This window comes from Corynebacterium sp. HMSC065D07 (genome assembly GCF_001810695.1).
Taxonomy (GTDB): Bacteria; Actinomycetota; Actinomycetes; order Mycobacteriales; family Mycobacteriaceae; genus Corynebacterium; species Corynebacterium hesseae.
In genome coordinates this window covers 81880-138165 of record NZ_KV802434.1, presented here as the reverse complement: position 1 = coordinate 138165, position 56286 = coordinate 81880, and the positions used below count along the sequence as shown (strand labels likewise).

Annotated in this window: 55 protein-coding genes (1 of these 55 only partly in view); 15 read left to right on the top strand and 40 right to left on the bottom strand. The window is 60.4% G+C overall.

From position 1 onward, the window contains the following. The 3 genes in view from HMPREF2760_RS04575 to HMPREF2760_RS04565 are tightly spaced (each overlapping or abutting the next) and all read left to right on the top strand, a layout consistent with a single transcriptional unit that may run on beyond the window. A protein-coding gene (locus tag HMPREF2760_RS04575) for an ABC transporter substrate-binding protein (protein WP_070596730.1) crosses the window boundary here: on the top strand, nucleotides 1-85 show its 3' end. The gene continues 797 nt to the left of window position 1, outside the view; 85 of the gene's 882 nt are visible here — the last part of the coding sequence; its start codon lies beyond the left edge, outside the window; the stop codon is at nucleotides 83-85. After that, nucleotides 78-1031 carry an amino acid ABC transporter permease gene (locus HMPREF2760_RS04570; protein WP_070522219.1) on the top strand — a complete coding sequence of 318 codons (954 nt, stop codon included), beginning with the start codon at nucleotides 78-80 and terminating at the stop codon, nucleotides 1029-1031. Before HMPREF2760_RS04575 ends, HMPREF2760_RS04570 begins: the two co-directional genes overlap by 8 nt. Next, nucleotides 1031-1795 carry an amino acid ABC transporter ATP-binding protein gene (locus HMPREF2760_RS04565; protein ID WP_070596729.1) on the top strand — a complete coding sequence of 255 codons (765 nt, stop codon included), beginning with the start codon at nucleotides 1031-1033 and terminating at the stop codon, nucleotides 1793-1795. The genes HMPREF2760_RS04570 and HMPREF2760_RS04565 overlap by 1 nt, the downstream gene beginning before the upstream one ends. A gap of 179 nt (nucleotides 1796-1974) precedes the next feature. Here HMPREF2760_RS04565 and nusB read toward each other — a convergent pair whose 3' ends face one another. The 15 genes from nusB to aspS form a co-directional block, all read right to left on the bottom strand. Then, nucleotides 1975-2505 (bottom strand): transcription antitermination factor NusB, encoded by a 531-nt coding sequence (gene nusB, locus HMPREF2760_RS04560; RefSeq protein WP_070529882.1) that lies wholly within the window; start codon nucleotides 2503-2505, stop codon nucleotides 1975-1977. Between the two features lies 1 nt (nucleotide 2506). Further along, on the bottom strand, nucleotides 2507-3070 hold the full coding sequence (gene efp / locus HMPREF2760_RS04555) for an elongation factor P (RefSeq protein ID WP_070522210.1): 564 nt from the start codon (nucleotides 3068-3070) through the stop codon (nucleotides 2507-2509). Nucleotides 3071-3164: 94 nt separating this feature from the next. Beyond that, nucleotides 3165-4256, bottom strand: a complete 1092-nt coding sequence (locus HMPREF2760_RS04550) for a M24 family metallopeptidase (protein WP_070563300.1) — start codon at nucleotides 4254-4256, stop codon at nucleotides 3165-3167. Nucleotides 4257-4298: 42 nt separating this feature from the next. After that, a complete protein-coding gene (gene aroQ / locus HMPREF2760_RS04545) occupies nucleotides 4299-4724 on the bottom strand; it encodes a type II 3-dehydroquinate dehydratase (RefSeq protein ID WP_070529866.1) in 426 nt (141 codons plus the stop codon). Nucleotides 4725-4742: 18 nt separating this feature from the next. After that, nucleotides 4743-5813 carry a 3-dehydroquinate synthase gene (gene aroB / locus HMPREF2760_RS04540; RefSeq protein ID WP_070563297.1) on the bottom strand — a complete coding sequence of 357 codons (1071 nt, stop codon included), beginning with the start codon at nucleotides 5811-5813 and terminating at the stop codon, nucleotides 4743-4745. 75 nt (nucleotides 5814-5888) lie between these two features. Further along, the gene (locus HMPREF2760_RS04535) at nucleotides 5889-6398 is read right to left on the bottom strand and encodes a shikimate kinase (protein ID WP_070563294.1); all 510 of its coding nucleotides are present in this window, start codon (nucleotides 6396-6398) and stop codon (nucleotides 5889-5891) included. Next, nucleotides 6395-7606, bottom strand: coding sequence for a chorismate synthase (aroC, locus tag HMPREF2760_RS04530; RefSeq protein WP_070563056.1), 1212 nt, complete (start codon nucleotides 7604-7606; stop codon nucleotides 6395-6397). Before aroC ends, HMPREF2760_RS04535 begins: the two co-directional genes overlap by 4 nt. A 51-nt stretch (nucleotides 7607-7657) precedes the next feature. Further along, a complete protein-coding gene (locus HMPREF2760_RS04525) occupies nucleotides 7658-8050 on the bottom strand; it encodes a prepilin peptidase (RefSeq protein ID WP_070563053.1) in 393 nt (130 codons plus the stop codon). Between the two features lie 56 nt (nucleotides 8051-8106). Continuing rightward, entirely contained in the window at nucleotides 8107-8913 is an 807-nt protein-coding gene (locus HMPREF2760_RS04520) for a shikimate dehydrogenase (RefSeq protein WP_070563050.1), read from the bottom strand. A 4-nt stretch (nucleotides 8914-8917) separates the two neighbouring features. Beyond that, a complete protein-coding gene (mltG, locus tag HMPREF2760_RS04515) occupies nucleotides 8918-10108 on the bottom strand; it encodes an endolytic transglycosylase MltG (RefSeq protein ID WP_070563047.1) in 1191 nt (396 codons plus the stop codon). 22 nt (nucleotides 10109-10130) lie between these two features. Then, nucleotides 10131-10679 (bottom strand): Holliday junction resolvase RuvX, encoded by a 549-nt coding sequence (gene ruvX / locus HMPREF2760_RS04510; protein ID WP_070563044.1) that lies wholly within the window; start codon nucleotides 10677-10679, stop codon nucleotides 10131-10133. A gap of 57 nt (nucleotides 10680-10736) precedes the next feature. Next, entirely contained in the window at nucleotides 10737-13424 is a 2688-nt protein-coding gene (gene alaS, locus HMPREF2760_RS04505; protein WP_070563289.1) for an alanine--tRNA ligase, read from the bottom strand. A gap of 67 nt (nucleotides 13425-13491) precedes the next feature. After that, nucleotides 13492-14847, bottom strand: a complete 1356-nt coding sequence (locus HMPREF2760_RS04500; protein WP_070563038.1) for a replication-associated recombination protein A — start codon at nucleotides 14845-14847, stop codon at nucleotides 13492-13494. Next, a complete protein-coding gene (locus HMPREF2760_RS04495; protein WP_070563177.1) occupies nucleotides 14847-16049 on the bottom strand; it encodes a phosphotransferase family protein in 1203 nt (400 codons plus the stop codon). The genes HMPREF2760_RS04500 and HMPREF2760_RS04495 overlap by 1 nt, the downstream gene beginning before the upstream one ends. Before the next feature lie 83 nt (nucleotides 16050-16132). Beyond that, nucleotides 16133-17953: an aspartate--tRNA ligase gene (gene aspS / locus HMPREF2760_RS04490; RefSeq protein WP_070563035.1), complete on the bottom strand. Its 1821-nt coding sequence runs from the start codon at nucleotides 17951-17953 to the stop codon at nucleotides 16133-16135. Nucleotides 17954-18157: 204 nt separating this feature from the next. On the opposite strand from aspS, the gene HMPREF2760_RS04485 reads away from it, so the two are divergent. The 6 genes from HMPREF2760_RS04485 (at nucleotide 18158) to HMPREF2760_RS04460 (ending at nucleotide 25134) form a co-directional block, all read left to right on the top strand. Further along, on the top strand, nucleotides 18158-19051 hold the full coding sequence (locus HMPREF2760_RS04485) for a KPN_02809 family neutral zinc metallopeptidase (RefSeq protein WP_070563032.1): 894 nt from the start codon (nucleotides 18158-18160) through the stop codon (nucleotides 19049-19051). Between the two features lie 327 nt (nucleotides 19052-19378). Next, on the top strand, nucleotides 19379-20968 hold the full coding sequence (locus HMPREF2760_RS04480) for an inorganic phosphate transporter (RefSeq protein WP_210384660.1): 1590 nt from the start codon (nucleotides 19379-19381) through the stop codon (nucleotides 20966-20968). A gap of 129 nt (nucleotides 20969-21097) precedes the next feature. Next, nucleotides 21098-21820 carry a CBS domain-containing protein gene (locus HMPREF2760_RS04475; protein WP_070596727.1) on the top strand — a complete coding sequence of 241 codons (723 nt, stop codon included), beginning with the start codon at nucleotides 21098-21100 and terminating at the stop codon, nucleotides 21818-21820. Nucleotides 21821-21865: 45 nt separating this feature from the next. Further along, nucleotides 21866-22972, top strand: coding sequence for an LLM class flavin-dependent oxidoreductase (locus HMPREF2760_RS04470; RefSeq protein WP_070596726.1), 1107 nt, complete (start codon nucleotides 21866-21868; stop codon nucleotides 22970-22972). Then, complete coding sequence (locus tag HMPREF2760_RS04465; RefSeq protein WP_070596724.1) at nucleotides 22973-23650, top strand: FMN reductase; 678 nt, start codon at nucleotides 22973-22975, stop codon at nucleotides 23648-23650. A 74-nt stretch (nucleotides 23651-23724) separates the two neighbouring features. Then, nucleotides 23725-25134, top strand: a complete 1410-nt coding sequence (locus HMPREF2760_RS04460) for an L-serine ammonia-lyase (protein WP_070596723.1) — start codon at nucleotides 23725-23727, stop codon at nucleotides 25132-25134. Here the strand turns inward: HMPREF2760_RS04460 and hisS are convergent. Genes hisS through tpx form a run of 3 tightly spaced genes read right to left on the bottom strand, consistent with a single transcriptional unit; the run spans nucleotide 25131 to nucleotide 27555 of the window. Next, a complete protein-coding gene (hisS, locus tag HMPREF2760_RS04455; protein ID WP_070596722.1) occupies nucleotides 25131-26408 on the bottom strand; it encodes a histidine--tRNA ligase in 1278 nt (425 codons plus the stop codon). The genes HMPREF2760_RS04460 and hisS overlap by 4 nt on opposite strands. A 5-nt stretch (nucleotides 26409-26413) precedes the next feature. Then, nucleotides 26414-27058, bottom strand: coding sequence for an MBL fold metallo-hydrolase (locus HMPREF2760_RS04450; RefSeq protein WP_070596721.1), 645 nt, complete (start codon nucleotides 27056-27058; stop codon nucleotides 26414-26416). Beyond that, nucleotides 27058-27555 carry a thiol peroxidase gene (gene tpx / locus HMPREF2760_RS04445; RefSeq protein WP_070563267.1) on the bottom strand — a complete coding sequence of 166 codons (498 nt, stop codon included), beginning with the start codon at nucleotides 27553-27555 and terminating at the stop codon, nucleotides 27058-27060. Before tpx ends, HMPREF2760_RS04450 begins: the two co-directional genes overlap by 1 nt. Before the next feature lie 106 nt (nucleotides 27556-27661). Here tpx and HMPREF2760_RS04440 point away from each other — a divergent pair, with 106 nt between their 5' ends. The 3 genes from HMPREF2760_RS04440 (at nucleotide 27662) to HMPREF2760_RS04430 (ending at nucleotide 29470) form a co-directional block, all read left to right on the top strand. Beyond that, the gene (locus HMPREF2760_RS04440; RefSeq protein ID WP_070563264.1) at nucleotides 27662-28522 is read left to right on the top strand and encodes a peptidylprolyl isomerase; all 861 of its coding nucleotides are present in this window, start codon (nucleotides 27662-27664) and stop codon (nucleotides 28520-28522) included. 288 nt (nucleotides 28523-28810) lie between these two features. Beyond that, the gene (locus HMPREF2760_RS04435; RefSeq protein ID WP_070529837.1) at nucleotides 28811-29158 is read left to right on the top strand and encodes a hypothetical protein; all 348 of its coding nucleotides are present in this window, start codon (nucleotides 28811-28813) and stop codon (nucleotides 29156-29158) included. 57 nt (nucleotides 29159-29215) lie between these two features. Continuing rightward, complete coding sequence (locus tag HMPREF2760_RS04430; protein ID WP_070522137.1) at nucleotides 29216-29470, top strand: hypothetical protein; 255 nt, start codon at nucleotides 29216-29218, stop codon at nucleotides 29468-29470. A 134-nt stretch (nucleotides 29471-29604) separates the two neighbouring features. Here the strand turns inward: HMPREF2760_RS04430 and HMPREF2760_RS04425 are convergent, their stop codons facing one another. The 11 genes from HMPREF2760_RS04425 to ruvC all read right to left on the bottom strand — a co-directional run bounded on the left by HMPREF2760_RS04425 (nucleotide 29605) and on the right by ruvC (nucleotide 42948). Next, a complete protein-coding gene (locus HMPREF2760_RS04425; protein WP_180952042.1) occupies nucleotides 29605-30147 on the bottom strand; it encodes a DUF421 domain-containing protein in 543 nt (180 codons plus the stop codon). Between the two features lie 101 nt (nucleotides 30148-30248). Further along, entirely contained in the window at nucleotides 30249-32357 is a 2109-nt protein-coding gene (locus HMPREF2760_RS04420; RefSeq protein ID WP_070563261.1) for a bifunctional metallophosphatase/5'-nucleotidase, read from the bottom strand. A gap of 171 nt (nucleotides 32358-32528) precedes the next feature. After that, complete coding sequence (locus tag HMPREF2760_RS04415) at nucleotides 32529-34826, bottom strand: RelA/SpoT family protein (protein WP_070596720.1); 2298 nt, start codon at nucleotides 34824-34826, stop codon at nucleotides 32529-32531. A gap of 34 nt (nucleotides 34827-34860) precedes the next feature. Further along, entirely contained in the window at nucleotides 34861-35415 is a 555-nt protein-coding gene (locus HMPREF2760_RS04410; protein ID WP_070522126.1) for an adenine phosphoribosyltransferase, read from the bottom strand. Then, nucleotides 35412-37022 carry an ABC transporter substrate-binding protein gene (locus HMPREF2760_RS04405; protein WP_083304487.1) on the bottom strand — a complete coding sequence of 537 codons (1611 nt, stop codon included), beginning with the start codon at nucleotides 37020-37022 and terminating at the stop codon, nucleotides 35412-35414. The genes HMPREF2760_RS04410 and HMPREF2760_RS04405 overlap by 4 nt, the downstream gene beginning before the upstream one ends. A gap of 3 nt (nucleotides 37023-37025) precedes the next feature. Further along, nucleotides 37026-38177 carry a protein translocase subunit SecF gene (gene secF, locus HMPREF2760_RS04400; protein WP_070563000.1) on the bottom strand — a complete coding sequence of 384 codons (1152 nt, stop codon included), beginning with the start codon at nucleotides 38175-38177 and terminating at the stop codon, nucleotides 37026-37028. A gap of 2 nt (nucleotides 38178-38179) precedes the next feature. Further along, nucleotides 38180-40027 (bottom strand): protein translocase subunit SecD, encoded by a 1848-nt coding sequence (secD, locus tag HMPREF2760_RS04395; protein WP_070596718.1) that lies wholly within the window; start codon nucleotides 40025-40027, stop codon nucleotides 38180-38182. Between the two features lie 186 nt (nucleotides 40028-40213). Beyond that, the gene (gene yajC / locus HMPREF2760_RS04390; protein ID WP_070596716.1) at nucleotides 40214-40546 is read right to left on the bottom strand and encodes a preprotein translocase subunit YajC; all 333 of its coding nucleotides are present in this window, start codon (nucleotides 40544-40546) and stop codon (nucleotides 40214-40216) included. 39 nt (nucleotides 40547-40585) lie between these two features. Then, nucleotides 40586-41671: a Holliday junction branch migration DNA helicase RuvB gene (gene ruvB, locus HMPREF2760_RS04385; RefSeq protein WP_070522109.1), complete on the bottom strand. Its 1086-nt coding sequence runs from the start codon at nucleotides 41669-41671 to the stop codon at nucleotides 40586-40588. A 15-nt stretch (nucleotides 41672-41686) separates the two neighbouring features. Next, complete coding sequence (ruvA, locus tag HMPREF2760_RS04380) at nucleotides 41687-42295, bottom strand: Holliday junction branch migration protein RuvA (protein ID WP_070596715.1); 609 nt, start codon at nucleotides 42293-42295, stop codon at nucleotides 41687-41689. 41 nt (nucleotides 42296-42336) lie between these two features. Next, nucleotides 42337-42948: a crossover junction endodeoxyribonuclease RuvC gene (ruvC, locus tag HMPREF2760_RS04375; RefSeq protein ID WP_070562988.1), complete on the bottom strand. Its 612-nt coding sequence runs from the start codon at nucleotides 42946-42948 to the stop codon at nucleotides 42337-42339. Between the two features lie 156 nt (nucleotides 42949-43104). On the opposite strand from ruvC, the gene HMPREF2760_RS04370 reads away from it, so the two are divergent. Next, nucleotides 43105-43800 carry a nitroreductase gene (locus HMPREF2760_RS04370; RefSeq protein ID WP_083304486.1) on the top strand — a complete coding sequence of 232 codons (696 nt, stop codon included), beginning with the start codon at nucleotides 43105-43107 and terminating at the stop codon, nucleotides 43798-43800. A gap of 6 nt (nucleotides 43801-43806) precedes the next feature. On the opposite strand, the gene HMPREF2760_RS04365 is transcribed toward HMPREF2760_RS04370, so the two are convergent. Both HMPREF2760_RS04365 and HMPREF2760_RS04360 read right to left on the bottom strand, forming a co-directional pair. After that, nucleotides 43807-44562 (bottom strand): YebC/PmpR family DNA-binding transcriptional regulator, encoded by a 756-nt coding sequence (locus HMPREF2760_RS04365; protein ID WP_070596714.1) that lies wholly within the window; start codon nucleotides 44560-44562, stop codon nucleotides 43807-43809. Nucleotides 44563-44692: 130 nt separating this feature from the next. Beyond that, the gene (locus tag HMPREF2760_RS04360) at nucleotides 44693-45559 is read right to left on the bottom strand and encodes an acyl-CoA thioesterase (RefSeq protein ID WP_070596712.1); all 867 of its coding nucleotides are present in this window, start codon (nucleotides 45557-45559) and stop codon (nucleotides 44693-44695) included. A 101-nt stretch (nucleotides 45560-45660) separates the two neighbouring features. Here HMPREF2760_RS04360 and HMPREF2760_RS04355 point away from each other — a divergent pair, with 101 nt between their 5' ends. Continuing rightward, nucleotides 45661-46143: a DUF3817 domain-containing protein gene (locus HMPREF2760_RS04355; protein WP_070596738.1), complete on the top strand. Its 483-nt coding sequence runs from the start codon at nucleotides 45661-45663 to the stop codon at nucleotides 46141-46143. A 52-nt stretch (nucleotides 46144-46195) separates the two neighbouring features. Next, a complete protein-coding gene (locus HMPREF2760_RS04350; protein WP_083304485.1) occupies nucleotides 46196-47398 on the top strand; it encodes a diguanylate cyclase family protein in 1203 nt (400 codons plus the stop codon). Here the strand turns inward: HMPREF2760_RS04350 and HMPREF2760_RS04345 are convergent. From HMPREF2760_RS04345 to HMPREF2760_RS04305, 9 genes are all read right to left on the bottom strand, one after another. Further along, entirely contained in the window at nucleotides 47383-47841 is a 459-nt protein-coding gene (locus tag HMPREF2760_RS04345; protein WP_070563239.1) for a LemA family protein, read from the bottom strand. The genes HMPREF2760_RS04350 and HMPREF2760_RS04345 overlap by 16 nt on opposite strands. Beyond that, nucleotides 47842-48942 carry a glycosyltransferase family 4 protein gene (locus tag HMPREF2760_RS04340; RefSeq protein WP_070596710.1) on the bottom strand — a complete coding sequence of 367 codons (1101 nt, stop codon included), beginning with the start codon at nucleotides 48940-48942 and terminating at the stop codon, nucleotides 47842-47844. Between the two features lie 18 nt (nucleotides 48943-48960). Continuing rightward, nucleotides 48961-49863: a phosphatidylinositol mannoside acyltransferase gene (locus HMPREF2760_RS04335; protein ID WP_070596709.1), complete on the bottom strand. Its 903-nt coding sequence runs from the start codon at nucleotides 49861-49863 to the stop codon at nucleotides 48961-48963. A gap of 63 nt (nucleotides 49864-49926) precedes the next feature. Next, a complete protein-coding gene (pgsA, locus tag HMPREF2760_RS04330; protein WP_070522083.1) occupies nucleotides 49927-50562 on the bottom strand; it encodes a phosphatidylinositol phosphate synthase in 636 nt (211 codons plus the stop codon). Then, complete coding sequence (locus HMPREF2760_RS04325; RefSeq protein WP_070522237.1) at nucleotides 50555-51172, bottom strand: ATP adenylyltransferase; 618 nt, start codon at nucleotides 51170-51172, stop codon at nucleotides 50555-50557. The genes pgsA and HMPREF2760_RS04325 overlap by 8 nt, the downstream gene beginning before the upstream one ends. 6 nt (nucleotides 51173-51178) lie before the next feature. Continuing rightward, complete coding sequence (gene thrS, locus HMPREF2760_RS04320; RefSeq protein WP_070596708.1) at nucleotides 51179-53242, bottom strand: threonine--tRNA ligase; 2064 nt, start codon at nucleotides 53240-53242, stop codon at nucleotides 51179-51181. A 93-nt stretch (nucleotides 53243-53335) separates the two neighbouring features. Next, complete coding sequence (locus HMPREF2760_RS04315; protein ID WP_070596706.1) at nucleotides 53336-54616, bottom strand: Dyp-type peroxidase; 1281 nt, start codon at nucleotides 54614-54616, stop codon at nucleotides 53336-53338. Nucleotides 54617-54680: 64 nt separating this feature from the next. After that, the gene (locus tag HMPREF2760_RS04310) at nucleotides 54681-55364 is read right to left on the bottom strand and encodes a copper chaperone PCu(A)C (RefSeq protein ID WP_070596705.1); all 684 of its coding nucleotides are present in this window, start codon (nucleotides 55362-55364) and stop codon (nucleotides 54681-54683) included. Nucleotides 55365-55440: 76 nt separating this feature from the next. Beyond that, nucleotides 55441-56028, bottom strand: a complete 588-nt coding sequence (locus tag HMPREF2760_RS04305; RefSeq protein ID WP_070562965.1) for a copper resistance CopC family protein — start codon at nucleotides 56026-56028, stop codon at nucleotides 55441-55443. Nucleotides 56029-56286 lie beyond the last annotated feature (258 nt).

The window sequence follows — 56286 nt, the reverse complement described above, 5'->3', positions numbered from 1 at the left end:
CTACGCAGAAATCCTCAAAAAATGGGGCGTTACCGAGGGACTCGTCGAACACGCAATGATTAATGAAAGGCCGATCAATGACTAATTCCTCTCTCCCAGCAGCATCGGATTCTGCGGCTTCGGCTACCCCACCAAAGATCGAAGCCCGGCCACTTCGCCACCCGTGGCGATGGGTCTTCGCCGCCCTCCTCGTGCTCCTTGCTGTGTGGTTCGTCATCTCTTCGGCGCGCAACGAGGCCTTCGGATGGGGCACTTACTTCCAGTACCTCTTCGACACTCGCATCGCCACCGCCGCGCTGCATACCATCGCGATTACGATACTGGCGATGATCATCGGCGTCGTGGGCGGCGCCGCTCTCGCCGTGATGCGTATGTCCCCCAACCCCGTGCTCGGCGGTGTGTCCTGGCTCTTCCTGTGGCTGTTCCGAGGAACCCCAATCTACGTGCAGCTCGTCTTCTGGGGCCTGCTCTCCGCGCTCTACCAATCCATCAACCTCGGGTTTACGGAGATTTCTCTCACGGAGGTACTCACCAATGCATTCCTGCTCTCCGTGCTCGGTTTGGGCCTGAACGAAGCCGCCTACATGGCGGAAATCGTCCGCTCCGGCATCTCCTCAGTTCCCGAGGGCCAGAAGGAAGCCAGCAAGGCCCTGGGTATGGGTTGGTGGATGACCATGCGCCGCACGGTTCTCCCGCAGGCCATGCGCATCATCATCCCGCCGACCGGTAATGAGTTCATTTCCTTGCTGAAGACGTCTTCCCTTGTGGTGGCAATTCCCTACACCGCAGAGATTTTCGGCCGCGCCACGGATATTTCCGCTGCGCTTTTCGAGCCCATCCCGCTACTCATGGTGGCAGCGACGTGGTACCTGGCCATCACCTCGCTTCTTATGGTGGGCCAGTACTTCTTGGAGCGCCGCTTCGAACGTGGCGCCACCCGCGAGCTCACCGGCCGCCAGCTGGCTGCGCTGGCGGATGCTGAAGGAACCATTCCCCGCAACGTGTCTGTCATCCCGGAGGTAAAGAACTAATGACCACCCCAATGATCTCTGCACAGAATGTGTATAAATCCTTCGGTCAGCTCGAGGTTCTCAAGGGCATCGATCTCACCGTCATGCCCGGCAAGGTCACTTGCCTACTGGGCCCCTCCGGTTCCGGAAAATCAACCTTCCTTCGCTGCTGCAATCACCTAGAGAAGGTCACGGCCGGCCGCCTCTACGTCGACGGCGAGCTCATTGGATTTCGTGAACGCAACGGCGTGCTCTATGAAATCTCCGAAAAGGAAGCCGCCGCTCAGCGCCAAGACATCGGCATGGTGTTCCAACAGTTCAATCTGTTCAGCCACCGCACAGTCCTGGAGAACATCATCGAGGCCCCCGTCCAAGTGAAGAAGCAGAATCCAGAGCAAGCAAAGAAGAAAGCGATGGAACTGCTGGAAAAGGTGGGCCTCGCGCACAAGGCAGATGCGTACCCGGTGCAGCTTTCCGGTGGTCAGCAGCAGCGCGTCGCCATTGCCCGCTCTGTGGCCATGGATCCAAAGCTGATGCTTTTCGACGAACCCACCTCCGCCCTCGACCCCGAGCTGGTCGGCGAAGTCCTCCGCGTTATGAAGGAGCTTGCCGCCGATGGCATGACCATGCTCGTGGTTACTCACGAGATGGGCTTTGCACGTGAAGTCGCCGACAACATCGTCTTCATGGACGGCGGCAGCGTCATTGAAACCGGCACCCCCGAGCAAGTCTTGGACAATCCGCAGCACCAGCGCACTAAGGATTTCCTCTCTTCGCTGCTCTAGCACGCAGCATCACTAACGCAACTGCCCTAGTTGCCAACACCTTTGCTCCTGCCGCAGGCAGGTTCAGGATCATTGGCAGCTAGGGCAGTTTCCTATTTGACCTCGGCCAAGACAAAACTCCGGCCAGTTCACAAAGGATAGCTGGCCGGAGTTTCGGGATTCAGGGAAAGACGTGGGCTCTACTCGGAGTCGCCTTCATCTTCCGCAGTCTCAGCGGGTTCTTCAGATTCCTCGGCAGATGCCGAGTCCATTGGGCTATCCGCAGACTGGGCCTGGATGACGTCATCCAACACAGCGTGGATATAAGGTGCTGCCTTGTCATTGGAGTATTCCGAGGCAAGCTCCACGCCTTCAACGAGCGCGGTAGCGTTAGGCACATCCGCGTTGAAGAGGATTTCCCATACCGCTACGCGCATGATCGCACGATCGACGGCCGGGATGCGCTCGAGCGACCACTCGCTGGAGAGGTAGCGGGCGATCGCATCATCGATGTCATCCAGTTCTTCGGCAGCTCCGCTGACGATTTCGCGGGTGTAGTCCGCGACCGGCGCCACGCCGTTTTCAGGGTCGCGGGCCAGCTCTACGCGGTCCTCAACGATGGCTACCGGATCGACGTCGCGCGATTCAGCTTCGAAAAGAATGTCCGCGGCGCGGCGACGTGCTCGGTAGCGCGCCGTGTGGCGCTTATAGTTTGGCTCTGGTTGGGTCATCTTAGTTGTTGACGCGAGAGAGGTACTCGCCGGTACGGGTATCAATCTTGAGAACGTTTCCGATCTCAATGAACAGCGGAACCTGAATCTCGGCACCGGTCTCGAGCGTTGCCGGCTTGGTGCCACCATTGGAGCGGTCACCCTGCAGGCCCGGTTCGGTGTGCTCCACCTTCAGGTCAACGGAGATCGGCAGCTCGCCGAACAAAGCCTCACCGTCATGGAAGGACACCTGAACGCGCATGTTCTCCAGCAGGAACTTGCCAGCGTCGCCGAACTTATCAAACGGAAGCTCGAACTGCTCAAAAGTCTTATCATCCATGACCACGTAGTTCTGGCCATCGTTGTACAGGTAGGTCATGTCGCGGCGGTCGACGTTGGCGGTCTCCACCTTCACACCAGCGTTAAAGGTCTTGTCGGTCACCTTGCCAGAGACCACGTCCTTGAGCTTGGTGCGCACGAATGCCGGGCCCTTGCCGGGCTTGACGTGCTGGAACTCAACAATCTGCTGCAGCTTGTTGTCGATCTTCAGAACGAGGCCGTTCTTGAAATCAGTGGTATCTGCCATGAAATGACTCTCCCAAATAACTTGTAGTCGAAACTATGAAAACAGTGTCTAAGCATACCGTACGCGCATCAAGTACGGCGCCAAGGGGTGCTAGCTACAGCACCTGAAGGTCCTTCGGGTAAGCCGTGATGATCTTCGGGGCCCCTGAAGTGATAATGAGGCTGTCCTCGATGCGCACTCCTCCCTTGCCTGGGACGTAGATGCCGGGCTCAATGGTCAGGGTCATGCCCTCAGCCAACGTACCCTTTCCGGTTGTGGCCGCATAAGGCCCTTCATGCACGTCGAGACCAATGCCGTGGCCGGTGGAGTGAACGAAGTAGTCACCATAGCCAGCATCGGCAATAATGTCGCGGCAGGCCGCGTCGACGTCGAGAAGCTTGGCACCTGGCACCGCTGCCTTGACACCCGCTTCCTGGGCGCGCAGGACAATGTCATAGATTTCGCGGGCGAAATCAGAAACCTCACCGATGACGAAGGTACGGGTGCAGTCTGAGTTAAAGCCGCGGAGGTGAGCGCCGAAGTCAATCGTTACCAAATCGCCCTTGCGCAGTTCGCGGTCATCCGCACCATGGTGGGGCTTTGCAGAGTTCTCGCCGGAGGCCACGATGGTGTCGAAGCTCACGCGTTCCGAGCCAAGCATGCGCATCCGGTATTCAAGGTCGGCGGCCACCTGGCGCTCCGTGCGTCCAGCGGCTACTTCCCCGGCCTCGACGAGTTCGGTCAGCGCCTGGTTTGCCAAAGCTGCGATTTCTTCGAGTTTTTGAAGCTCGACATTGTCCTTGACGAGGCGAATCTTCTCTACTACGCCGGTGACAGGCACCAGAGTAACGCCCTCCGGTTTTGCTTTCTCCAGCCGCTCAAGTTGTGAAACGGTGACATAGTCGGCTTCATAGCCAACGCGAAGGTCCTCAGAAACCTGCCCCAGCAGGTGCGGGCCCACATCGCGACCGAGGCTGGCTTCGATATCCGGGACCTCTTCAGCAATTTGTGTGGTGTAGCGGCCGTCCGTAGCCATGAGCGCGGAGAGGTCCTTGCGCAACAATAGACCACCATTCGAACCGGAGAAGCCGGTAAGGTAGCGCACGTGCGTCAAATGGGTGACGATGATCGCGTCGACGCGCTGACCAGAGAGCTCGGTCATGAGCTTGCGGCGGCGGTTGCTATAACGAGTATCGGCTAATGCCATATGAGAACCACTCCATTCATTTCAAGCGATACTCCATGATAGCTAATTTGCGAGGAAGTACCCCAGTGCCGCGACATATCCATAAGAGCCAAGCCCAGCGATGACACCGCGTGCTATCGGGCTCAGGTAGGAGTGCTGACGGAATGCTTCCCGCGCGTGCACATTAGATAGGTGTACCTCAACGAAACCTGCACCATCGGCTACTTCCGCTAGGGCATCGCGCAGTGCCACCGACGTATGCGTAAACCCACCCGGATTGATGATGACGGGCCAGCCTTCGTCGGCGGCACGATGCACCTGCTCGATGAGCTCGCCCTCGTGGTTGGACTGGAAGAAGACGATCTCTTCCTCCCCCGCCGCTGCGCGGACGCGACGCTCGATGTCCTCTAGGGTTTCGCTGCCATAGATTTCTGGTTGACGCTTGCCCAGACGGTTGAGGTTCGGGCCGTTGAGAACGAGAATGGTCATGGCAAACTCCTTAAGCTTTTATGAGGCGAGCTGCGCATAGGCTGCTCGTAGCTCGTCGACGGTAGCATCTTCCAAGCGCGTGGTTTCCCCGATTCCCGTGAGGGCCACAAAACGGATGTGGCCACCGCGGTTCTTCTTGTCATGGCGCATGCCATCCAGCAGCTGTTCGAAATGGCCCTGCTCATAGGTTGTGGGCAACCCAATTCGGGTGAGAATGTCGCGGTGGGTGGCTACAAGGTTGGCGTCGATAAGCCCGCGTGCGTGGGACAAGTAGGCGATGAACATCATGCCCACTGCTACCGCGCGGCCGTGGCGCCAGGTGTAGTTTTCGCGGCGCTCTACGGCGTGGCCGAAGGTGTGGCCGTAATTGAGGGTTTCGCGCAGCCCCGATTCCTTTAAGTCCTGGCCCACCACGTGCGCCTTGACCGCGATGGAACGCTGGATGAGCTCGGGCAGCAGGCCGTCGGGCTCCAGGCAAGCGGCAGGATCCGCAAGGTAATGCTCGATGATGCGCGGATCATGGATGAAGCCAGTTTTGATGATCTCCGCAGAACCGGCGACGATTTCGTCGGCAGGTAGGGTGCGCAGGTGGTCCAGATCGACAAAGACTGAGTCCGGCTCGTGGAAAGCCCCAACAAGGTTCTTGCCTGCGGCAGTGTTAATACCTGTCTTTCCGCCGACGGCCGCGTCCACCATCGCGAGCAGTGTGGTCGGTGCCTGGATTACTGGGATGCCGCGCATCCACGTCGCTGCGGCAAAGCCTGCCAAGTCGGTCACGGCACCGCCGCCGAGACCAATAACGGCGTCCCGGCGGCTGAAACCAGCCTCCCCGAAGGTATCCCAAAGCCGGGCAAGTACATCGAGCTGCTTAGCTGCCTCTGCATCGGGCACTTCGACCAGAGTTGCCTCTATTCCCTGTGCACGGGCTTGCTCGGCGAGGTCACCGGCAGCCTGCGCGAGCGGCGGCTGGTGAATGACCGCCACCTTAGCCGCTCCAATGTCCGCCACGCGCCCAATGACTTCTGTGCTCAGACCAGTGCCAATTGTGACTTCATAAGGTGAAGGTCCTTTAACCGGAATAGTGTGCATGAGTAGTGCTCCTTTGGCTGGGCTAGCGGTGATTGTGCGGCTTCATCATGAGGTTAAAGCAAATCAGCCGGCGATTTAGAGGGTTTCAAGGAAACTCAGAATATCGCCCACTACCTGTTGCGGGGAGCGCACACCAGTGCGCACCTTCAAATCAGCTACCTCCGAGTAAAGGGGGCGGCGCGCCTCCAAAAGCTGGGTATAGTGCGCCAATGGATCTGCAGATTCCAACACGGGGCGGTTCGCATCACCCAACGTGCGGCTTACGCCTTCTTCCGGCGTGACATCGAGGAATACGACGGTCAGGTTATCAAGCAAGGCACGTGTGGATTCGGTCAGCACTGCTCCGCCGCCGAGGCTCACGACCCCAGTGGTGGACAGTGCCTCGCGCACAGCTTCTGCTTCTACCTCACGGAATGCCGGCTCACCCAGTTCAGAAAACACCTCACCGCAGGCCTTGCCGTAGCGGGCCTCGATCAGATCATCAGAATCAACAACGTCACAGTTCAGCGCCCGTGACAAGCGGCGACCAATCGTGGTCTTTCCAGAGCCGGGAGGCCCAACTAAGACGACGTGTGGGGAGCTCATGCTTCACCCCAATCCAGGCGGCTTGCCACATAGTCCTGGTAGGAGGCGATATTCCGCTTAGTCTCAGCGAGGCTATCTCCACCAAACTTTTCCAACACGGCGCGCGCAAGGACCAACGCCACCATTGCTTCTGCGACAACACCAGCAGCCGGAACCGCACACACATCGGAGCGCTGATGGATGGCGGTCGCCGCTCCACCTGTGGCCATATCCACCGTCTTCAAGGCGCGCGGAACGGTGGAAATCGGCTTCATCGCCGCGCGCAAGCGCAGCGTCTGGCCGTTAGTCATTCCACCTTCTAGACCGCCCGCCCGGTTAGTTTCTCGATCCACGCCGCGATCGGTTCGGACCATCTCATCATGAGCCTCGCTTCCACGACGGCGGGCCTCAGCAAAACCATCACCGACTTCAACGCCCTTGATGGCCTGAATGCCCATCAAGGCAGCGGCGAGCTGTGCGTCGAGACGGTCCTCCCCTGACGTGTGCGAGCCCAAGCCAATTGGCAAGCCCTCCACGATGACCTCAACGATGCCGCCAAGGGTATCGCCTTGCTTCTTAGCGGTTTCAATTTCTGAGATCATAGATTCCTCTGCGGCCTTATCGCAGGCCCGAACTGGAGAAGCATCGATAGCTTCGATTTCTGCAAAGCTGGGCGACGGGCCTTCGTAGGGATCGGAGGCGCCAATCGAGATCACGTGGGAGAGCACTTCGACGCCCAATGTTTCACGGAGGAAATTGCGTGCGACGGTGGCTGCGGCCACGCGGGCGGCGGTCTCACGCGCGGAAGAGCGCTCCAAGATGGGGCGCGCCTCCGAGTGATCAAACTTCACCATGCCAGCAAAATCAGCGTGGCCGGGGCGCGGGCGGGTCAGCGGGGCGCCGCGACCGGAAGCCATAGCTTTAGCGGACTCCGGATCCTCCGGATCCAAGGCATCGGGCGACATGATGGTGGTCCACTTTGGCCACTCAGTGTTGCCGATCATGATGGCGATAGGACTGCCCAGGGTCAAGCCGTGGCGGATGCCGCTGAGCAGGGTGAGGTCATCAGCCTCAAACTTCATGCGCGCGCCACGTCCATAGCCAAGGCGGCGGCGAGAGAGCTGGAGAGCGATGTCGTCTTGGGAAACGGGAACCCCGGCGGGCATGTGCTCAATGAGTGCAATGAGCGCTTGACCGTGAGATTCACCTGCGGTAGTCCAACGAAGCATGCGGACTATTATCGCATGCCAGGGCTTCTTTCGTGGTCACTAGGCCAACTATCACACCGTGTTGGGGCTAAAGAACACGACGAGAGCCGCAGCAAACAGCATCCCGGGACCATGCGCAGGCGCCCTATCCCGCGTGATGATTCCCCACAACACGGTGCTGAGCGCCGCCCCCATCATCGCCAACGCAACCCCTGGTAGGCCCGCTGCGTGGGCGGTCACCATTCCCAGAGGCAGAGCTAGCTTGAGGTCGCCCCCGCCCACGCTTCCGGCACGGCTAAACCAGGCCACGAGCACGTAGAGCCCTATCCAGAGCAGGCCCGCCAAACTGAACCAGCACAACGATAAAGCCGCGGCTGGCAGCGTCAGATAATTAGGCAAGCGCTTAAAACGCAGGTCATAAACAATTAAGGCGCACCCCCACGCCAAGAAAAGCACGTCCCCCATAGCCCGCAGCCTACCGCGCGGAAAGACAAGGCGCACGCGGTGGTTTGGGGAACCGATCAGGATAGCTTGAGCGCCTTGTTTAATGCAGCCAGCATCTCTGCCCGTGGAGCGGTGTGCCCTGTAAACTGCTCGAATTGCGAATAGGCCTGGTTGGCCAACATGACGTGCCCGCCGACTGTCGGGTAGCCGTCGGCAGCGGCATAAACGGTCAACGGAGTTGGCCACGGATCATAGATAACGTCAAATACCGGAGCTTTGGCCAGCTGCGTTAGGTGCTCTTCCACGGCGGCGGAGGGAACGGTGGAGACCACGAGATCTACCGAACGCGCAAGCCCCGCGAGATCATCGCTGAACGTTGCCGCGTGGAGGGTGAGGCCAAGGTCATCAGCCAGCGGGCGCAGCTCGGCGAGGCGGTCGGAGCGATTGAGCACCGTAACGTCCTGCACACCGCGCTGGGCTAGGCCCCACAGGACAGGCCGTGCGGTTCCACCTGCTCCGATGAGCAGTGCCGTCGACGGTTGGGACGTTCCAAGCAGCTCGTCGAGCGCGCCCAGAACTCCCTCAGTATCCGTGTTATCCGCACGCCACCCGTCTTCGGTGCGCACCAGGGTATTCGCGGAGCCGATGAGCTCGGCGCGTTCGCTGACGATGTTCGCGCAGGCGAGTGCGTCGAACTTGAGCGGCATGGTGACCGAAAAGCCGCGGTACTCCTCCCCCGCATCGGCGAGGAAGGCAGCTAGGTCCGTCACCTCAATCTTGGTGTAGTCCCAATCCTCCAAATTCACAGCTTCATAGCCTGCGTTATGGAGGACCGGGGACAAGGAATGAGCGACAGGGCTGCCCAGAACTGCGGCGCGGGGCATCAGGTTACTGCTCCTCAGCCGGTGGCTCGCCGGCCGGCGGCTCGCCAGCGCCTTCGCGCTGGCTGTCAAGGATGCCGGAGCGAACAGCGTCATCGACGTTGGCGAGGTGCTCGTCGTAATTATCGGTAAACACCGTGGTGCCCTTGTCGTCGACGGTGACGAAGAAGAGCCAGTTGCCCTCCGCGGGGTTCTCCATGGCCCCGATAGCTTCCTCCGAAGGAGAGGCAATCGGTGAGTCAGGGAGACCGTCCTTCGCGTAGGTATTCCAAGGAGTCTCGCGGTGGCGATCCTCATCGGTGGTGGCCAGCTCAACATCCTCGAGGCCATAGTTGACCGTGGAGTCCAGCTCGAGGCGCATCGGCTCATCAAGGCGGTTGAGGATTACACGGGCGACCTTGTCGAACTCACCGGCCGGGGACTCGCGCTCCACCAGCGAAGCCGCAGTAAGAAGCTCGTAGGGCTTGAGGCCAATTGCCTGGGCGCGGTCAACGATATTGGTGTCGTTGTACTTCTTCGTCGAACGTGTGATGAGATCCGTCAGAATCTCCTTAGCGTCCATGTTCGGATCGAGGACGTACTGGCCCGGAGCGATAAGGCCCTCAATACGCTTGGGGTCCTCACCGCGGGCACGAATTTCCTCCAATGCCCACTCCGGCGCACCCAGCTCAGCAGGATCCACCGTGGCCGCGATCTTCTCCAGCTCCTCGGCGGATACGCATTCGCCCTCCTTGCAGGAGACCTGAGAAATCAGCGAGTAAATACCGTAGCGGACATCACCGCCGACCACGTTGACGTCGAGAAGCGTAGCTCCGCCCTGCACGTCGAGGAGGTCAACCATGTTGCCTTCATCAAGCAGCGCTTCGACGGCAGACTTCGCGCTCATCTCCTCCTGAAGGCGGTAGAATCCAGGCTTGATTTGGCTCGCGCGCGGATTCGAGTTGGCCGCAGAAGAGAAAGCTTCGGGCGTCTTCACCACGTTCTTCTCCGCCAATTCAGGTGCCAGCTCGCTCATCGACGAGCCCTCCGGAACCTGAACAAGCTGGGTTACTCCATTGCCCTGCCCCTCATAGTCCAAGGTGCTGCCCCCTCCCAACAGGCGGAAACCAATGTAGCCAAGTCCACCGATGATCAGGACCAAGCTCGCAATGAGCACGGCCATGCCGCGCTGACGGCGCTTGACATATTGGGGTTCCATCGAGCGTCCGATGCGTGAAGGTTTACGGCTCACGTACTTCGTCTCCTACGTTTGAAGGGCTGTGGCCGTTCAACGCGAAATGGCGCGCATCCAGCCAGGATTGCAAAATTTCCACCGCGGCTGCTTGGTCAATCACCGAGCGACCTCGCTTCTCTGATACGCCAGAGGCCCGCAATGCGGAGGAGGCGACCACGGTAGTAAGGCGTTCATCCACCATACGCACGGGCGGAGGTTCTTTCATCCTGTCATCTTTTGCCAAGCGGCGGCGGATACGAAACGCGATTTCCTTGGCATGTTTAACACTTGATGAACCATTGCCCTTGAGATCGCGCGGCAAACCAACGGCTACCTCAACCACGTCATACTCGTAAATCAGCTCAAGCAGGCGGTCGATATCACCCTGATCGCGGTCTTTAAACCCGGTCTCACGCCGGACGGTTTCGACCGGCATGGCCAAGCGCGCGTCCCGGTCAGAGACGGCCACGCCGATGCGGACAGTACCGACGTCGAGGCCCAAACGGCGCCCCGGGCCGGGATCGTCCGCGACTGGTTTGTCGGGTTCTACGGCCATCGTGCTCCTCCTGATTCTGCGAGTCAGCTACAACTGCAGCCAACTAGGGCGCGTTCGTTAGTGGGCTTCGAGCTCATCACGGACGGCGTCGAAGGCCTGCTGGAGACCTTCAGCGTTGGCGCCGGAACCTTGAGCCATATCGGGCTTTCCGCCGCCCTTGCCGTCAACATAGCCAGAAATAACCTTGACCAAGTCACCAGCCTTGACGCCGCGCTCGACGGCAGGCTTAGTGGCGCCAACGATGAACGGGAGCTTGCCGCCCTCGTTCTCCGATGCCAGGACAACCACACCGGCGACATCACCGAGACGGTTCTTGATATCCGAGGCCAACGTGCGCAGATCACCGCCGTTTACTCCGTTAGGAAGTTTGACCGATACGAGGGTGAAGCCATTAACGGTGGTCGCACCAGAAATCATCTCCGCGGTCTGCGACATGAGCTGGGCCTTGTGCAGCTCCGCAATCTGCTTCTCAGCGGCCTTGAGCTTCTCCGTCAGCTGCGCGATGCGCTCCGGAAGATCCTCAGTCTGCACCTTGAGCTCGCGGGACACGCCTTCCACGAGTGCGGTCTCCTTGGAGTAGAAGCGGAATGCATCCAGACCCGAATAAGCCTCGATACGGCGCGCGCCCGAACCCACGGAGGATTCGCCAAGGACAGACACCGGGCCAATCTCAGCGGTGTTCTTCACGTGCGTACCACCGCAGAGCTCGATGGAGAACGGGCCACCCATCTCCACGACGCGGACCTCGGAACCGTAGTTCTCACCAAAGAGGGCCATCGCGCCCATCTCCTTGGCCTTCTCCAAAGACGTCTCGATGGTATTGACCGGGAAGTGCTGGTCCACCGCCTGGTTCGTCACCAAAGCGATCTCATCGAGCTGCTCCTGGGTGAGCTGGTCGGTGTAGTTGAAGTCAAAGCGCAGGTAGCCGGGTCGGTTCAAGGAACCAGCCTGGACTGCAGTCGGGCCTAGCACCTGGCGCAGCGCTGCGTGGATAAGGTGCGTCGCCGAGTGCGCCTGCACGGCGCCGTGGCGCCATTGTTCATCAACGGCAGCCGTCACGCCGTTGCCCAACTCAAGCCCACCGGCGGTCACCGTAGCCTTGTGCACCCACAGCTTCTTGCCAATCTTCTGCACATCGTTGACCTCAAGGAGGGTCTCGCCCGCGAAGATTCGACCATGGTCGGCGGTCTGGCCACCGGCTTCAGCATAAAGCGGCGACTGGTCCAGGATTACCTCGACGGTATCTCCTGCCTCGACCTCGGTTACCTTCTGACCATCGCGCACAAGGCCGATGACCTTGGCCTCGGACTCCAGGGTTTCATAGCCCGTGAACAACGTCGGGTGGTTATCCACCCACTCGCGGTAGAGCGACAGGTCAGCATGACCATGCTTCTTAGCCTGATTATCGGCCTTGGCGCGGCGGCGCTGCTCGCCCATGGCGGCGTCGAAGCCTTCCATGTCTACGGTCAAACCGGCTTCCTGAGCCATCTCCAAGGTCAGGTCGATGGGGAAACCATAGGTATCGTGCAGCTCAAAAGCCTTCTCGCCGGAGAGGACCTTCGGGGTGGCCGCACGAGAGGTGCTCTTCAGTTCCTCCACGGCTTCGTCGAAAAGCTTGGTGCCTGACTCCAGCGTCTTCAGGAAGGCCTTCTCCTCCGCCACGGCAACGCGCAGGATACGCTCGCGGTTGTCGGCGATCTCCGGGTAGGACGGGGTCATGGTGTCCATGATGGTGTTCATGAAACGCTCCATGGTCTCACCCTTCGCGCCAAGCAGCTTGGCGGAGCGGATGATGCGGCGCAGCAAGCGACGCAGAATGTAGCCACGACCCTCGTTACCGGGGGTAACGCCGTCCAAAATGAGCATCATGCCGGTACGCGAGTGGTCCGCCACCACGCGGAAGCGAATGAGGTCTTCCTTCGGAGCATCCGGAACGTACGTCGCACCGGTAAGTTCCTCGGCTACGTCGATGACCGGGCGCAGCAGGTCCGTCTCGTAGACGTTGTCCACACCCTGCAGGATGCAGGCCACGCGCTCGATGCCCATGCCGGTATCAATGTTCTTCTTGGGCAGCTCGCCCACGATCTCGAAGTTGCCCTTGCCGATGCCTTCGCCACGCTCGTTCTGCATGAAGACCAAGTTCCAGATCTCCATGTAGCGGTTATCATCCGCAATCGGGCCGCCATCCTGGCCATATTCCGGCCCGCGGTCATAGTAGATCTCAGAGCACGGACCGCACGGCCCGGGAATACCCATGGACCAGTAGTTGTCTTCCATGCCTAGGCGCTGAATACGCTCGGTGGGCACGCCGATCTTGTTGTGCCAAATATCGGCCGCCTCATCATCGTCGAGGTAGACCGTGACCCACAAACGCTCCGGGTCGAGGCCCAAACCGCCTTCATCGACGGAGGTGGTCAGCAGGTTCCAGGCGTGGGTAATTGCGCCTTCCTTAAAGTACTGGCCAAAGGAAAAATTACCCGCCATCTGGAAGAAGGTATTGTGACGGGTGGTAATGCCCACTTCCTCGATGTCCAAGGTGCGCACGCACTTCTGGATAGAGGTCGCCGTGCCGTTAGCAAAAGGCGGGTTCTGCTGGCCCAGGAAGTAGGGCTTGAAGGGAACCATGCCGGCGTTAACGAAGAGCAGGTTCGGGTCATCCAGGATCAGCGACGCGCTGGGGACGGCCTCGTGGCCGGCCTTGACGAAGTGCTGGGTAAAGCGTTCCCGGATCTCATGAGTCTTCACGAGCAAAATTCCTTCACTGTTGAATGGTTTCTAGTCAGCGCTCAACTTTACCCGTCCGGTGCTGTGCTTAGCGACGCCGCCCCCGGATGATGTCCCGCAGCCTTCCCAGGTACTCGCGCACACGCTTCTCCGCGCCATGGTCGGTGGGGTGATAGTACTCGGCATCCGCCAGCGTCTCCGGCAAATACTGCTGGGACAGTACACCGCGCGGATCATCATGCGGGTACTGATAGCCCACTGCATTGCCCAAGCGTTTCGCTCCCTCATAATGGCCGTCGCGCAGGTGCGCGGGCACATGCCCGCTCTTGCCGGCGCGAACGTCGGCCTGGGCCGCGTTGATGGCGTTGATAACGGAATTGGATTTCGGTGCCGTAGCGAGATGGATTGTCGCCTGAGCCAGCGGAATACGCGCCTCGGGTAATCCGATAAGGGCCGCGGCCTCCGCTGCGGCCACGGCAGTGGGCAGCGCGGTGGGATCAGCCATTCCGATGTCTTCGGAGGCATGCACGATAAGCCGGCGGGCGATGAAACGCGGGTCTTCGCCTGCCTCAATCATGCGGGCCAGGTAATGCAGCGCGGCATCCACGTCGGAACCGCGGATGGACTTAATAAACGCGGAGACCACGTCATAATGCTGGTCGCCGTCGCGGTCATAGCGCACCACCGCGCGATTGACGTTTTCTTTGAGAACCTCAACGGTGAGTTCACCGCCATCGGGCACTGCCTCGGCCGCCGCCTCAAGATAGGTCAGTGTGCGCCGAGCATCGCCCCCGGCGAGCAGCACCAGCTGGTCTAGAGCATCGTCCGTTGCGGTGATCCTTCCCGCCAATCCCCGCTCGCTGGTCAATGCGCGCTCGGCGAGGGTGCGCAGGGAGGCGTCGTCCAGCGGCTCCAAGTGCAGCAACAAGGAACGCGAAAGCAGCGGGGCCACGACGGAAAAGGAAGGATTTTCGGTGGTGGCGGCCACGAGCAGCACGGTGCGGTTTTCGACGGCCGCGAGCAGCGCGTCCTGCTGAGTCTTGGAGAAGCGGTGCACCTCATCGATGAACAGCACGGTGCGGCGCCCTTGAATCAGCTCACGGCGGGCGTGGGAGATCACCTCTCGAACCTGCTTCACACCGGAGTCCAAGGCGGAAAGCCCAATGAAGTTATCTCCCAAGGAAGATGCGATGAGTGAGGCCAGCGTCGTCTTTCCGGTTCCCGGCGGCCCGTACAGGATGACGGAGGCCTCGCCTGAGCCTTCCACCAGCCTACGCAGCGGGGTTCCCGGCTCCAGGAGGTGCTTCTGCCCCACTACTTCATCGAGGTTTTGCGGCCGCATGCGCGCGGCCAGCGGCGAACCGGGGTGGGTTGCAAACATATCGGGGCCACCCGGCAGGCTTGGCGCTGACTGGTCATCGCCGAAGAGTGACTCCTGCCCCATCAGGGCTCCCGGAGTCGAGAGGCCACGGCTCGCCCAAACTCGGCGACCGCAGAGCACCCGTCATTGCTACATTGCGCGGCAAACCGCGACAGCGCTTCGAAGGTCTCATAAAGATCGCGCCGAATCAGTATTTCATCCTCGCTGAACGGACCATGGTCGGATCGACGAAGCAGAGAACGGTGCGGGTCACGGTAGATCTCAGCGTTGCCTTCCGCCAACGCGACGACCCCTTCGATCCCGCCGGCATACATCGTGGTCACGCTCGACAGAGCCCAACCGATGAGGCAGGAGACGAGCAACTCGTGCAGCGTCTTCTCATCGGCGAGCTGCGGCCAGACATCGACAATGCGGCGCTGCCAGGCATGGATGAAAAGCCCCGCCTCGGCATCAGTGATCGGCCGAGAAAAAAGAAACTGCGGGAAGCCGGCCACCACGCAGGCCACGTCAAAGCCGACGTTGCGGAAACCGGCCCACTCATAGTCCAAGAAGGTCAGCGTTGAGCCGACGATGATGTTGTCTGGGGACAGGTCGAAGGGAGTAAAAGCGCGGTTGCGGCCAGAACTCAGACTCTGCATGGCGGCACGGGCCAATGTGCGGACGTGTTCCGGCGGTTCCAGTCCTGCCTCGCTGAGGATATCCGCACCAATCAGAATGGAGCTCTGCAAGGAATCATCGCGCAATGCCTGGTGCTCAGCGTATTCGGGATGCCGACGTAACTGGCGCTTGAGCAGGGCGTCATAGTCTTCTTCGCGCCCGGCGGTCCCAGCATGCATTTTGCCCAACGCGCTGCCCAGAGCCCTGAGCAGCTCGCCGCGGTCTTCATCACCGCTGCGCGCAAGGGTGTCCGCCAGGGTGTCGCCTTCGCCGGCGTCGGACAGCACAAGAATGCGCTTGTCCACGTCGTGCGCGAGCAACACAGGTCCTGGGCGGACCTCCTCAGACAGCGCCGTGGTGAACTGATAGGCCACCACTTCACGGAGAAGTGCGGCGTCATCAATAGTGTGCCCGGTGACCGGGTTGTACTTGATGACGACCGAACGATGCGGGAAGAAGGCGCTGGGAGTCGTCCGAGCACGAAGTACCACGGCATTGCCCGAGCCGGTGAGTTGCTCAACGTCACTCAGCTCAGGCTCCCCGCCATAGCGGCGCGAAATCATCTGTGAGGCTTCTGCTACCACGACATCAGCCACAGAATTATTCATGGACTCGTGTCCCGTCGGATTCACTTGCTTGCCTGCTTCCACTTGTTGTCGGCCCAATGAGGTACACCCATGGTGTGGGGCCTTTAGGACTCCTTCCCAGCCTTTTCACCCTGGGCAGCCTTCGCAGCCTTCTCCGGCTTGAAGTCCACACCGGTCTCCTTGCGCTGCGCGGCGGGGATGGTGCCGGGGGCGTCGGTCAGCGGGTCGACGCCGCCACCGGACTTCGGGAAGGCGATGACATCGCGGATGGACTCGAATCCACCCAGCAGGGAGACGATGCGATCCCAGCCGAAAGCGATGCCGCCGTGTGGCGGAGCACCGAACTGGAAGGCGTCGAGCAGGAAGCCGAACTTCTCCTGGGCTTCTTCTTCGCCGATGCCCATGACGTCGAAGACGCGCTTCTGCACATCCTGGTCGTGGATACGGATGGAACCGCCGCCAATCTCATTGCCATTGCAGACAATGTCGTAGGCATAAGCCAAGGCCTCTCCCGGGTTCTGGTCAAAGTTATCCAGGTACTCCGGCTTCGGCGAAGTGAAGGCGTGGTGGACTGCAGTCCACTTGGAGTGGCCCAAAGCCACGTCACCCGAGGCGGTGGCATCGGCGGAGGGCTCGAAGAGCGGTGCGTCGACGACCCAGGTGAAGGCCCAGTCGCCGTCCTTGATGAGATCGAGCTTCTTCGCAATCTCACCGCGAGCTGCGCCCAGCAGCGCACGGGAAGCCTTGGTCTCGCCGGCAGCGAAGAAGATGGCATCGCCCGGCTTGGCGCCGACGTGGGCGGCAATACCCTCGCGCTCGGCATCCGTGATGTTCTTGGCTACCGGGCCACCCAATGTGCCATCCTCAGCAACGGTGATGTAGGCCAAGCCCTTCGCACCGCGCTGCTTTGCCCACTCCTGCCATGCATCGAACTGGCGGCGCGGCTGGGAGGCTCCGCCTTCCATGACGACGGCACCGACGTATTCGTTCTGGAAGACGCGGAAGGTGGTGTCCTTGAAGAAGTCCGTGCACTCCACGATCTTGATGTCGAAGCGCAGGTCCGGCTTGTCGGAACCGTAGTACTTCATGGCATCGGCATAGGTCATGCGCGGGATGGGGGTCTTGATTTCGTAGCCGATGAGCTTCCACAGCGCGGAGACGATCTCTTCTGCCAGAGCAATGACATCATCCTGGTCCACGAAGGACATTTCGACGTCGAGCTGCGTAAACTCCGGCTGGCGGTCAGCACGGAAGTCCTCATCGCGGTAGCAGCGAGCGATCTGGTAGTAGCGCTCCATTCCGGCGACCATGAGCAGCTGCTTGAACAGCTGCGGGGACTGCGGGAGTGCGTACCAGCTGCCCGGCTTCAGGCGCGCCGGCACGAGGAAGTCACGGGCGCCCTCCGGGGTGGAGCGAGTCAGGGTCGGGGTTTCGATCTCAGTGAAATCGTGGCTGTCCAGGACCTGGCGGGCAGCGCGGTTCGCGGCCGAGCGCAGGCGCAGCGCCTCGTGCTGGCGCTCGCGGCGCAGATCCAGGTAGCGGTACTTCAGGCGGGTCTCCTCACCGACCTCACCGGAGGAGGATGGATCATCAATCTGGAACGGCAGCGCTGCGGACTTGTTGAGTACCTCCAGGTCCGTGACGTTGACCTCGATCTCGCCGGAGGCCAGGTTCGGGTTGGCCGAGCCCTCCGGGCGGGGCTCCACGACGCCAGTGACCTTGACGCAGTACTCGGAACGCAGATCGTGGGCGCGCTCAGCTACCTCGGTCTCGCGGAAAACAACCTGGGCAACGCCGGAGCGGTCACGCAGGTCAATGAAGATAACACCACCGTGGTCGCGACGGCGTGCGACCCACCCCGTCAGGGTGACGGTCTCCCCCGCCAACTCCTTGCGCAGTTCGCCTGCCAAATGTGTACGCAGCACTCTCGTTCAATCCCTTCTCATCGTTGACGCTCACACCCACTCACGCCACGCGTAGACAGCACGCGCCGAGGGATGCAAGTACTTGAACGGCCCAAGTCTACCGCCCGCACCGGACTTGCTCAGCGCTAGGGTGAGCACCGCGCGCATGGCGGTGCACCCACTATCGAGCAGACACCACCACCAGCATGTGGCAAAATCTGGAGCATGACTTTTAAATCTGGCGCCAATTTTGATGGTAAGCGAGCAAGCTCCGGCGGTGGAGGCCGCGGCGGCATGATCGCTACCGGCGGCGGCATTGGTTCGCTCCTCCTCATCGGCCTCTATCTCCTTCTCGGCGGCGATCCCGGCGCCATCACCGGAAGCGATCCCCAGGCCGACCAGACCCAGGTCGGCCCCGAAGAAAGCGGGGAGGACGCGTTTGCGCACTGCCAAACCGCTGAAGACGGCAACAAGTATGACGATTGCCGCGTCATGTTTGCGGCCCAGTCCGTGGACAAGGTGTGGGCGCAGCAGCTACCAGACCAGGCTGGCATCGACTACGTCGAACCTGGCCGCGTCATTTTTAACAACACCACTATGTCGGGCTGTGGCCAGGCCTCCGGCGCCACGGGCCCGTTCTACTGCCCGGCGGATGAGTCGGCCTACTTCGACACCGCCTTCTTTGATCAGCTCCGCAACTTTGGCGGCGATAACGCCCCATTGGCACAAATGTATATCGTGGCCCACGAATTCGGCCACCACATCCAAAAGCTGGAAGGAACACTCAGCCTCTCGAACTACAACGAGCCCGGCGAGGATTCCAACGCGGTGAAGATTGAGCTGCAAGCCGATTGCTATGCCGGCCTGTGGGCGCACTACGCCGACAAGGGTGACGATGCCCTGCTCGAAACCATTACCGAGCAGCAGGTGACTGATGCCGTCAACACTGCACGCGCCGTGGGCGATGACAACATCCAGCGCCGCTCAGGGGGCGAAGTACGCCCCGATACGTGGACGCACGGCTCTTCCGAAGACCGTGCGCAGTCGTTCCTCGCCGGTTATAATTCCGGCAAAATGGAGCAGTGTGACACCTTAGGCCGTGGGGTTTACAAGTCTTAGGGTCTTAAAAAGCGCCCACCCCAAGGTCGCACCACCCCCAAATGTGCCCCATTAGCCCAGATTAGATTCACATACACCAAGTGTTTACCTGTCGTACACCTTAATGCTTTAAGGTAGTCAAGTTCCCGCCGGTTCGTGGTGGGTTCCGCTCTGTCTTTAAAAGCATAAAAGAACTGCGCGTGATGTCATTATCACCTGCACCGCGGTAGGTATGGCGCTGCCCGCGCCAACGCCGAATGCACCCCGCCCGCGGCCTGCTCACGCTGTCTCATCACGCAGCGTTCTCTTCATGAAAGGAACGACGTTTTGAGCACCGCCACGCCGACGATGCCTGATCTTGAGTCGATGAATGGTAAGAACAAGGACTGGATTTGGCACCTGTTCTTCGGCGCCATCACGGCTGTCACCCTGATCTTTTTCATCATTTGGGGCAACGGAGAAGTTGCTGAGGGAACCAACAAGGTAGTCCTTGTTACAGCAATTATCTTCGCTGTCTTTATGGCCTTCAACATTGGCGGCAATGACGTCGCCAACTCCTTCGGTACCTCCGTGGGCGCGGGAACCCTCTCCATGAAGCAGGCCCTCGCTGTCGCGGCGGTCTTTGAGGTATCCGGAGCCATCCTCGCCGGCGGCGAGGTGACTGATACGGTCCGCTCCGGAATCGTTGACCTCGATGCCATCGATGGCCTCGACCCGATGGAATTTGTCTACATCATGATGGCGTCACTCCTCGGCGCTGCCATCTGGCTTTTGGTAGCCACCCGCATGGGTTGGCCGGTTTCTACCACCCACTCCATCGTCGGCGGCATCGTCGGCGCCGCTCTAACCGTCGGCTTCATCACCGGCAAGGGCGGCATGGACATGGTGCAATGGGGCGGAATCGGCACCATCGCTTTCTCCTGGGTGCTTTCTCCGGTTCTCGGCGGTATTGCCGCATACCTCCTTTTCAAGTGGATCAAGTCTTCCATCTTGGTGTATAACGACGCCGCAGACGAACGCCTGCGTGACATCAAACTTCGCCGCGCCGAGCTGCGCAAGGAGCACAAGACCCGCTTTGAGCGCATGAACGAGCTGCAGCAGATCTCCTATACAAATGCGATGGCTCGCGACGCCGCCCTTACCGCCGAAGAGGACTACGACCCAGAGGCTCTCGAGTCCGACTACTACCGCGATCTGCACAACCTCAACAAGGATCTCGAGGATGTCAATGCACACCGCGCGCTCGAGAACTGGGTTCCGCTGCTCGCGGCTCTGGGTGCCGTGATTATCTCCGCGATGTTGCTCTTCAAGGGTCTGAAGCACACCGGCATCGATGTCACTGCCCTAGAAACTTTCCTGGTCATGGGCATGGTTGGCGCCATCGTCTGGATGGCCGTCTTCATCTTTGCCCGCTCCCTGAAGAAGAAGTCCCTGAAGCGCTCTACCTTCCTCCTCTTCTCCTGGATGCAGGTCTTCACCGCCTCCGCCTTCGCGTTCTCGCACGGTTCCAATGACATCGCCAACGCCATCGGCCCCTTCGCCGCAGTCTTCGATGTCTTGCAGACCAACCAGATCTCCGATGAAGTTTCCGTGCCGCTGCCGGTCATGGTAGCCATGGGTATCGCCTTGGTTGCCGGCCTCTGGTTCATCGGCCGCTTCGTCATCCAGACCGTTGGTTCTGGCCTCACCCAGATGCACCCCTCCTCCGGTTTCGCTGCCGAGCTGGCCGCTGCTGCCGTCGTCATGGCCGCTTCCCTCTTGGGCCTGCCGGTCTCCTCGACCCACATCCTCATCGGTGCCGTCCTTGGTGTCGGCATTGTGAACCACGCCGCCAACTGGAAGTTGATGAAGCCCATCGCTTTGGCATGGGTCATCACCCTTCCGGCGGCCGCCGCCATCGCTGCGGCGACGGTGTCCATCCTGCGCGTCACCTTCTAAAGGTCAGCGCATCGCGCATGCCGCATTCTCGCCGTGAGTTTTCCCCGACAACCGGGGTTGCTCACGGCGAGATTTTTCTTATCGCTTGAGCCTTAAGCACATATCCAAGAACCCGTACACTTAGGCGGCATGAGCGACAACTCCCTAGCCAGATTCTTTTCCGCCTTTAATGACATTGAGCAGTTCCTCCGCCAAGCTATCGGGGCTAAGAACTCTGATTCTTTCTGGTGGATTGTTGATCGCGCCCACGACAAGCACCTTTTGAGCAAGCGCCAAGCAGAACAGCTGAAGGACTTTAGCAACCTCCGCAACGCCATCGCCCATGGCCGCTACTTCAGCGGTGAGCCCATCGCTACCCCACACCCTCACGTCATCACGCAGCTCGAAAACCTCCAACGCCTGCTCACGGATCCGCCCACGGCGCAGGCTCTGCTCGCTAGCCGTGATGTGACCACCCTTGCCCCTGACACCCCGATCATGGAGGCTTTGAAGCTTATTAACACGACCGGCTATTCCCAGATCCCAATCTATGAATCCGGGACTTACCAGGCGCTTCTCACCACCAACGTCATTGCACGATGGGTTGCGGCAGATCTCGGTGATGACGGTGTGATTAACGCGGCGTCGATTAGCACTGTGCTGGAATTCGCAGAGCGCAAGGACCGCGCAGAGTTCCTGCCCCGCACCGCCAGCGCGCAAGAGGTCATCGATGCCCTCACCGACCCTGCGGCAGACGGCACCCACCCCGGCGCGGTCCTCCTCACCGAGCACGGCAAACCTTCCCAACTTCCTGTATCCATTGCTACGCCTGCCGACCTCGCGACATTGGTTGCTGCAGTCGAATGGGAATAACTCCCCTCCCTAACCTTGTTGACATGACATAGAAAGGAGGATGTCATGCAATTTGGAGTCTTTAGCATCGGCGATGTCACCCAGGACCCGACCACCGGCCACACCCCCACTGAGGCCGAGCGCATCCGCGCTATCACGGAGATTGCCCTCAAAGCAGAAGAGGTGGGCCTCGACGTCTTCGCCACCGGCGAGCACCACAACCCGCCCTTTGTGCCTTCGGCTCCCACCACCCACCTGGCATACATTGCGGCACAGACGAAGAACCTTCAGCTCTCCACTGCCACCACGCTGATCACTACCAACGACCCTGTTCGCCTCGCGGAGGACTACGCATTCCTCCAGCACCTGGCAGATGGGCGCGTCGACCTCATGCTAGGCCGCGGCAACACCGGCCCGGTTTACCCGTGGTTTGGCAAGGACATCCGTGAGGGCATTCCGCTCGCAGTGGAGAACTACCACTTGCTGCGCCGCCTCTGGCGCGAACCCGTCGTGTCCTGGCAAGGAAAGTTCCGCACCCCGCTGCAGGGTTTTACTTCCACGCCCGCGCCTCTCGATGGCATCCCACCCTTTGTCTGGCACGGCTCCATTCGCTCCCCACAGATTGCGGAACAGGCGGCTTTTTACGGCGATGGCTTCTTCCACAACAACATCTTCTGGAACAAGGAGCACACCGCGAAGATGGTGAACCTCTACCGCAATCGCTACGAGTCCTATGGCCACGGCCGCGCCGACCAGGCCATCGTGGGCCTCGGCGGGCATGTCTTCATCGCGCCCACGGAGCAGCAGGCAAAGGACTTCTTCCGCCCCTACTTCGACAATGCCCCGGTGTACGGTCATGGCCCCTCCTTGGAGGAGTTCACGGCACAGACCCCGCTCACCGTAGGCACCGTAGAGCAGGTGGTGGAGCGCACACTACAGTTCGCAGATTGGGTGGGTGATTACCAGCGCCAGCTCTTCCTCATCGACCACGCCGGACTGCCTCAAGAGGTGGTGCTCGAGCAGATCGAAATCCTTGGTACACAGGTGGTGCCCGAGCTGCGCCGCCGCTTTGAGGAACGCCGCGCAGATCATGTACCTTCTGACCCGCCCACCCATGCCACGCTCGGCGCTTATGCCCCGCACGCGCTGGTCAACCCTGGAGAGGAGAAGTAGTTGCGCTCTCTCGTACTCGTTACGGCTGGACTCTCATCACCCTCCTCGACGCGTGCACTTGGCGACGCCCTCTCCGCCGCCACCACCGCCCGCGTTAGTGCCCGAGGTGAAGGCGTCGACGTGACCGTCGTTGAGCTGCGCGAGCTTGCCGGCGAATTGGCAGAAGCCATGACCAACTGGGTTTCACCCACACCCCGCCTCCATGCCGCGCAGACTGCCGTGACCAAGGCGGACGGTCTCATCGCCGTCAGCCCGGTGTTCCAGGGCAGTTATTCGGGTTTGTTCAAGATGTTCTTCGACACTTTGGAGCCGCATTCACTGGAAGGACTGCCCACGCTCATCGCTGCCACTGGCGGCTCAAGCCGGCACGCGCTTGTGCTCGACTATGCTCTGCGCCCGCTGCTTAACTACCTGCATGCCACAGTGGTCCCCACCGGGATCTTCCAGGCCACGGAAGACTTTGGCACTGCAGAAGGCGCGCGCAATGACAAACGCATAGAACGCGCCGCCGAGGAGCTAGCGGACCTCATGGTGCGCCCGCTCGACCGGGTCTCTGGACTTGCCGGGAGGCTCGGCGAGGCGGAGGAAGCGCCCCAGGGGGAGCTATCACAGGACGTCGATCCAGACCCTTCAGGATTCCGCGCGCTGCTTTCCCGCCACGACGGGCAGCCGAGCTAAGCGGTTGCGGAGGGCTCTCGGTACTATCGTAAGGCGACACTTATCTAACGCTCCCAAGGAGGTTTCACCCCCACATGACAATTAGCGTGACCGATATCTTCTCCATCGGAATCGGCCCCTCCTCCTCCCATACAGTCGGCCCCATGCGCGCGGCTAAGGCCTTCCTCGAGGCGCTTGATCAACACCCGGCCAAGGTCCACACCGTACTGCGCGGTTCCCTGTCCGCTACCGGCCGCGGCCACGCCACGGATCGCGCCGTGATTCTGGGCCTCGCCGGATGGGATCCGCTGTCCGTACCGCTCGACGCAGAGCCACGCGCCGATGCCTTTATCCCCACCGAGGGCACCATTTCTGGCCCCGCAGGCGAAGTGCAGTACAGCATCGAATTCAACAACGAACCGGTGCCGGAACACCCGAACTGCCTCATCTTTACGGCCTGGGACGAGAACGGCACGGTACTCGCCGAGAATGCAGAGTACTTCTCCGTCGGCGGCGGTTTTATCCTGTCCCGCGAGGAATACGATGCCCAGCTCCAAACAGACACCGGTGTGCCAGCCGGTGTCGCCGCGGCCACCGCTGAGGACACCGTTCCTTATGAGTTCCAGTCCGGCGAACACCTGCTTCACCTGTGTGCGGCCAATGACAAAGCTATCTGGGAAATCGTCGCCGCCAACGAGGCCGTGTTGCACCGCGAAGAAGGCGGTCTCGACTACGTCTACCAGCACCTCGACTTGGTCTGGGATATCATGCGCGAGTGCGTGACCGAGGGCATTTCCTCCAAGGGAATCCTTCCCGGTGGCCTACGCGTGAACCGCCGCGCGCCACGCATGTACCACCAACTTCTGGCCAAGCAAAACGATGAGTCCTGTGGCTTGTCTGCGATGGAATGGGTCAACCTCTACGCGCTTGCCGTCAACGAACAGAACGCCGCCGGCGGCCGCGTCATCACCGCCCCCACTAACGGCGCGTGTGGCATCATCCCCGCGGTGCTGCACTACGCGCGTGACTTCCAGGCTGATTTCACCCGCTCCGATGCCCGCCGCTACCTGCTGACCGCAGGTGCCATTGGCATCATCATCAAGTCCAATGCCTCGATTTCCGGCGCCGAGGTGGGCTGCCAGGGCGAGGTTGGCTCAGCGTCCTCCATGGCAGCTGCTGGCATGGCAGAACTACTCGGAGCAACACCGGAACAGGTTGAAAATGCCGCCGAGATTGCCCTTGAGCACAACCTCGGCCTGACCTGTGACCCCGTCGGCGGCCTCGTGCAGATTCCCTGTATCGAGCGCAACGCCATCGGTGCCGTCAAGTCCATCAACGCCGCGCGCCTTGCGCTCATGGGTGAGGGAACGCACCACGTTACCCTCGATAACGCGGTGCGCACCATGGCCGAAACCGGACGCGACATGCTCTCCAAGTACAAGGAGACCTCGCTCGGCGGCCTGGCGAAGACGATGGGCTTCACCGTCTCGCAGGTGGAGTGCTAAACCACTGCTCTGAGCTGCTTGACGACGTCCCCCACCGGGACGTCGTGCTGCTCGTGCGCGCGCAGATCCTTCAGCGCCACGGTGTCAGACTCTAGTTCTTGGTCACCGAGGACGAGTGCGAAGCGGGCGTTGGCGCGATCAGCACCCTTCATCGCTCCCTTGAGGCCGCGGTCACCGAAGGACATATCCGCGGAAATACCGGCTTTGCGGAGATCATTAATGATGCTGACCATCTTCTTCTTTGCCGCCGCGCCCAAAGCAACGCCATAAACGGCCACGCGTTCTTCGACGCCCTCGAGCTCCACGCCCTCGGCCTCCAGGGCCAAAACCGTGCGGTCCACGCCGAGGCCGTAGCCGATACCGGACAATTCCTGTCCGCCGAGCTGAGCCATGAGGCCGTCGTAGCGGCCGCCGCCGCCAATGCCGGACTGCGCGCCGAGTCCATCGTGGACGAATTCGAAACAGGTCTTCGTGTAGTAATCAAGACCGCGGACCATGCGCGGATTGATGGTGTAGGGCACGCCCATGTCATCGAGCAAGCCAGTGACCGTCTCAAAGTGCTCGCGGCACTCGGCATTGAGGTGATCGAGCATGAGGGGGGCGTCGACAAGCTGCTCCTGAACCTCCGGGCGCTTGTCATCGAGCACGCGCAGCGGGTTCAGCTCCGCGCGGGCCCTGGTTTCCTCGTCGAGGTCCAGCTTGAACAGGAATTCCTGCAGCTTCTCACGGTAGGCCGGGCGGCAGTCGTGGTCACCCAAGCTGGTCAGCTCCAGACGGAACTGGCTAAGCCCCAGGCTGCGGTAGGAGCGGTCCGCTAGCGCGATGATTTCCGCGTCCAGCGCCGGATCATCGACACCAATGGCCTCGACGCCGACCTGCTGCAGCTGGCGGTAGCGGCCAGCCTGCGGGCGTTCGTAGCGGAAGAAGGGGCCAAAGTAATTGAGCTTGACCGGCAACTGACCGCGGTCGAGGTTGTGCTCAATAACTGCGCGCATAACACCCGCGGTACCTTCGGGGCGCAGAGTCACGGAGCGGTCGCCGCGATCGGCGAAGGTGTACATCTCCTTCGACACGACGTCCGTGGACTCCCCCACGCCGCGGGCGAACAGCGACGTGTCCTCAAAGACGGGGAGTTCGATGTGTTGGAAGCCGGACAGATGTGCCTGATGCACGAAGGTCTCACGAACCTTGGCAAAGATGGCCGATTGCGGCGGAACGTAGTCCGGCACACCCTTGGGCGCGGACAGGGCTTTGAACTGCTTCTTATCACTCACGCCCTTTAGAGTACATCCCCCGCCGCACGGAGAAACGGATTAGTCGCGCGTTCGCGGCGCATCGTCGATGTTGGGCCGTGGCCCGGCAAGATGGCAAGGGAATCATCAAGGCCCCACACCGGACCGCGCAATGAGCGCTGCATCGCCGCGGGATCGGAATGCGGAAGGTCTGTACGGCCGATCGAGCCCTTGAATAACACGTCACCGGTCAGCGCAAAATCCTCGGCCACGAGCATGACGCAACCCGGTGAATGCCCCGGCGCATGGAGTAATTCAAACTCCAGGCCGACGAGGCTCAGCATCTCACCACCCAGCAGATCACGCCGGTCCGCCACCTGCTTCATGGAAGCGGCGGCGAAAAGCATCTGCGATTCGGGAGATACTCCGGAGCCATCCACCAACATGAACGCGTCATCCGGGTGGATGTAGACCGGCAGGTTAAACTCAGCGGCATCACGCGTGTGGTCAATGTGACCGTGGGTCAGCACGACGGCCTCAAATTCCAGGGACTTCTCACGCGCGAGCTGCTCAAGGCGCTCGCGTGTGTGCATCCCTGGGTCCACGATGAACGCCCGCGAGCCGTTAGCCACAACATAGGTGTTGGTTTTATAAGGCCCTGCGGCGAAACCGTAGATATCGGGTGTGTTCATTACTTGAGGGCGGCCAAAGCTGCGTCGTAGTCCGGTTCAGTCGTAACCTCTGGAACCAGCTCGGTGTAGGTCACCTTGTGGTTCTCGTCGGTGACGATGACCGCGCGGGCACACAGGCCCTTGAGCGGGGAGCCTTCCAGGACGAGGCCCAGCTTGTCGGCGAAATCGGAGCGGAAATCAGAAGCGCTGACGACGTTCTCAATACCTTCAGCAGCGCAGAAACGCTCCTGTGCGAAAGGCAGGTCACGGGAGACGGACAAGACAACGGTGTTCTCCAGACCAGCCGCCTCTTGATTGAACTTGCGCAGCTGCGCTGCACACACGCCGGTATCCACGGACGGGAAGCAGGACACCACCAGGCGCTTGCCAGCGAAGTCCGCATTGGTTAGCTCAGACAAGTCGGTGCCGACGAGGGTGAAGTCCGGCAGGGCGTCACCAACCTTCGGCAGCTCAGCATTGGTTTCGACGGGTTCATTCTGAAAATTCGTAGTAGCCATGGCACCCAAGCGTACTGACGTGCGGGGCGGCGCGCCACGGTGAACTAGCGTGCGGTTAGGATAGGTGGGTCAAAGTTTTTAAACCACCACTGTGGAGGAAACATAGGTGTCTACTAACAGCCAGCGCTTGGATGATGCGCTCAACCAGCTCGATCGCGAGCTGAAATCCCGCGACCGTAAACAGAAGAGCCGCCCGCTCAGCGTCGTTTTGATGGCCGCCGTCGTTATTGTTGCCCTCGTCGGCGGTATCTGGTTCTTGGCCACGCGCTCGCCGGAGGAAGAAGAGATTCAGGCCTCGGAAACCTCCGCCGCCGATACGCCCACTGAAGCCCCTACCGCCGAAGCATTGAGCGGCAAGCGTGCTAAGCCGCTCGGTGAGACCGTCACCTGCGAGTACAACGAGACTGGCGACGCTTCCCGCGATGTCCCTACTCCGCAAGGAAAGAACATTCCTGCCAAGGGTGAAGTGACCGTCAATTTCGCCACCAAGCAAGGCGATATTGAGATGACTCTCGATCGCTCGCTTGCTCCGTGTACCGTCAACGCAATCACGGACATGATTTCCGCGAAGTACTACGACGACACCGTGTGCCACCGCATGACGGAGGGCACCCTCTCCGTCCTGCAGTGCGGTGATCCGACCGGCAAGGGTTCTGGTGGACCGGGCTTCCAGTTTGCCAATGAGTACCCCACCGATGAGGCTGACGACGCCGCTAGGGCACAGCCTGCTCTGTACCCGAAGGGTTCCATCGCCATGGCTAATGCCGGCGAAGACACCAATGGTTCCCAGTTCTTCATTAACTATAAGGACTCGCAGCTTCCGCCCTCCTACACCTATTTTGGCGCCCTGACGGAGAAGGGACAGAAGACCATCGACGCCATCGCTGCCAAGGGTGTCAAGGATGGACAGTCCGACGGCGCTCCCGCTGAGGAAGTTCGCATCACCAAGGCAACCGTCGAGAGCTAAGTTTTACCCCCTTTACGGTGGCCGGCCCCGCTCGCATTCAGCGAGCGGGGCCTTTCCCATTCCAACCGCCCCTCCCCACCTGGACTAAGAATTTCTTAGCCTTGAGCTGTTCATTTGGCAAACTATTACCCACGTCCACAACCTGCACCGGACCAAACCCCAGCTCACATGCCGCGGACAGCCGCCACACAGATTCATCAATTGATTGTCAGATCCCTTGCAAAACCCGCAATGCCTCAGTAGCATCTGTGAGGTCTTTGAAATTCCCGAGATGTATAAGGAACGAGAATGAAGCTCTTCTCCCGTAAGGCCCTTGTCGCTGCCGCTACCACCGCTGCCGTTTCCCTGTCCGGCGTGACCGTTGCTAACGCTGAGACCACCACCCCGGAGGCCACCGCCACCGCTACGGCTACCACCACCCCGGCAGCTCCGTCCACCACCAAGCCGGCCGCCGAGACCACCACGACCCCGAGCAAGACCGACGAGGAGTCTTCTTCCTCCTCCGACGACTCCGAGGGTTCCTCCATCTCCGACATGAAGCCGTCCGAGATCCGCGACTGGATCGCTGTCTTCACCGCCATCATCGGCGCTCTGGGCACCGTCTTCGCTTTCTACAACAAGAACTTCGCTAAGTAAGTCAGACCCACTTAAGTCAGACTTTCCGTTCACATTCGAATCAGATTAGGAAATCCTATGAAATTCTTCTCCCGTAAGTCCATCGTTGCCGCTGCTACCGCTGCAACCATCGCTTTCTCCGGTACCGCAGTTGCTTCCGCAGCTCCGGTTGAGGATGACAGCTCCTCCAAGGCTTTCTTCGCTCTCTCCTCCGACGATGAGGGTAACGTCAGCCCGAAGGAAATCCGCGAGTGGATTAAGGTCTTCACCTCCATCATCGGCGCCATGGATGACGCAATGCGTCTCGGCGATAAGCTCGCTGGTATCAAGTAAGCCACAAGCGCCGCTCTCTCCCCTTGCGCAATCCGCGCAGGGGGAGATTTTTCGTTTTCCTGGACAGCCGATTCAACGCCCAAACACGACGCGGCTTCTAAGCCCGGCTACTCTTGCAACCTAGAAGACTGTTCCTAGTCCTGTGCATCTACTTCCTCGATGCGCTCGGCGCCGAGAACGTCCTTGAATACGGAGGCATCAACAAGCTGGCCACGGCGAATGACAGAAATCTGACCAGTTGGTTCCAAGATCATTAGCTGCACGTCGGTGCGCCGACCAAGGCCCGCCTTGCGCACAGCGGAATTGATATCCCTTTCGGTGATGTGCGCAAAGCTCATATTGTCTTCCTGCAGCTGCCCCTTATAAACCAAGAGCACCGGTTTGCGGTCGATGAAACGTGACCATGTCACGAGCTGCCGGAAGGTACCGAAGGCTGCCTCCAGGAGCATAAGTGTGAAGAGACCAATGACTCCGGCGGCGAGGGTCGGCGGGTTGCCTACAATCACGCGGCCTGAAACCGCGCCGAACATAATGATGATGACGGCATCGGAAGCGGTGATGGACGTCAAAACGCGGCTGCCAAAGAGCTTGACCAAGACCATAAAGGCCAAATAAATACCCAGCGTCGCGAGCATCACCAGTGGGATTCGGTGAGGCTCGATACCTAGCTGGTACATTGCCTCGCGTCCAAACAGCCTCAGTGTATCCACAGCTTTCCACCATACCTTCCACATGAGAAAAGCCCGCACGATAGTGCGGGCTTGTGCATCAGTACAGACTAGATGTTGAACTGCTTGCGCAGCTGCTCAATCAGCTGCTGCACCGGTGCTGGGAGCGCAGCAACCGGCATGTTGATGGCACCAATCACAGCGGCAATGGCGGCAGCGATAGCGGCGGTGATACCCACACCCAAGCCGATGGAGGAAGCTGCATCCTTGGCGGAACCAGTATCCTTCGGGTCCTTCGCGTCGTCGTCACCGTCGAGGGAAATCGGAAGGGCGGCTTCAGTGCCAGCATCGGTAGTAATGAGCAGCTTCTGCTCGCCCTTTAGGCCCTCCGGGATGGTGAGCTTGACGGTTGCGCGGCCACGCTCGCCGAACTGCTCGTCACCGGGCTGTGCTGCGTTGTCAATGTCTGCCTCGGCCTTAGCGTCACCCAGAGCAACGGTGACCTTCTTAGCCTGTGGCTCTTCTGCGTTGGAGTAGTTCAGGGAGGAAAGGTCGACTGTGATCTCCTCCCCCGGCTTCAGGTCACCAGACACGTGGGCACCAATCTGGCCCTGGCCGGTGCGGACCTTGGACTCGCCGGAAGCGATGTAGTCAATCATCGCCTGGGTGTCCATGTAGCCAACGTCATTGCGGTTCTTGATGGAACCGGGCTCAAAGAAGCCATCGCCGCCGGCCTCCGTCTCGCTGGAGGCAAGGAAGGAGGACAGAGCAATGCTGTAGTTCTTCTCCGGGTCAATCGGTTCACCGTTAATGGTGACAGACTTAACGCGCTTGCCCTGCTCAGCCTTCTGGTCGTAGACAACGGTGACGTTGTTGGACAGGCCCAGAGCCAGGCGCGGGCGGGACTGGCCAGGCTTCCACTGGTTCTCCAACGCGGTAATGAAGTCTGCGCCGCTAACCTCCGCGGTGATCACGTAATTACCGAATGGCTGAACGGCAAAGATGTCCTGGTAGGAAACATCACCTTGCTTGAGGTCGGCGCGCACACCGCCTGCGTTCATAACACCGATTTCGATGTCCTTGTCCGTCTGCTTAGATAGAGCAAAGCGCTGGCCATCGGCAATAAAGTTGTTGAGGGTCGACTCCACACCGCGGTTGGTACCGGTGTCCTTGCCCTCATCAGAACCGCGGTACATGGCCTTCTCGGTGGTACCAGCAGTCTTGGCACCCTCAATCTCCGCTACCTTCTTTGCTTCCTCGACGATCTTAGCCACCTCGGGGTCGTCTTCGAGGCCCTGCAGCTGGGCGAAGACCTCTGCGTTGGCCACGTCGTACTGCTTGAGATCAATCTTGGTGATTTTCTTCTCGGCTTTGTCGAAGGTGATGTCGGCGTCGTTAAGCACCTTGCCGTACTCGTAGCCCTGTGCCCAGTACAGCGGCATTGCCCCCTCACGAGCAACCTCGCCCTGGGTCTTAACGTGAGTATCACCGCCAAAGAGGATATCCACATCCTTGCTGAAGCCCTCCGCGTACTGCTGAGCGTCCTCGTGCATGAGCGCCACAACGACGTCAGCCTTGCCGGATTCCTTCAGTCGGCTGGCTTCCTTATTGGTGGCCTCGACCGGGTCGGAGAACTCGACGCCCGGGATGGACGCAGCGGACACCTTGTACTTGGTGTTCTCGGTGACGGTACCAACGAAGCCCACCTTCACGCCGTCTACCTCCTTGACGAAGGAAGCATCGAGCAGGGGCTTGCCATCTTTGGTGACGTTGGCGCCCAGGATCGGGAAGTTGGACTGGTCCTTGATACGGCCCATCAGGTCATCGGTGCCCTTGTCGAACTCGTGGTTGCCCACGGCCGTGACATCGAGATTCATAGCATTGAGGGCCTCGTTGGTGTACTTGTCCTCAGAAATCGCAGACACAAAAGCGGAACCACCAACGTTATCACCGGAGGAGGTCAAGGCGTACTCCTGGTCCTTGTTGACGGCCTTGATGAGCGCAGCCATGCGAGCAGCGCCCATCTCGGAGTAGCCAACCAGTTCCTCGGATTCCTTGTCAAAGTTTTCGGCCAGCTCAAGGTGGCCGTGGAAGTCGGTGAAGTTGGTGACGGAAATGGTCACCTGGTCGGCCTCAGCGGCGAAGGCAGGCGCGCCGGAGACGGCAACGGCGGTGACGGTGGTGGCGGCCAGAAGCTGGCCAAAGCGACGGAAGTTCACGTGGATCTCCTGGGTATGAGAGAAATCTTGTCCACGTGTTTATAACGCATCCATCACGATTGCGCAGCGCTTGCTGACGCCACGACCAGCGCGTTCACCAAACATCTCCCCTAGTTTCACCCAGGCGCAACCTCCCGTTCAGCCACACACCCCCGGTTGAGGGGTGATGCCTTAAGCCGTGACGCGATAGACGTCGAAGACGCCCTCGGTGTTACGCAGGGTTGTCATCAACTGCCCCAGCTGCTTGGTGTCAGAAACCGAGAAGGTGAAGCGCACTGTCGCAATGTGGTCATCGCCGCGATTGGAGGTCATCGACAATACGTTGAGGCTCTGATCGCTAAAGATGCGGGTGAGCTCAAAGAGCAGACCTTGACGGTCAATGGCCTCTAGCTGCAGCGTTGCGGAGAAGGCACCGGAAGACTTCGGCCCGCCAGCCCACTCCACCTGCATCATGCGCTCAGGTTCGGACTTGAGCTTTTCAGCATTGGTGCAGTCAGCTCGGTGCACGGACACACCGCCGCCGCGGGTCACGAAGCCAAAGATGGCGTCACCAGGCACAGGCTGGCAGCACTTCGCCAGCTTGGCCATGACGTCCGGGCTGCCCTCCACCAAGATTCCGGTGCCGGATGCGGAATCCTTCGTGTGCTGAGCGCGGGAATTCTCCAGCTCGCTGAGCGGGGTACGAGAAGCCAAGGCATCGACTGCATCGTCCCTGTCTCCGAAGAGCGCCATGAGCTGGTTGGCAACGTGCTGAGCTGAGACATGGCCGGCGCCGATGGCGGTATAGAGCGCATCCACATCCGGGTAGTGCAGCTGCTCGGCTACCTGCTTCATCGAGCTAGCGGTGAACAGCCGGTGCATGGGCAAACCGCCACGCTGGACCTCGGCGGCCAAGGCATCCCGCCCGGCTTCGAGGTGCTCCTCGCGGCGTTCCTTGGCAAACCATTGCCGCACCTTCGTCTTAGCCCGTGGCGAGACCAAGAACTCCTGCCAATCCCGCGAGGGACCCGCATTCGGATCCTTGGAGGTGAAAATCTCAACTTTATCGCCGGATTTCAGCTCCGATTCCAATGCCACGAGCTTGCCGTTGACCTTGGCACCAATGCACCTATGGCCTACCTCCGTATGCACCGCATATGCGAAATCCACGGGGGTGGAACCAGCGGGCAAATTGATCACGTCACCCTTCGGGGTAAACGCAAAGATTTGCTTGGCGGTCAGGTCATAACGCAGAGAGTCCAGGAACTCGTTGGGATCGGCGGCTTCCTTCTGCCAATCCAACAGCTGGCGCATCCACGCCATCTGATCCACTTCTTCTTGGTGGCCGGAATTCCTGCCCTTGGTCTCCTTATAACGCCAGTGTGCCGCAACGCCAAACTCGGCGTTGTAATGCATCTCGTGCGTGCGCACCTGCACCTCAAGGGTGGAGCCGCCGTCCGCGATAACGGTGGTATGCAGCGACTGGTAGACGCCGAAGCGTGGCGAGGAGATGTAATCCTTGAAGCGCCCCGGAAGAGCCTGGTACAACGAGTGCACCACGCCGATGGCGGCGTAACAGGAGTTGATGTCGTCGACGAGGATGCGGATTCCGACGAGATCGAAGATCTCCGCAAAGTCACGCCCACGAACGATCATCTTCTGATAAATCGACCAGTAGTGCTTCGGGCGCCCCATCACCTCGGCTTGAATGCCGTTTGCCTTGAGGGCTTGGCGTACCTGGGCCTTGATTTCCTTGAGCGCTTTATCGCGTGAGGGAGCGCGATCTGCCACCATGCGCACGATCTCGTCGTACTTCTTGGGATACAGAATGGCGAAGGCAAGATCTTCGAGTTCCCACTTAACGCTTGCCATACCCAAGCGGTGAGCAAGCGGCGCAATGACGTCAAGGGTTTGCCGCGCCTTCTTCGCCTGCTTCTCCGGCGGGAGGAAGCGCATGGTTCGCATGTTGTGCAGGCGATCGCACACCTTGATGACGAGCACGCGCGGGTCCGTAGCCATAGCCACGATCATCTTGCGAATCGTCTCAGCTTCAGCGGCGGCGCCGAGAGCGACCTTGTCGAGCTTCGTTACGCCATCGACCAACCGGGCCACCTCGGGACCGAAATCACGGGTGAGGTCCTCCAGCGAATAGTCAGTATCTTCCACTGTGTCGTGCAGCAAGGCCGCCGCAACGGTCGTGGTGTCCATGCCGATCTCCGCCGCGATGGTTGCCACCGCAAGCGGATGCGTAATGTAAGGCTCGCCGGATTTGCGGAATACGCCCTCGTGCAGCCGCTCCGCCGTCGCATAGGCCTTGTTGAGAAGCTCCGCGTCTGCCTTCGGGTGAAACTCCCGGTGGATAGACATCAACGGGTCCAGCGCCGGATTGATCTTTACGCGACCGCCCGTCAGCGAGCGCGCCAAGCGGGCGGACATGCCGCGCACACTACCCGGCCGCCACGCAGTCTTGTCCTGCTTTTCAGTCGTCATGTCTGCCTCCGCGAAGTAGCTTAGGCATACAACCTTAGTCCTTTGCTCCCATCTGATTGAGCACAATCAATGGGGAACCTTGCAGTCGCTCACGTCCTTGGAGCCCATTGACCTCCAGAACCACGACATTGCCCGCTACTTCCGCGCCCGCTGATTCCAGCAGCAATGCGGCTCCGTGGAGGGTACCGCCGGTGGCGAGGACGTCGTCGACAAGCACGATGCGCTTGCCCTTAATGTCAATACCACTGTTTGGGATCTCCAGCGCTGCCGTGCCGTACTCCAGCTCATATTCCTGGGTCAACACGGGTGGCGGAAGCTTGCCCTTCTTGCGGATGGCGAGGATTCCCACCCCCAACTTGTACGCCACGGCGGAACCAAGAAGGAACCCGCGCGCATCGAGGCCACCGACCAAATCGGCACCGAGCTCCTTGCAGGCCTCAGCCAAGCCATCGACCACGGCGGCGAAGGACTCCGCATCTGCCAATACCGGGGTCAGGTCCTCAAACAGGATTCCCTCCTCCGGGAAGTCTTGGACAAGGCGGACCTTATCCTTCAAGGCTTGTGCTGCTGCGACGTAAATCTCGCTCACGACTCTTCCTTAGTTTCGGCTGCTGTTTGTGGGGTATAGCTCCAACGGTCGAGGTTCCACCCGATACCCGCAGGGCCAGTGTAGGGCACCACGCCTGTCACAGCGCGGTCAGTGATAAAGGTCCGGGGCTGCGCGGAGATGGGAATAGACGGTAATTCCTCCCACAAATCCTGTTCCAACGTGCGCAATGCCGACGCATTCTTCACGCTGGAGGCGGGAGCGGAATGCTCACGCATCGGATCTACTGCCCCAAGGTAGACGTCGATCTCCGGCTGGCCTGTCGCGGGATCCGCGGACAATTGTTCGCGGGAAACACGGTCTCCGGAGCGGTCTTCCACGGTGATTCCTGCGGGCTCGCAGGCCGCGCGCAACTGCTCAACCATTGCCTTATAGCGAGGGTTGGGAGCGAGGTAGCCTACACCGATGGTGTAACCGGACAGACCCGACGCAGCTGCGTTGTCGACGGGGACTGTTGTTAGCGAGGCCATCTGGGCCGCAACTGGATCATCGTTGCGCACCGTGCGCACGGTGACGGCAGGAACATCCACGCCTGATTCCTTGGAGGAGGCCTGCGCCAAGCGCTGCGTATCCACGCACGCGGCGAAGGCGGCGCGTGCCCACGGCTGGGCAAAAATCCCAGCCTCCGAGAAGACCAGAGTGTCAGTCAGGCTACCCGCTACGGACTTGACGTCCACCGGCTTCCCCTCGGCATTGCGGTCCAACCACGAGGGTGAAGCCGTGGGTGACTCTGCAACGCGAAGCTCGTCTGAGGCTACAAACGCTGCCGCATCCGCGCTGCTGGGCAACATGACTACTTCACGCACGGCAGGCTTGTCGCCGTAGTAGTTGTCATTCGGCGTCAGAACGATTGAGCCATCATCCTCGACGCGGTCAATCTGATATGGCCCGAAAGAAACCTGCATGTCCGGGTCAAAACGCCCCGGTTCCGTCGAAAAGCCATCGCGCCAAGCCTCCGCCACTGGTTGCAAGGTTGCCATGTCCTGAGCATGAAGCGCCGCGTTAAGCTCTTCGACGCTCATCCCCGCCCGCTTAGCCATCACGTGCGCTGGGAGAACCGTGCCGGGGCCAAACAAGTAGCGCCACCGCGACCCCGCATCGGGCGTAAACCACACGGTGAATTTCTTGCTACGGGGCGCGCATTCCACTTCGCTGACCTCTTCCATCAGCGGAAGGTGGGAGCCAAAGGTCTCACTCAGCTGGCCAGCGGTGTAGGCCAAGAGGTAATCGTCACAGGTCACTGCCTCGCCGTCGGCGAAGCGAGCCTGCTCCGTCAGCGTGAAGTCCACGTGTGCCCCGGTCTCATCGCCGTCGGGAGCAAAATACTCCGCGTGGGCAAGATCTGAGTTGGGCACCATCTGCCCGGCTGGGCCCGGTACGTACAGCGCAGGATAGACGCGGCTTGCTAGCTGGGCAGCCCCGACGGCATCGCCCCACGCGGAGGCTGCGTTACTAGTAGCAAGGGGGGAATCGCTCAGCACCGCGAAACGTGGTGCGGACGAGTCCTCCCCCGCACTCTCCTCATTAGAGCCGCACGCTGTCACGGTGAGGGCTAGGGCCAGCAGTGCCGCGACTGGAGATGTACGCACGGCTTAACGCCCGGGGCGCCAGGACGCCCCACCGGACTCGTCAGTAGGTGGCTCGGGCTCAGAATGCGAAGCCGCGGATGGGGAAACGACGGTGCGCGTAGCCTTCGTTTCCGCATCGCCTTCGCCTGCCTCCGTAGGCTCGCCCTCCGCACGGTAGGCGGCAACCACGGCGTTGTGCTTCTTCACGCTCTTTCGCTGGTTCGACAAAGTCACCAGAAGCGTCGTAGCGAGGAAGATTGAGGAGAATACGCCCTCGATAACGCCAATGAACTGCACAAGAGCAAGATCTCGCAGTGTGCCGATACCCATCAGCCATACGGCGACAACGAACAGAGCGATGATCGGCAGGGCTGAGATAATAGACGTGGAGATCGAACGCATCACCGTCTGGTTAATGGCCAAGTTGGTGAGCTCCCCATAGGTCTTCTTGCGCTGGCCTTCCAATCCCGTCGTATTCTCGTCCACCTTGTCAAAGACAATGACGGAGTCGTAGAGGGAGAAGGTCAGCACCGTCAGCAGACCAATGATGACTGCCGGGGACACCTCGATGCCAAAGAGCGCATAGATACCGGCAATGAACACACCATCAAAAATGAGGGCAAGAATTGCCGCAAAGGCCATGTCCCGCTGCAGGCGGACCGCCACGTAAATGGTGGCCAGCACGAGGAATACGGCCATCGCGATGACCATGCGCTTGGTAATCGACGAGCCCCATGATTCCGACACCGTCGAAGAACCGATCGCATCCGGGCTCGGCTTACCGTTGTCATCCTTGACCTGATACTTCTCAAAGATGGCTTGGCGGGCCTGATTAACCTCATCCTGGCTCAGACGCTCGGAGGTGATTTCCAGCGTCTCCGAGGAACCCGCGCCCACGATCTGCACCAGCTCTGGGGTAACACCGGTGGCCTCTGTAAAGGTTTCCTCTACCTGTTCGGTGGACAGATCCCCAGCTGGCATGTTGAGCTTCGTGCCTCCCTCAAAGTCCAGAGACAGATTGAAGCCACGAAGTGCAATAGCCAAGATGGAGGCGATGAGCAGCACACCGGCGATGGTGTACCAGGTCTTGGCCCGACCAACGAAGTCAAATCCACTGCCGTCTACGTAAAGACGGTCAAAGCGGGAAATCTTGCGGTTAGTAGTTTCGACAGCCATGATTACTTCTCCTCATCCGTAGCAGTAGCGACGGGTTTCTTGGCCGGTTTGGCATAAAAGCCGCGTTCGCGGCGCTCCTCCACGAGGTTGTAGATGCCGCCGAGGCCGTTCATCGACGGTTTGGCAAAAGCTGGGCGGCTGCCAAGGAGCTGCATCAGCGGCGCCATGATCAGGAAGGAAACGATGAGGTCGAAGATGGTGGTCAAGCCCATGGTGAAGGCAAAGCCCTTGACGGCGCCAATAGAGAGGAAGTACACCACGACGGAGCCAATAAGCGTCACGGCCTTACCCGTGACAATCGTTGCCCGCGAGCGCTCCCAACCCGTGCGGGTGGCAGACCGGAATGTGCGCCCGCCCAGGATCTCATCCTTCATACGTTCGTAGTAGACAACGAAGGAATCGGCCGTGGCACCAATACCAATGATCAAGCCCGCCATGCCAGAAAGATCAAGCGAGTAGCCGATCCACCGACCCAGCAGGACCAGGGCACCGTACAGCATGACGCAGGTCGTGACGAGCACCAACAGCGCCACCGAAGACAGAGCGCGGAAATAGTAGATGGAGTACAGCGAAACCAGAATCAGGCCGACGATGCCGGCGATGAGTGCTGCCTCAAGGGCGGCCTTGCCCAGTGACGGCGGCACGGTCTCCACCGTTCCGCCCGGCTCGCCATTGGAGCCGGTAAAGGACAGCGGCAGTGCACCATAACGCAGGTTATTTGCCAGGTTCTGTGCTTCCTCCTGAGAGAAATCACCCGTAATGGAGGTAGCTGCACCAACCGGGGTCGCGCCCTGGATTACCGGAGCAGAAATCACGCCGGAGTCGAGGGTGATGGCCACCTGCTTTTGCAGGTACTCCTGGGTCAAGGTGGACCACGTCTGCGAACCGTTGGGACCATCGCCGGTCTTGAAGGCGAAGCTGATCTCCATCTGGCCGGTCTGGGAATTCAGGCCGCCCTGAATCGGAGAGTTGCTATCGATCTCGTTACCAGTCAGACGGGTTCCGTTCGGATCCTCAATACCGTCCAGAAGCGGAGCTGGCTTGAGCAAGTAGGGCTGCTGATTAGAGTAATCGCAAGCCACCAACGGCTTTGCCGGGTCATCGGTTCCGGCCAATGGGTCGGATTCCGCGTCACACGTCATCAAGCCCAGTGCTGCCGTTTGTTGGGTGGGATCCTCAGACTGGCGGTCCTTAAGCAGAACCTCAGTAACCTTATCGCGGCGCTCAGATTCCTCGAGAGAGTTCGCCGGGGCCGGAAGCGGCTTCTCACTTACAGTAGGAGCCGGGGTCTTCTTTTCGTCCTTCTTCTCCCCGCCTTGGGCGGCTGCATCTGCGTTCTGGTTGAGCGCATCGTGGATGGAGGCCAGCGCCTTATTGGCCTGCTCTGGCGTCACGACTCCGTACTTGACCCAGCGGTTAGCCGTATCAGTCATGGACTTCTCAAGCTTGTCCATATCCGGCATGGGCTGCTCGCCCACCGGGCGGAACAGCAGCTGAGAAGTTTGGCCCACTGCCTGCGCCTGGGAAGCATCTTCGCCCGGAACAGTAATCACCAAGCTAGAGCCGCTGATGACGACCTCAGAGCCGGAAACACCCATGCCGTTCACACGCTGCTCGAGGATGGTGCGCGCCTGCTGCAGCTGCTCCTGGGTTGGGTCCTCACCCTGCGGAACCAGGGTTACGCGAGTACCACCCTGTAGATCAATGCCGAGCTTTGGGGTAGGCGACTTATCACCGGTCAGAAATATCAGTGCGTAAATCACGATGACAATGAGCGCAAACAGCGCTATCGCGCGCTTAGGCCATTGCCGTTGACGGCTGCTAACGCCACCACGTTTCGAAGCGGACACAAAGTTCTCCTGTGTTGTGTGGAACAGGGCTAAAAATCATAGGTCATGGTAGCCATCTCCACGACGCGATTGAGCGCCATGATGCCACCATGACTAGAGCACAGTCCACCATCGTACGTCATGGACCGCGGTTTTCCTTAACAGGCTTAAGGTGAGGCGCCCGCAGTGTGACGAGCGCAACTCGAATTAGAGCTTCGGGAAGCGTTCGTCGTTGTCGCCCTCCGCCTCAGCCGGCGCATCGTTGACCGTGCCAGCCTGTTCAGCAGTTCGCACGATAGCCATCGTGTCGAAGGTAATCACGGTGCCGCCTTTAACGCGCAAATCAACCTGCTGCTTACCGGCTTCCACCACGGTGCCGTGCAGGCCGCCGGCGGTAATCACCTCTTGGCCAGGCTTCAAGGAGGATTGCAATTCTTGCATCTGCGCTTGGCGTTTGCGCTGAGCGCGCATTGACATAAAGCTCGGCAAGATAACGAGAATTGCGAGTACGAGGAGTAGAAGAATCTGGGTTCCGTTCATAAGTGGTCAGTGTGCCAGACCTCCCCGTCTCTGGGCCAATTAGAAGAGGGTCCCGCCCACCGTTCCCTCGGGCGCCTCAAGGCCTAGGTGGTGCCATGCCGCCGCAGTCGCGACACGGCCTCTGCCCGTTCGCGAGATCATCCCCGCGCGCACGAGGTACGGCTCGCACACCTCCTCCACTGTCGACGGCTCCTCGCCCACCGCGATGGCCAGAGTATTGACTCCCACGGGGCCACCACCGTGCCCTTTAATGAGAGCCTCGAGTACCGCACGGTCAAGGCGGTCCAGCCCACGTTCGTCCACATCAAAAACCCGCAGCGCTGCTTGTGCTGCGCCAACATTGATGTGACCATCCCCATTGACCTCGGCGTAGTCACGGACGCGGCGCAGGAGGCGGTTGGCAATACGCGGAGTTCCGCGCGACCGAGATCCAATCTCCACCGCAGCATCTTGGTCAATGTCAACCTCCAAGATTCGCGCTGCGCGGGTGATGACCTGGGTGAGGTCCTCGGTATCGTAGTACTCCATTTGCGCGGTGAAGCCGAAGCGATCACGCAACGGCCCGGTCAGCATTCCGGCGCGAGTAGTCGCCCCCACCAGGGTAAAAGGCGGAATTTCCAACGGGATAGAGGTAGCCCCTGGGCCCTTGCCCACGATGACGTCAATACGGAAATCCTCCATCGCCATGTAGAGCATTTCTTCAGCCGGGCGGGCGATGCGGTGAATCTCGTCGATGAAGAGCACATCGCCCTCCATCAAATTCGACAACATCGCTGCCAGGTCACCTGCTCGCTCCAGAGCAGGCCCCGAGGTCATACGAAGCGAGCTTCCCAGCTCTTGGGCGATGATCATCGCCATCGTCGTCTTGCCCAGTCCGGGAGGGCCGGATAGCAACACGTGATCTGGCGTTACGCCGCGATTTTTCGCTCCATTAAGCACAAGGGATAGCTGCTCGCGCACCTTAGGCTGGCCAATGAACTCGCCGAGCGACTTCGGACGCAACGAGCGCTCAATATCGTGCTCGCCCTGTTGCTCGGTGGCATCCATATCCTGGTTGCGCTGGAGTGGAGAGTTAAGCTCCACCCCGTCCGGCAGTGAGAATTCTGTGCGTTCTACGTCTGACATGTCACCCACTCTCCCCTATTTCTTGGACCCCAGCTTGCTGAGTGCTGCGCGCAGCACCACTGGTGTCGCCGCCTCAGGTTTTTCAGCCACAACTGATTCCACCACGGGGCGGGCCATTTTGTCCGTAAAGCCCAACCCGACGAGCGCCTCAACAACATCCTCAACAACCGGTCCGGACGCGGTCTGCGCAGCAACCGAAGAATCGCCGCCATCCACAGAAGCAAAAGCTTGAACCTTGTCCTTGAGCTCAAGAATCAATCGTTGTGCAACTCGTTTGCCCACACCCGGAATCTTTTGCAGGCGTGCTGTCTCCTCCCCCGCAATCGCCTGAGCTAAATCGCCGGCGCTCATCACCGACAGGGCGGCCAAGGCCAGTTTTGGCCCCAACCCAGAGACCGTCTGGAGCACGTGGAACATGTCGCGGTCCTCGTGGCTCGTGAAGCCATACAGCGTCATCGAGTCTTCCTTCACCACGAGCGTAGTCATAACCCTGGCCTCTTCACCGCGCTGGAGCGTCCCCAACGTGGCCGGGGTGGCAAGGACCTTATAGCCCACGCCGGCACATTCGAGCACGGCGTGATCAAGCTGGATGTCGAGGACTGTTCCGCGCAGAGATGCAATCATTAAATAAAAATTCCTTGGTTCGAAGGGTTATGCCAGTTAGCTTAAGAGGTTGACTTTGCCGCGCGAGAGACAGACGCGGTACGCGGTGAAGAACCCCGTACCCCGCTTGTTCGTGCGCCCGCCCCTATGCCGGCGCTCGTGTCACCGCCACTCATCCATGCCAGCGCTGGAGCACGCCAGCAGTGACAGACCGCAAGGGCCAAAGCATCCGCCGCATCAGCCGGCTTGGGGGCCTCACTCAGCCCCAAGATACGGGTAATCATGGCTGTCATCTGTTTCTTGTCAGCGCGCCCATTTCCTGAAATCGCCTTCTTCACCTCGGAGGGCGTGTACATGTGCACAGGAATATCGCGCTCTGCTGCCGCGAGCACCAAGACTCCGACGGCATGAGCGGTCTGCATGACGGTTGACACTTGGCCGCGTTCGAATACGCGCTCGAGCGCCACGACATGCGGCTGGTAGTCATCCATCCATTCCCTCACCGCCACAGATAGCCGCTTCAGGCGTTCCCCCAACTCTTTGTCACTGGGGGTGCGCACGACACCTACTGCGATGGGAATAACCGCGCGCCCACGTCCTGCTTGGACAACGGACAGGCCGCAGCGCGTCAATCCAGGATCAATACCCATGACGCGCAGCCCTTCCAAATTCACGGCCGCCTCCTCGCCCTACTGATGAACTCACTTGCCTGGGGCATAGTGTACACACATGTGTTCTAGCGCAATCAGCGCCCTGCGAACGATGCCTGCCAAATCAGTCAGGCCCATCCCATCTGTTTCCTCTTCATCACCGCGGGTAGAGTGGCGCGCATGTCTCAACAACCAAATGACTATTCAGGCTTTATCCGATCCCGTCATTCCCCGCGGGCGTTCCTGCCGGATCCCATCCCCACTGATGTCATCGAGCAGGTGCTTATCGACGCCCAATCCGCGCCTTCCAATTCCAACACTCAACCGTGGAACGTACACCTCGTGGGCGGCGCTGCTTTGAAAGAATTAAGCGCCGCGCTGATCGCGGAGTTCGATAAGAACGGAATTAATCCAGACTTCACGATTGACTATGGCCAGGGAGTCTACCCGCAACGCTCGCAGCAGCTCGCCGCCAAGATGTACGGGCTGCTCGGCATTGCGCGCGAGGATAAAGAGGCGCGCACGGAGTTCATCCGCGAAAACCTTCGTTTCTTCGGCGCCCCGCACGCGGCGCTGCTTTTCATTCCACCGCTGGGTGATCGCATTCGCGCTGCCTTCGATCAAGGCACCTATGCTGAGAACTTTTTGCTCTCGCTGCAGGCACACGGCTATCACGGTGTCCCACAGGGCATGATTTCACTCCTCGCACCCACGGTCCGTGAATTCCTCGGGGTGGACGATGAGTACAAGCTCGTCACCGCTCTCGCCTTCGGCGTGGCCGATGAATCCAGCCCTGTGTTCAAGACTGCCCCGGGGCGCGCGCCGTTATCAGAGACGGTGACGGTACATGGCCTGGAAGGCCTTAAGTTCAGCTAGAAGCCCTTAGTCCTCGTCGAGCTCGGCGAGGACCTCATCGCTGAGGTCCATGTTGGTGTAGACGTTCTGGACATCGTCCGAATCCTCAAGCGCATCGATGAGGCGGAAGATCTTGCGGGCATCATTTGCCTGCAGCGGAACCTCAACGGACGCGCGGAAATCGGTGTCGGTGTCATCAACTTCGATGTCAGCAGCAACAAGGGCCTCGCGCACGGCCGGAACATCACCCGGTGCACAGGTGATCTCGAACTTCTCGCCGTTGTCGTTGACCTCCTCGGCGCCAGCTTCCAGCACAGCGAGCAGGATGTCATCTTCGCTAAGCTCACCCTTATCCACCATGACCAAGCCGGTGCGGGAGAACATGTACGCGACGGAACCGGACTCGCCGAGGTTGCCGCCGTTCTTGGACATCGCGGTACGAACGTCGGTGGCTGCGCGGTTGCGGTTATCCGTCAGGCACTCGATGAGCATGGCCACACCGTTGGGGCCGTAGCCCTCGTACATGATGGTCTCCCAATCTGCGCCGCCGGCCTCTTCGCCGGAGCCGCGCTTGCGGGCACGCTCAATGTTGTCGTTCGGAACGGAGGCCTTCTTGGCCTTCTTAATCATGTCATCGAGGGTGGGATTCGCCGCCGGGTCGCCGCCGCCGGTGCGGGCCGCCACCTCGATATTCTTAATCAGCTTGGCAAATTCCTTGCCGCGCTTGGCATCGTTGGCAGCCTTCTTGTGCTTAGTCGTTGCCCATTTGGAGTGGCCTGACATGTCATCCCTTTCGATATGGCTGTGCAATAAATTGCTAGAAACTGGTGCAATTATACGGCCTCACGCCACGTACCTCCGCACAGGGGGTACGCGTGGAAGCCTCATTCCTAACTGTCGGTTCGCTGTAGCATCACACATTTTGCCAATTGCCGTTGGCGCTGGTGCCTTCACTTTCAGGATGCATGGTCCGCGTTAGCCCCTCCTGCATGGCCAACGCGAGTAGCTCCCCGCGTTGGTTGTATATCTTGCCCTGCGCAAGACCAGTCCCGGTCTGTGCTGAGGGACTCGACTGTGAGTACAACATCCATTCATCGACCCGGACCGGACGCAAGAACCACAATGAATGATCCAAGCTGGCTAGTTGGATCCTCTCCCCTTGGTGCGGGAGCAGCGCTGAGCGAATCAACGTCATGTCGGACATGTAGAGCAGCGCCGCTTGATGGAGGGACGGATCGGGGGCGTCGGCAAGCAAGGCACCCGTGTTACGGAACCAGATATTTCGAAACCCAGCGCCTGTGGTTTCCGCGGCGACGTCATCGCGGGATGCGTCGGGGACCAGCCTCACGTCCCAGTCTTCCCACTCCTTCAAGATGATCCGGGTGGAGTACGGGGATTCTGTAATGCTCTCCGGCGGCGGCACCTGCGGCATGCCTGCCTGATGTTCCGGGCCAACATCGCCTGACGCGTGGAAACCAGCGCTGAGCATGAAGATCATGCGGTCCTTTTGGTAAACGCGCACATGGCGATGCGCAAAAGAGCGGCCATCCCGTATCCGCTCCACGCGGATGGTTGTGGGCGCACTGGAGTCACCAGGCCCCACGAAGTAGCAGTGCATGGAGTGCGCCAACTTGTCATCAACGGTGAGCTGCGCCGCCCGAAGCGCTTGCGCCATGGTTTGTCCCCCAAAGGTGCGAGCGATGAGCGAGGGAACCGCGGGGGCGCGAAATTCGTCATCGCCAATCCGCTCGATGTCGACTGCTTGAGCCACCGATGCCATCTTTACTCCATTTCCATCGCTGTTATGGCGCCCGCCACACTCACTCCGACCATCCTACTCACGAGCTGATCTGCTCCTGGGAGTTGCGTACTATGTTCCGCATGACTTCAACCACCCCGCACAGCGTGCACCGCGTGGCCGCCTACCTAGAAATGATCACGTGGGGTCTGCTGATCCTCTCCATGATCCTCAAGTACTCCGGCACCACCGAGGCGCTCACACCGATTGCAGGTGGCATCCACGGCTTCGGCTTCCTCTGCTTCCTGCTCATGACGGCCCTGGTGTGGATCAACAACCGGTGGCCGGTGGGGGTTGGAATCCTGGGCCTGGTAGTGACCGTGATTCCCTTCGCGGCGCTACCCTATGCGGTCTGGGTATCTCGGCGCGGACTCGTTGATGGGCCGTGGCGCTTTACCGACGACGCGCAGCCGCACGGCTTCTTCGATTCGGTTTTGGCACAGGTCATCCGCCACCCAGTGCGCAGCGCGCTCATCGCGCTACTCGTCGTCGCCGTAGTGTTTAGCATCCTGCTCGTGTTGGGACCACCCGTTGATCTAGAGTCCGCCATTGAAAATAATCGCTAAAACTCCAAGTATTTGGGCTGGCTGGGTCCTGGCGCGACTTCTCCTCGTTTACATGCTCGTCAACGACACGGACCCGCTCGGAGACGTTCGGTATTACCTCGAGGGCGTCTTTGGCGATAATCCTCAAGACATGACGGAGTATCCGCAGGTCGGAACCTGGCCGAGCGTCCTGCTCGCGTGGCTTACTGGCTACGACTTTGAGCGCTATGCCATCGGTTTTACGGCCATGGTGCTGCTTGCCGACGCCACCTTCCTCGCCCTCCTCCTGCGCCATCACCGCGACAACCCCGCAGCGTATAGCGCCGGATGGTTTTGGGTGTTTTTCGGCACCGCGGCAGGCCACGTTTTCGCGTGGCGGCTGGACCTCTATCCCGCCTTGCTCGTCGCCGGTGCGGGCGCACTTCTGGCCACCCGCCCGCGTCTTGCCTCGGCTTTGTTGGCCTGGGCCACCGCAGCCAAGCTGTGGCCCGGAGTCCTCGCTGCCGGGCTCGTCGGACGCGCAACCTCTCGTGGTACTTGGCAGCGGCTGTCCGCTTTTTTCGGAAGCCTCGCCGCCCTCTGCCTCGGCGTAGCTGCGATAGCCGGTGTGGATAGGTTGCTCTCTCCTCTGACATATCAAGGTCAACGCGGCCTCCAGATTGAATCTCTAGCCGCCACCTGGTTCGTCTACCAAGCCCATCACCAGCCTGGAGTGTGGACGATGGAATACGCGGCGTCGAAAAGCTTTGAGATCTCCGGGCCTGGTGTCGATACGGCGATTACTGTGAGCACCATCGCGATGGGTGCCGCGCTCCTCTGGATCATTGCAGTAGCGCTCGTTCACTTTCTGGGCGGCGGGTGGAGCCCACGCTCCACACTTGTTTTCTTCATCGCGGCAATCCTGCTGCTTATGGCGACGAATAAGGTCTTTTCTCCGCAATATATCGTGTGGCTTGGGCCGATTCTGGCGGTGGCGCTCCGCTCCCCCGTCCCCGTGGAGTCTGCTTCCTACCGAAACAAGGCCGCTAGTATCGCTGGGGTGCGCGCCATCATGGCAGTACTCGCCGTGGGAACAGCAGCCCTGGGAACCGTCATCTACCCCTATGGCTATGACTACATCTGGTTCTTTGTGGGCGAAAACCTCAACCCGGTGTACGCACTCGTGTTGCGCAACCTCCTCATCCTGGCGATGACCGCTTTTGCTCTGTACTGGTACTCCCTCGAGTCCCGCGTGGCGCGGGCTCAACAGTCCCAGGTGGATCACACCTCAATCTGACTCAGCTCGAAATACTCCGGCAGCTTCGCCGTGCCTCCCAAGCGCAGCAGCTTGACGGCCGGGCGCAGGCGCAGCGCGCGGGTATCGCTGACCGCCTCGTTGTAGAAGCGGTGAGCTAAGTGGATGCGCCCTTCGGCGTCGGCAAGCACGGCTGGGCGCGCCTCAAAGCGCTGCGCGATGGCCGCCGACAGCTCACGCTCCCGGGTGGCCCGTTCATCGAAACTCCCCTGCGCAAGCTCCGTCGCCTCTGCGCGCGCCGCAATGCCCTCGAGCTCGGGAGCTAGGGCGCTAACCACCGCCGCGCGGCGATCCAGCGTGGCCTCAAGCTGAGCCAGGGCTGCGTCGGTGCGGATATGGAGGGAGTTCAGCCGCTGCGCCGTATAGAGCGCCCACATCCCCAGGATGAGGAGGACGGCAAGAGCAATGACAACTTCAATCGGCATTTAAGACACCCGCACTTTCGTGCCATCCGCCACCGTCTCGTACACGCGCATGACGGCAGCGGCCACATGATCCCAATCGTATTCGCAGGCGCGCTCCACCCCTGCCTTGATCAAGGCCTGTCGCTTGTCCGTATCGTTCACTACATCCTGCAGCACGCGCGCCAAGTCCGTAGCGTCGCCGGTTCTGAACAAGGCACCAGCAGGTTCTTCCGAGTCGGCATTGCACACTGCAGCGAAGGCCTCTAAATCCGAAGCCACCACTGCACAGCCAGCTGCCATTGCCTCAACCAGAACGATGCCGAAGCTCTCGCCGCCGATGTTGGGAGCTACGTAGATATCGGCACGCCCCAAAATGGCTGCCTTTTCGGCATCGCTGACGCGCCCCACAAAGTCGACTCCCGGAACGCTCCGCGGATGACCGCCGCCCATGACTGTCACCCGCACCTTCTCTGGGAGCAGGGTGAGGGCCTCAAGAAGAATGTCCAGGCCTTTTCGCGGCTCATCGAGACGCCCCAAGAACACGATCTCAATCTCTGAATCATTCTCTTTATGCTCGGCACAAGCACGCTCGCGCGCATATACAGAGGTATCTACCCCATTGGGAATGAGCACGGGGTCACCGCCCAACTGCTCTACCTGCCAGCGGCGAGCCATCTCTGAGACTGCAATGCCTCCCCGGATCTTTTCCAGGTAGGGGCGCAGGAAAGGTTTGGCCAGCGTCAGCACCACGGAGCTTGATGCCGAGGCATGATATGTCGCCACGATAGGGCCACGTGCCGCTGCCAGCGCAGCCATGGAATAGCTCGGGGAATTCGGCTCGTGGATGTGTAGGATGTCGAAGTTTCCCTCGCGAATGAAGCGCTTGATGTTTCGGCGCACGTGCGGTCCGATAGACAGGCGAGCCACCGAGCCGTTATAGGTAATTGGCACGGCCCAGCCACCCTTGCGCACAAAGCGGGGCACCTGCGTGCTTGTCGACGCCGGCCCCAGCACCTCCACGTGGTGCCCCTGCTCAATGAAGACAGTGGCTAGGTCAAGGATGTGGGCCTGAACTCCGCCGGGTTCGTCGAAGGAATAGGGGCAGATAATACCTATGCGCATGGAGTGTGTTCTGCCTTTCTACTTCTTGTGGCGAGCAGCGCGCCGGCGCTCGACGTCCGCATTCCAGTGCGGTTGCAACATGTGCCAATCTTCGGGGTGCGCCCGGATGTTTTCTGCGAAGCCGTCCGCAAGGCGCTGGCACGTCTCCTGAAGAGTCGTGACCTCAATCTCGGGGCTGACGGACAGCCCCCAACCTTTGCCGTCGAACCACGAATGCACCACGTGGAGAGCCGCCCCTGTTTCAATGGCGAGTTGGGCGGGGCCGGCGGCAACGTTGGCTTCTTCGCCCATGAAGTCTACGGGCACGCCGGTGCGCGTGAGATCACGCTCGGACAGCAAACACACCACTCCGCCCCGTTCCAAGGCATCCTTGAGGCGCGGATAAGGCGAAGAGCTGCCTCCTGTCAGCGGCAGAACAGTGAATCCGAGGCTCTCGCGGTAGTCCACGAAGGCATCGAAAAGCACCTCCGGCTTTAAGCGCTCAGCCACCGTAGTAAAGCCGCCATAGTGGCCCACACAGAAGACGCCCGCCATGTCCCAGTTGCCTGAGTGCGGCAGCGCAAAAATCACCCCGCGCCCAGATGCCACCGACTCATCCGAGTACTCCTTGCCACGCAGGCCAGCCAGCAACCGCTTCTGCAGTTCAGGGTCCGAGTGGATGGCCGGCAAGCGGAAGGCCTCGAGCCAGTAGCGCATGTAGGAGCGCATCGAGTTCCGCACCAGCTCCCGCGTAACGTTTTCGGGCCCCACAACCCGGTTCAAGTTCTGGCGCAGCTGCTCCATGCCCTTGCCGTTGTCGCTAGCCCAGTCCGCGCCCCGCTCGAAGAGCCAGGCAGCGAGAGGCTGCGGGAGGAAGCGCACGACCTTCCAGCACGCGATGTACGCGGCGGCGGTCAGCCGGTCACGATCCAGTAGAGCCACGGTTCAGGAGCCTTTCTGTGCGGGCCGGGGGCGCGATACCTTCCGGTGGGAGCGGGGATTGAGCTATAGGTGCTTCAGTTCCTTCTTAAAACGCGCCTTGGTGTCCTGACGCGCCGCTTGGCGCATGCGCTGGTAAATGGTGAAGATAGACCCCACAGCCAGCAGCCACAGGGCGACTTCCAGCGCATAAGGCACGCCCAGGCCTTCCAACCCCACGCCGCCGAGTCCTAGGATGAGGCGCTCTGGGCGCTCGACGAGGCCGCCAACCATCTTGAAACCGGAGGCCTCGCCGCGCGCCTTGACATAAGAGATGACCTGGGAACTAACCAGCACCACCATGCAGGCGGCGAAGTTGATGGGGTGAGCGTTGTCGACGTACACCATCCAGTAAGCGATCGCCGCGAACAAGGCACCGTCAGTAATGCGGTCGCAGGAGGCGTCGAGAGTAGCACCGAAGTTGGAGCCACCCGTGGTCAGGCGCGCCATCGTGCCGTCGAGCATGTCGAAGGCCGCGAAGAGACCCGACAACAGCGCGGCGGCAAAAAGGTGATCAAGTGGGATGAGGATGACCGAAATGGCAATGGTGACGATCGTTCCCACAATGGTGACGATATTCGGGGTCAGGCCCATCTTGAGGAAGAGCTTGGCCACCGGGACCACAACCACGGCGGCGGGTTTGCGCCCGTGAACACTAAGCATGCGCTTCTCCTGAGATGATTCCTTCGGCGGCGAGCTCCGCCCATCCCTGAGCAAGAAGGGAACGGGTGTCTTTGAGGAGCTGCGGCAACACTTTAACGCCATCCACAATAGTCATGAAGTTTGAATCTCCGCTCCAACGCGGAACGATGTGCATGTGCAGGTGCTGCCCCACCGATCCGCCCGAGGCCCGCCCCAGGTTAAAACCGGCGTTGACGGCATCGGGGCCGGACACCTTCTTCAGGACCCGGATGGCGGCCTGGGCAAACTGGAAGAGCTCGCGGGACTCCTCCTCGGTGAGGTTTTCCAGCTCAGATTCCTGGCGGTACGGGATGACCATCATGTGGCCGGCGTTATAGGGATAAAGGTTGAGCACGCAATAGACAAGCTCACCGCGGGCAACGATGAGCCCGTCCTCGTCCGACATCTGTGGGATCTCCACGAACGGGTTACGGGCTTCCTTTGGCACGTCGCCGGCGCCGCCCTCACGCTTGATGTAGCTCATACGGTACGGCGCCCACAGGCGCTCTAAGCGGTCGGGGGTTCCCAGGCCGGTATCGACGTACTCTCCCACTCTGTGTGTGCTCCCTTTCTCAGCTCTGTCTAGATGCATCTGCACCTAGACACGCTCGGCGATGGTTTCCTTGGTCGGTTGATCGTTGTTGCGCTCACGCACCCAAGCCTCGATGACGTTGACTGCAGCTTCCACCGGCACGCCGTTAACTTGCGTGCCGTCAAGGAAACGGAAGGACACGGCGTCTGCCTCAACGTCGCGCTCGCCCGCCAGCAACATGAACGGGACCTTGCCAGTGGTGTGGTTGCGGATCTTCTTCTGCATGCGGTCGTCGGAAGTATCGACGTCAGCGCGCAGGCCGCGGGAGCGTAGCTCGGCGCATACCTTCTCGAGGTGCGGGGCGAAGGTATCCGCCACCGGGATGCCCACCACCTGGTGCGGGGCCAGCCATGCCGGGAAGGCGCCGGCGTAGTGCTCCAGCAGCACGCCGAAGAAGCGCTCAATGGAACCGAAGAGCGCGCGGTGAATCATGATCGGGCGTTGCTTGCTGCCATCCGACGCCGTGTACTCCAGCTCGAAGCGCTCCGGCAGGTTGAAGTCCAGCTGCACGGTAGACATCTGCCAGGTACGGCCAATGGCATCGCGAGCCTGGACAGAAATCTTCGGGCCATAGAAGGCCGCGCCCGCCGGGTCCGGAACCAGCTCAAGACCGGACTTCTCCGCCACGGACTGCAGAATAGCCGTCGAGCGCTCCCAAATCTCATCAGAACCGACGTACTTATTCGGATCCTTGGTGGACAGCTCCAGGTAGAAGTCGTCCAAGCCGTAGTCCTTGAGCAGAGAAATGATGAACTCCAGAACCTTGGTCAGTTCATCTTCGAGCTGCTCAGGGGTGCAGTAGATGTGGGAGTCATCCTGGGTGAAGCCACGGGCGCGAGTCAGACCATGAACAACGCCGGACTTTTCATAGCGGTACACCGTACCGAACTCGAAGAGGCGCAGCGGCAGCTCGCGGTAAGAGCGGCCACGAGAAGCGAAGATGAGGTTGTGCATCGGGCAGTTCATCGGCTTGGCGTAGTAGTCCTGCGGCTGCTTGGTGCAATTACCGTCCTCATCCCACTCGCCGTCGAGCTGCATCGGCGGGAACATGCCATCGGCGTAGAAGTCCAGGTGGCCGGACTTCTTGAAGAGGTCTCCCTTGGTCAGGTGCGGGGTGGACACGAAGGAGTAGCCATCAGCGATGTGACGACGGCGGGAGTGCTCTTCCATCTCCATGCGCACGGTAGCGCCATTGGGGTGGAACACCGGGAAACCGGAACCGATCTCATCCGGGAAGGAGAACAGGTCCAGCTCGGCACCCAAACGGCGGTGGTCGCGCTTTTCCGCCTCTTCCACCATGGTCTTGTAGGACTCAAGTGCTTCCTTGGATTCGAAGGCGGTGCCATAAATGCGCTGCAGGCCAGCCTTGGACTGGTCGCCGCGCCAGTAGGCAGCAGAGGAACGCGTCAGGGTGAATGCCGGGATGTACTTGGTGGTCGGCACGTGCGGACCGCGGCAGAGGTCAAACCACTCCACCTCGCCGGTGCGAGGGTTCACGTTGTCATAGTGGGTCAGGTCTCCGGCACCAACCTCGGCAGCCTCATCGGAATCAGGGGCCACGTTGCCCTTGTCCTGGACCAGCTCGAGCTTAAATGGCTCGGCAGCAAGCGCCTGCTCCGCTTCCTCCGGGGAGGAGTAGACATGGCGCTCGAAGCGCTGGCCGCCCTTGATGATCTTCTTCATGCGCTTCTCAATGGCCTTAAGGTCCTCCGGAGTGAAGGGCTCTGCGGTCTGGAAGTCGAAGTAGAAGCCGTTCTCGATGGCCGGGCCGATACCCAGCTTCGTACCGGGGAACTCCGCCTGCACGGCCTGGGCCATGACGTGCCCGCAGGAGTGGCGAATAACGGCGCGGCCGTCTTCCTCGCAGGCAGCAACCGGGGTGAACTCGGCGTCAGTGTCCGGCGTGTGGGAGAGATCGTAGAGAGTACCGTCGGCGCCGCGGACGACGACGACAGCTTCGGGGCCCTTGTTGGGCAGCTCATGCTCGCGCATCGCTGCTCCCACGGCAGTACCGGCCGGGACCGTGATCGGCTCGTAGTTCACCGGGACTGCTGGAATCATTTCCGCCATGACTTGTTGCGCTCCTTTGCGCTCACGCGCCGCTCGACATACCTGGCCGAGCAGCACTCAACGAGAAAGTTACAGCGGCTTAGTCTACCCCTCTTAACTGCGGATGAGCGATTCGCCCCAAAAGGTTTCGCCCTCAGTTCCGGCCGGCATGTAGTACACGGCCGAGCCGATGTGGGTAATCCACTCATTGAGGCGATCCGCTTTGTCGAGGCGCGCCTGAATGGGCTCGAACTGGGCCGTAGGGTCCTTCTGGTAGCAAATGAAGATCAATCCAGCGTTGCTGAGTTCACCACGCTTGGTGGTCTCCGGGGAGGGCGGAAGGTTGTAGTTATACGGACGGCGCAGCAGCTTCTGATGAGGAGAGTCGGCCGGCGGATGCGCCCGGGCAACATGTGAGTTTTCATCAATGGCCTTGAGGCCAAACTCGTTTCGCGCGTCCAGGTCAACCTCGTCGAACTCGTCCTTGCCACCTAGAGGTGCGCCGGTATCGAGAGCTCGGCCCGTAGCGTTTTCGCGCGCAGCACGATCAAGTTGCTCCCACGTATCGAGGTTCATGTGGATGCGGCGAACCACCATGGCGCTGCCGCCGGCAAAGGGGCCGTCCTCGATCCACACTTGCTCATTGAAATCTTCATCGCTTCGCGGGTTGACCGTGCCGTCTTTTTGCCCAAAAAGGTTGCGCGCGGTTGTGCCCTTCGGTGCGGAACCATAAGCGTGGCTAAACCCCTGTTGAATCCACGCGACGTCGGCGTAGTCTTTACCGGCACGAGTCATATGCCGCAGCACATAGGCCGCGGTGAAGGCATCATCACTGCAGATCTGTAGGACGATATCGGTCTGCCCCCATTCAGGGCGCAAATCATCGTGTTCAAAGTCCTGGATATCTCGCAGCCAGCTGGGCTTGGCGACGCCCACCGTGTCAAAGAATCCTTCCCCCCAACCGCACGTGACGGTGAGGTTTGCCGGGGTGGTAGACAATTCAGGCTCGAGGCTACCCAGCGGGTTCTCGCCGGTGCACAGGCGGCGGGCGTCCTCCGTCCACAGACGCATGAGTGCGGCCGCGCCGCGTGCGGTGGTCTCCTTCTTCAGGTTGAAGCCGACCAATTCCACGTGCGCCTGGACCGGGGTTTGGATGCCAGCTTGATGCTTGCCATCGAAGGCGACGATATCGCCACCCATGGTTTCCTCGCGGCGCTCCGGCCCGGTGCTTCCGGCGTCACCGGCCTGCGCTGCTTGGGAAGCATCTGCAGACTCCGCCGAAGACTGCCCTGGCTCCTCCCCCTTCGCGCAACCAGCGAGGGCTACCGCGCTTGCAGCCACAGCACTTCCGGCGAGCAATCCACGCCGGCTGACAGGTTCCTCGAACCCGCTCATCGTTGATGTCTCCCTATCTCGTGAGAACCGATAACTTGCCTACCTTGGCCCAGAGAACGCTTTTCTAGTGAGCGTGCTCTTCCGTCTTCATGCCCGACATGTCTGCGGACTCTGAGTGGTCCATGTGATCACCATGCTTCATGTCGCCATGGTCCATATCGTCGCCGTGATCCATGCCGCCCATATCGCCATAGTTCTCGTCGCCTGCACCGATGGAACGCACGGGGATGTCGCCCAGGTCGACCGTGGAGCCATCGCTAAGCTCCAGCGTCAGTGTGGCGGTCTCGCCAGCCATAACAGGCTCTGTAACACCCATCAGCATGAAGTGGAAGCTACCCGGTGCGAGCTCAACGGATTCGCCAGCGGGCAGATCAAATCCACCTTCTTTTTCCTGCATGACGCCATCGACGACCTCATGGATCTCGTAGTGCTCCGCCTTCACCGAAGAGGTAAAGCCAACCACGTTGATGTCCTTGTCCGTGTGGTTGTGGAGTGTGCCGAAGATCGCGGTCATATCCGAATCCTTCTCCATGGCGCGCACGACAGCATCCTCGACGGTCACACCGGACTCAGCGGAGGAAGAAGCCGAACCACTGGTCGCTGCTTCCTTGTCCTTCTCAGCGCTGGCTGCTGCGCTCGATGGGGCTGCGGTGGAATCTTCCTCGCTCGTCGAGCAGCTTGCCAGTGTAAGGCCGGCAGCCGCAACGGCAACCACGGAAGCACGGAGGAAAATACGGGAATTCAGCATGTGACATGCCTTTCTGCAGTAACAGTAGTGAAATAAAATGCGGTTTGACTCTCGCATCATCAGAACCGTGTGGTGCTTAGCCTTCTGGGTCTTCTCCGCCAGAACGGCGGGTCTTTGCTCCGAAGGCGAAAAGGGCTGCGCCGACGACGAGAACTGCTCCTACACCAATGATCCATTTGGCCGCGGTAGGCAAAGAACTCAGGGGATCCTGAGACTCTTCTGCATCGTCGCTTTCCTTGGCACCATCGGCAGAAGCATCTGCAGTCTTATCTCCCCCAGCCCCGGAGGCCACGCTAAATGGCACGGAACCGAGTGTGGAGTGCCCATCGGAGGACGTAATGCGGAAACCTACTTGGTAGTCACCATCACCGGGCTCGACGTCCTGGGGGACTTCGACGGTGAGGTTTCGGCCGTCAATGGTCGGGGTTGCGTCAAAGAGAACGTCGCCGCTTGTCTTATCGCTCACGGCAAAGGTGTTGAAGTTGTCCTTTGGAATACCAGAGAATTCCAACGTGATTTCGCGGGGGAATTCCTCCAGCGGCGTATCACTCACAACGTTGCCGCCTATGACTGAGTCATGTGCCGCCGCTAGTGGCGCGGACAGCCCGACCGCGAGGCAGGCTGCCCCGGCAGCAATCCCTGTGGTGACCTGACGCAGCTGCATGTCCAGAACAACTCCTTGATGGTCTGATGAAACTTTTGGTTGAAGGTTCCCTCATCCTATCGCCGGGAGGGATCCTCGAGCCAATCCTTACCCCGCACGGATTGTGCGAGGTTACCAAGTAGTCGTTGCATGCAGTGGAAAAGTTCCCTGGACCGCCCCTAGCCATACACCCCGGCAAACAAGAAAACGAAAAGTGCCCCTCCATAGTGGAGGGGCACTCGACGTGGAGCGGATGACGAGACTCGAACTCGCGACCCT

Excerpts from the sequence above, each read along its gene's own strand:
- HMPREF2760_RS04570 (WP_070522219.1), top strand. The coding sequence starts at position 78 with ATGACTAATTCCTCTCTCCCAGCAGCATCGGATTCTGCGGCTTCGGCT.
- HMPREF2760_RS04565 (WP_070596729.1), top strand. The coding sequence starts at position 1,031 with ATGACCACCCCAATGATCTCTGCACAGAATGTGTATAAATCCTTCGGT.
- nusB (WP_070529882.1), bottom strand. The coding sequence starts at position 2,505 with ATGACCCAACCAGAGCCAAACTATAAGCGCCACACGGCGCGCTACCGA.
- efp (WP_070522210.1), bottom strand. The coding sequence starts at position 3,070 with ATGGCAGATACCACTGATTTCAAGAACGGCCTCGTTCTGAAGATCGAC.
- HMPREF2760_RS04550 (WP_070563300.1), bottom strand. The coding sequence starts at position 4,256 with ATGGCATTAGCCGATACTCGTTATAGCAACCGCCGCCGCAAGCTCATG.
- aroQ (WP_070529866.1), bottom strand. The coding sequence starts at position 4,724 with ATGACCATTCTCGTTCTCAACGGCCCGAACCTCAACCGTCTGGGCAAG.
- aroB (WP_070563297.1), bottom strand. The coding sequence starts at position 5,813 with ATGCACACTATTCCGGTTAAAGGACCTTCACCTTATGAAGTCACAATT.
- HMPREF2760_RS04535 (WP_070563294.1), bottom strand. The coding sequence starts at position 6,398 with ATGAGCTCCCCACACGTCGTCTTAGTTGGGCCTCCCGGCTCTGGAAAG.
- aroC (WP_070563056.1), bottom strand. The coding sequence starts at position 7,606 with ATGCTTCGTTGGACTACCGCAGGTGAATCTCACGGTCAAGCGCTCATT.
- HMPREF2760_RS04525 (WP_070563053.1), bottom strand. The coding sequence starts at position 8,050 with ATGGGGGACGTGCTTTTCTTGGCGTGGGGGTGCGCCTTAATTGTTTAT.
- HMPREF2760_RS04520 (WP_070563050.1), bottom strand. The coding sequence starts at position 8,913 with ATGCCCCGCGCCGCAGTTCTGGGCAGCCCTGTCGCTCATTCCTTGTCC.
- mltG (WP_070563047.1), bottom strand. The coding sequence starts at position 10,108 with ATGGAACCCCAATATGTCAAGCGCCGTCAGCGCGGCATGGCCGTGCTC.
- ruvX (WP_070563044.1), bottom strand. The coding sequence starts at position 10,679 with ATGGCCGTAGAACCCGACAAACCAGTCGCGGACGATCCCGGCCCGGGG.
- HMPREF2760_RS04500 (WP_070563038.1), bottom strand. The coding sequence starts at position 14,847 with ATGGGGCAGGAGTCACTCTTCGGCGATGACCAGTCAGCGCCAAGCCTG.
- HMPREF2760_RS04495 (WP_070563177.1), bottom strand. The coding sequence starts at position 16,049 with ATGAATAATTCTGTGGCTGATGTCGTGGTAGCAGAAGCCTCACAGATG.
- HMPREF2760_RS04485 (WP_070563032.1), top strand. The coding sequence starts at position 18,158 with ATGACTTTTAAATCTGGCGCCAATTTTGATGGTAAGCGAGCAAGCTCC.
- HMPREF2760_RS04480 (WP_210384660.1), top strand. The coding sequence starts at position 19,379 with ATGCCTGATCTTGAGTCGATGAATGGTAAGAACAAGGACTGGATTTGG.
- HMPREF2760_RS04475 (WP_070596727.1), top strand. The coding sequence starts at position 21,098 with ATGAGCGACAACTCCCTAGCCAGATTCTTTTCCGCCTTTAATGACATT.
- HMPREF2760_RS04470 (WP_070596726.1), top strand. The coding sequence starts at position 21,866 with ATGCAATTTGGAGTCTTTAGCATCGGCGATGTCACCCAGGACCCGACC.
- HMPREF2760_RS04460 (WP_070596723.1), top strand. The coding sequence starts at position 23,725 with ATGACAATTAGCGTGACCGATATCTTCTCCATCGGAATCGGCCCCTCC.
- HMPREF2760_RS04450 (WP_070596721.1), bottom strand. The coding sequence starts at position 27,058 with ATGAACACACCCGATATCTACGGTTTCGCCGCAGGGCCTTATAAAACC.
- tpx (WP_070563267.1), bottom strand. The coding sequence starts at position 27,555 with ATGGCTACTACGAATTTTCAGAATGAACCCGTCGAAACCAATGCTGAG.
- HMPREF2760_RS04435 (WP_070529837.1), top strand. The coding sequence starts at position 28,811 with ATGAAGCTCTTCTCCCGTAAGGCCCTTGTCGCTGCCGCTACCACCGCT.
- HMPREF2760_RS04430 (WP_070522137.1), top strand. The coding sequence starts at position 29,216 with ATGAAATTCTTCTCCCGTAAGTCCATCGTTGCCGCTGCTACCGCTGCA.
- HMPREF2760_RS04425 (WP_180952042.1), bottom strand. The coding sequence starts at position 30,147 with ATGTACCAGCTAGGTATCGAGCCTCACCGAATCCCACTGGTGATGCTC.
- HMPREF2760_RS04415 (WP_070596720.1), bottom strand. The coding sequence starts at position 34,826 with ATGACGACTGAAAAGCAGGACAAGACTGCGTGGCGGCCGGGTAGTGTG.
- secF (WP_070563000.1), bottom strand. The coding sequence starts at position 38,177 with ATGGCTGTCGAAACTACTAACCGCAAGATTTCCCGCTTTGACCGTCTT.
- yajC (WP_070596716.1), bottom strand. The coding sequence starts at position 40,546 with ATGAACGGAACCCAGATTCTTCTACTCCTCGTACTCGCAATTCTCGTT.
- ruvB (WP_070522109.1), bottom strand. The coding sequence starts at position 41,671 with ATGTCAGACGTAGAACGCACAGAATTCTCACTGCCGGACGGGGTGGAG.
- ruvA (WP_070596715.1), bottom strand. The coding sequence starts at position 42,295 with ATGATTGCATCTCTGCGCGGAACAGTCCTCGACATCCAGCTTGATCAC.
- HMPREF2760_RS04370 (WP_083304486.1), top strand. The coding sequence starts at position 43,105 with ATGTCTCAACAACCAAATGACTATTCAGGCTTTATCCGATCCCGTCAT.
- HMPREF2760_RS04365 (WP_070596714.1), bottom strand. The coding sequence starts at position 44,562 with ATGTCAGGCCACTCCAAATGGGCAACGACTAAGCACAAGAAGGCTGCC.
- HMPREF2760_RS04360 (WP_070596712.1), bottom strand. The coding sequence starts at position 45,559 with ATGGCATCGGTGGCTCAAGCAGTCGACATCGAGCGGATTGGCGATGAC.
- HMPREF2760_RS04355 (WP_070596738.1), top strand. The coding sequence starts at position 45,661 with ATGACTTCAACCACCCCGCACAGCGTGCACCGCGTGGCCGCCTACCTA.
- HMPREF2760_RS04350 (WP_083304485.1), top strand. The coding sequence starts at position 46,196 with ATGCTCGTCAACGACACGGACCCGCTCGGAGACGTTCGGTATTACCTC.
- HMPREF2760_RS04345 (WP_070563239.1), bottom strand. The coding sequence starts at position 47,841 with ATGCCGATTGAAGTTGTCATTGCTCTTGCCGTCCTCCTCATCCTGGGG.
- HMPREF2760_RS04340 (WP_070596710.1), bottom strand. The coding sequence starts at position 48,942 with ATGCGCATAGGTATTATCTGCCCCTATTCCTTCGACGAACCCGGCGGA.
- pgsA (WP_070522083.1), bottom strand. The coding sequence starts at position 50,562 with ATGCTTAGTGTTCACGGGCGCAAACCCGCCGCCGTGGTTGTGGTCCCG.
- HMPREF2760_RS04325 (WP_070522237.1), bottom strand. The coding sequence starts at position 51,172 with ATGCATCTAGACAGAGCTGAGAAAGGGAGCACACACAGAGTGGGAGAG.
- thrS (WP_070596708.1), bottom strand. The coding sequence starts at position 53,242 with ATGGCGGAAATGATTCCAGCAGTCCCGGTGAACTACGAGCCGATCACG.
- HMPREF2760_RS04315 (WP_070596706.1), bottom strand. The coding sequence starts at position 54,616 with ATGAGCGGGTTCGAGGAACCTGTCAGCCGGCGTGGATTGCTCGCCGGA.
- HMPREF2760_RS04310 (WP_070596705.1), bottom strand. The coding sequence starts at position 55,364 with ATGCTGAATTCCCGTATTTTCCTCCGTGCTTCCGTGGTTGCCGTTGCG.
- HMPREF2760_RS04305 (WP_070562965.1), bottom strand. The coding sequence starts at position 56,028 with ATGCAGCTGCGTCAGGTCACCACAGGGATTGCTGCCGGGGCAGCCTGC.